Genomic DNA, 56,817 nt, shown 5'->3' on the forward strand with positions numbered 1-56,817 from the left:
AAAGACGAATCAAAAGTGTCCGGTGGTATCGCAAGGGCGCAGGCGCTTACACCTGCGGAAAGAAGCGCCATTGCCCGAAACGCGGCCCTTGCTCGCCATGGCAGAGCGTTTCCTAAGGCAATCGCCGAAGGTTTTCTTCAAATGGGGGACCTTAGGCTTCCGTGCGCTGTGCTGGATGATGCCGACAACACCCGCGTCCTTACGCAGGAGGGTTTCCTTAACGCTATCGGACGGGCCGGGAAAGCAAAGGGCGGAGAAGGCGCGTCGATCGACGGAAAGCCCGCCTTCCTCCGCGCTAAAAACCTGGAGCCGTTCATTTCCGACGAGCTTCTGGCATCGATGACGCCGCTTGAATTCGCGCCGTTGCGGGGACCGGGCTACGAAGGACGCGCCTTCGGATATCGCGCCAGTTTGCTTCCCGGCGTCTGCTGGGTCTATCAGGATGCGATGACTGCCTCCGAACTCTTGCCTAGTCAGATGCATATCGGACAGGCTTGCAGAGCGTTGTTGAAAGCCCTCACCAACTATGCCATCGAAGATCTGATCGACCAAGCGACCGGCTTCGAGGACCTTCGCAAGCGGAATGCGATCCTTAAGATCATCGAGCAGCACGTCCGAAAAGACGCTTTGCCTTGGGTCAAAATGTTCGACGTTGATTTTTATCGGCAGATTTATCGGCTTAACGGCTGGAATTTTGATCCGGCCAAGACTGCTCGGCCGGGCGTCATCGGGCATTGGACTAATGATATTTACGATCGTCTCGCGCCGGGTGTCAGGCCCGCCCTTCATGATCGGGTACGTCGCAACGCCAATGGCCGGCCGACACAAAAGCTAACGCAGTATCTGACACCTGAAGAGGGAAAGCCCCGCCTCAGAGAACTGCTTGAAGGCGTGAAAGCCCTGATGCGTATTTCCATTACGTGGGAGGAGTTCACGCAGAGGCTCGATATGGCCTACCCGAAGCTGAATGATACCCTTCAGCTTCCGTTCGACGCAGAGCCGTTGAAGTTGAGGAGTAACTGACGGTAAGGAACAACGAGAGGGCCCCAGCGTCAATTGGTGAGCCCTTACATTGCCTCGCCTTTTTGGCGCTGAAGACGAACTGACTACTTCGCCGACTCGACAAAGGCTTTCAGGTCGGCGAGGCGATGATCCCAGAATAAAGCCACTTCCTTGTCGTTCTGCACAATCCCAAGGTTGGCTGCGCTGAAAACACCACTTACTACGGCTGCTGCGATCAGGTTGGCACGGCCGATTTCACGATGCCAGATGGTCGCTTTGCCCCCGGTGTCGTGAACGATCCTCTTGTACGAGTTCACGGACGAATTTGAGACTTTGCACTCGATTGCCATAATCCGGCCATCGTGGAGCGTTGCGACAATATCCGCTTTCGCGCCGGCGAGTGGGGTTTCACCCATGAACTGCCCCGGCTTTGGCGCGCGGGACGTATTGGGGATGTCATGCTTTTTGATTTGCTCGAAACCGATCGACAACAAGAGGTCTTTGACCTTGTTTTCCTGTCGGTCCTTGGCGTCGTTGCGGCGGAACGTCTCGACCTTTCGCGCCGCGACCAAAGCGGACGATGCCACAATCGCAGCCGCCCTCTCTTCGGGCAGTGGATCGCGATTTTCATCGATCCAAGGAAAGCGATGCGGATCGAGGATTCGAAACACAATGTCGCGGATGCGCATCGCGCTGTCGGGGTTCGCCTTCAACGTGCCCGGCGCAAGCGATGCTTCGGCCAGCGTCTTAAGATCATCCTCGGAAATCGGCGGCGCTGTCAGATAGCAGAATGCGCGGCGTGAATTATCATCGCGCATTAAATCGGCGATCACGTTCAAATCGAGTTGCGGCTTTTTCAGCTCTGGCAAGCGATCGACAATTTTCCCGAAAATTCCGGAAAACGTTTTGAAGTGCTGGGAATAAAGTTCTAGTGGTTCGTCCAACCGCTCATGGCGGAAGGCGCTTGTCGCAACTTCTACATCGTCTATCAGCTGCTGCGGGGTCCACTTCTGCGGTAACTTCATTCAATTCCTAGCCGGGGATAATGTCCGCTTCAATCCTTCGGCCCCAATCTAATGAGTCCGCTGGCGTCGGTCGCCCCCTTTTTTATGGAATCGTGATTGTGCAGGAAAGCGACGGCCTGGTCCAGCGTCTCGCTCGACCGGCTCCCACCCAAAGGGAGCGCTCGTCGATTAAATAAATAGCTCTCTCGGGATGAGAATGCGTTCAACTTCTTTTGGCTCGAACTTCGTCAAGCCGCCGGCGTAGGTGCGGCCGCTCTCGACTTTCACGTTCTCACGAAGCCATGCACCCAGGCGATCCAAAGCTCCAGCATCAAGCGTCTGGCGCGGATAGAGGCCATGCGCGATGTTGATATGCCGCGCGCCGCATAAGTTTCGCACAAAGGCCGGCGCGCGCCTCGCCATGTAGGTACAGATGATCGGCGCGGGCTCCCTCAGCCCCACGGCCCACCAGGCGCGGCGATGCTGCGCGATGTAGGACTGATCGGCACCATGCTGTTTCGCCCATTTAAGGAAGCGCCGCACAGCCTTCAATTCTTCGGGATTGTCCAGCTCGTCGAGATCGGTCGGCAGGTCGATAACTCTGCGCAGGGTGGACGCATCTTTCAAAACCTCGCCTGCATTGAGCAGGTCCTTGGCCTTGGTGATCGTCGCCTTCAGCACAGACGTGGGCATTCCCGATACGTTTTGCCCCGCGATCCAGACGGCATTTCCGCCCGTCACCTGGCCGCGATGCACGCGGCACAGTTCACCCAACTCGATATAGCCGGCCGGCGCCGCAGCGCCCGGCCGGATGATCGTCGACCAGCGTTTCGATTGAGACACGACGTCCCACGGTACTTCCGTTCCTGCAGAGAGGCAGTTCAGGCTGGACAACGTTTCGACTTCGCGCACCTTAAGCGTTTCCGGTCGACGACCGACATTGAAGCAGGCGATCGCGCCCGTCGTCGTCGCGTCGGAGAACGGCATCGCTTTCGGATTAAGGATATGCAGACCGACGCCGCCCAGCTCTTTCGCCAGGAGCGATCGAAGGGCCGAACCGTAGTTCACATCGAGCCACTCAGACGACGTAATGAACGCGCCCACGTCGCCATCCTTCGCCAACTGCAACGTCCTGACGAAGAAATGAATGTGCAGGCCGGCCAGCTTGCTTGCCTTGACGCCAAATTCTGCAGCAGCATCACCGAACCAGTCTTTCCAGATTGTGTCGATATCGTGATGACGGACATAGGGCGGATTGCCGATGAAGAGCGTTTGCCCTTTAACGGTAGGAAGCGAGGCCTGCCGGTAGTCGTCAACGATGACGGTCGCCCGTTTCTCCAAGCCCCGAACTGCCAGATTGGCGCGCAACATCAGCGCCGCCAGCGGATCCATTTCGATCCCGATCAGCTTTGCTTTTTTGAACTGTTCGCCGGCCGCCATCAGGAATCGGCCGCTACCCGTCCCTGGATCGACGATCCGGGTCGGTGCAGACGTCGACGCCGCCCAGTTGACCATCGACTGAATGATGCTCAAAGGCGTGTATGTTGCACCTTGGCTGCGGCGTTCCTCCGGCGATCGAATGACAGAGAACGCATCGCCGAGAGGATCTTCGCCGTCCTCGATTCGTGCGCGGACGGACGCAAGCAGCTGCGCGTCGGCGGCCCCTCTCGCGACACGCTTTAAGAGCGCGGCTTCGCCTTTGGACAGCGCCGTTGCAGAGCCGATCAGCGCGGCCGAGACCGCGGCCAGGTCCTTCTCCGTTTTAATTTCTTTCATCTTTTCGCTGCTGTTTGTATTGCTCCCACAGCTCGACGAATAAATCCTTGAGCAGGACGCCCCGATGGGACGCCTCCGTTTTCACCTCGCGCGCGATCGCCTGCGGAAGGCGAAATCCGACAATCTGGGTGTCTTCCGGCCTCGCACGGGTGCGGCGGGCTGGCTTCTTGGACAGGGTATTCATGGCCCATGATTCTGTCGACTAGTCGACAGCTTGTCAAATGTTTTAGCGTCTGTGCATGAATGCACTTGTGCAACAATTCTCTCGCCTCCATCAGAGGTTTTAATTCAACCGAACGACGTGGTAGTTACGCTGGATAGTAAAATGGAAGACCAACCGGAAACAGAATTGTTGTTCACAGAGGAAGAATGGAATGCGGCGATGCCCAGCCTCGTTACTGCAATGACCACCTATCTGCGGCCCTACCGAACGGCGGTCTTTGAGGATCTTGGTGATCATGGCCAGGGGTGGGGCAGCGGATCATATCTGCGCCTCGGCGACGCCGTGCACCTCCTCACTAATGAGCATGTCACAAGAGTAAGGCGAAGCGGGCGGCAGCTGGCCTATCAGTTCAACGGCCAAGATGATATTCGCCGTGTTGTCGGAAACCATCGCGAGTTTCCCGCGCCCCTCGATCTCGGCCTCCTGCCGGTCCATATGCCATCATGGGACAACGTTTCGAACGGCTCCAAAGCCATCACCATCGATCAGATTGCGATGGCGCACGCGCCGGCCCCCACGGAGGTGCTAGCCTTCGCAGGCTTCGCCGGCCAAAGAGTCAGCTTCAATTTCGGCCAACTCAACGCAGAATCCACCTGCTATCTGGCGCGGGAAGTCGAAGTCCCGGAGCATCATGACATTGATCCGCGCTTTCATTTCGCGCTCGTCTATAACCCAGATTTGGCGACCACCGTCGTCGGAAGTAGCCGATTGCCAACGCCGAACGGCTTCAGCGGCTCGACCGTCTGGGATACGGGTTTCGTCAGGGCCAAGATGAAGAAGCAGCTTTGGACGCCCGATATGGCGCGTGTGACCGGGGTCGTTTGGGGCTGGCCCTCCGGTGCGGGCTCTATCGTCGCGACGCGCGCCGAATATGTTCGATCGTTCCTGTTGGGCGCAGTTACCCCTCCCGCTATTCCGGACAGCACGGGAACGGCCTAGAGCCCCTTAAATCTTCATTCTTGTGGCGATCTAACCCCGCTTCTAGTCGCTGTTTATCGCGCTTCCGTGCAGGCTTTGAAAACGATCTCGAAGTGCCGCGCCCCGCTAAGGCACACGCATGCACGGGTGCTGTTTGCTTGGCGGCCGAGATCGAGTTGCCTTGTTGGCAAGTCACTTCGGAAAATCCGGGTTTGGCTGCATTACAAAGCGCCAGAGAGGCAATGTATCGCTTTTGTAGTCTTCTGAAATGTAAAGCGCGAACGCGGCCGGATCAGCTGCAACATCGAGCGCGATGGGGAGTTGTCCCTCGACTGTCATCTCGGCATAAGCCGACGCTACCAACGAACTGAGACGGCCGATCACCTCGAAGTGTTGCTCTCCGTGGGTCGTCACCGGTCTCGCCGTGATGACGACGCCAAGCAGCTTTCCGTCCTCGACAATGGCATCACTGGTGTCAGACCAGGTTCCGGACCGCATCAGTCTGAAAGCTATTCGCTGCTCCGTTGGATCAACGATCTCTTTGTCGCAGCAGAACATTTTAGCGCTGCGGATGATGAATTGGGCCTGGCCGCGATCGTTGATCGCGTCGGCCTCCGCGGGATCGGCCCGTAACTCGATCCGCAGTTCCGGCAAGGTCGCGATCACGACATCCCCGATTGAACCCATCTCATCTCTTGCTACCGCGTTCGGGAAAGTGACGACGAGACTGTCGCCTCTTTCCTGAAATGACTGTCGCGACATCAGGCACCAGCAGCGCCAGGCAGAGAAAAAGACAGCGAACTTTAGCGGCGTTGCGTTGATGTCGGCGTACCGCTCGAGCTGATCGACGTAGTCCCGCTTCAATGAGAACGGCCGTTCTAAGCCGTCACCGTGGTGGTTTTTGACCTCAACCAGCATTTGGCTGCGGTCCCGAAGCACCAGACGGTAGTCGGGGATCTTCATGTCCCCGTCGGCAGCGAACATATCGCCGGCATCCTCGGTTTTCACAATCAAACACTGCCCAAGTGCGCCAGCAACATGCGCGAACATGGCCTCTATCCGCTTTCCGTACAGCATGTTGGGGTTGGCCTGGGATGCTTTGAGCGACTTCGCGAACCCGTCGAGAAATTGTTTTTGATGGGCCTCGCTGTCTAACCTGTATCCCATCTCACGGCCGACGGCGGTGAAAAGATTGAGGGGTTCAAACTTTCCTGGGTTTCTCGCGATCCGCTTCATCTCTTTAGAGCCGTTTGACGTTGTTGTAATGCTCAATCATCAGATTGATAGTCCAGAATTATGAGCGTTCATCGCCATTTGGTGGAAGACAGGCGGTATAAATCGCCGCCCTTGGCAGCTTCAGTACTGGTCTTGAAAAAACCATGCGGTGCTCACGTTCGGCCAGGTCCCAGGTTGTCGAACGTACCGCGAGGTCGGTCCGCTTGCCGTCGATAAAGATCATGGTTTCAGACAGTAGCGGGCGCATCGGAGCGGATGAGCGGGCCTCAGCCACATTTCATAGCCGTGGTCTTTGTCCTGCGGCTGCTGTGCGGCTGTGCGGCTGTGCGGTGCGAGCGGTGCTACCTCCTTAAGGGCCTCCATGGCGCGCTCCAATGCAGATTTCAACGCCGAACGATTAGTTCGGAGGTGTCTGCGTGTACTTGGACGGCACGATGGAGAAATGGACCTACTTAAGCAGCGTCGCCTCGACATTGATACGGCGTCAGCTCTGCCGCAGAATGTGTAACATTGAACCGTCTAACGTCAGACTTCAGCGATGAATCGTCGACCGGCATTCGTTTTCGAGACTTGGCAAGCTGAGGTAGCCGTTGCACTAGCAAGGGCAGTCACGTGTTGTCGCAAATAGGCGACACTAACCATGCGACCTTCGGATTCGACTGCGCAGCAGAGCCATCGTCCGTTGTCGCTCGAGCGAGCCAACAAGCTGCGGGGGCAATTTTGGGGGCACCTCGCATATATGGGACTGATATGCCGTCGCGGAGAAAGGGCGCTAGCGATTAGTTAGGTTGTCCTCCTCACCACGAATCCAAAGGGCCTGTCTCAAACCCCAGGCCCTTTCCCATTTCTGCACCCATCTGCACTTCCCCAACCGGCTAAACTGATCGCCATACAAAACATGCGAGGCCCGCATGCACTTCGAAATCCGCGAAATCGACCACGTCGTCATCCGCTGCGCCGATTTCGACCGCATGGTGGACTTCTATCGCGTCGTATTAGGTTGTCCGGTCGAGAAGGAGCAGCGCGATATCGGCCTCGTGCAGATGCGCGCGGGCCGTTCGCTGATCGATCTGCTGGCCGTCGGCGCGAAAATCGATCGGCCGGAGAGCGGTCAGCCCGGCGCGGGTCGCAATATGGATCATCTGTGCGTGCGCGTCGAACCGTTCGATGCCGACACGTTACGCGCGCATCTCGAAAAGCATGGCGCGCGCATCGGTGAAGAGGCGCGACGATACGGCGCCGAAGGCTTCGGCCCGTCGCTCTATTTCTTCGATCCGGAAGGCAACATGATCGAGTTCAAAGGTCCGCCCGACGTCTGATGTTCAGGCCGCGCCGTCCTTCAAAACGTTCCAGCGGATCGCGACGGCGTCGGCAGTCTCGCTGCCTAGCGTGACGTCGCCGTCCTGCACCATCATCTGCAAACGCATCGTCCGTTCGGCCAGCTTGCCGAGCGCTTCTGCGATGCCATCCGCGAGCGACCAGACCGTCACGTTCTGCAACCGTTCGACCTTGCCCTTCACGCCGTTCCACCAGATATCCGCGGTCTTTCCCGCATACGCGATCACGATCACGCGCTCCGAGCGGCCACTCGCCTTCGAGATGCGCCGTTCGTCCGGCTGGCCGACTTCGATCCACGTCTGGATCTGCCCGGTGAGATCCTTTTGCCACAGATCGGGCTCATCCGTGTCGGACAAGCCTTTGCAGAATTCGAGACGCTCGTCGGCGAACATGCCGAACGCGGCGACGCGCACCATCATCCGTTCGTCCGTCTCCGAGGGATGGCGCGCAATGGTCAGGGAATGATCGCCGTAGTAGTGGCGATCCATGTCGGCAATTTGCAGGTCTGCCTTGTAGATCGTGGATTTGAGAGCCATTCAGCATCGGACGCCGGTCTTTCGGCCAGCGGAAAAGAATTGTCGAGATGGCGCGAGCGTTTGCGCGCGAAACCGACATTGTGCGGGGAATCGAAGGAAATTTGGAAGACGCCGACGCGCACGATCGTGCTTCGATCGCGGCGGAATGGATCGATGGCCTGTTGCCGACGATTAATTCACGGATAAATCCCGCTTCCGGCGCAATTCAATAATCGCGCCGGATCGTCGGCTGGATATTCTGCGAGGAACCGCTTATTGATCGATGAAACGATCCGCGGTCCACATACCTTGCGTGTCGCTATTTGAGGCGTTGACGAATTCGATGTCATGGCCCACCACGCGAATCACGCGAAAATGCGAATCGACCGGAGTCGAAATGCATTCGAAACCCTCGAAGAACTGCTGCATCTTCTGATGCTCGCCGGCTTTCGCGTGTTGATCGGCCGAATCGAACTTGTCCTTGGATAAGCAGCCATACGAGTTTGGCCTGAAAGTGAACGTCTGCTGAGGCTGAATAACGCCGTCCTGGGCTTGCGCTGCGGAAACGGTTGCAAACAAACCCATCATCGCGAAGAGAATACCGACGCGTCTTTTCATGTATAGCCCCCAAACGAAACCGTTTCGAAATTAGCTATGTATTTAAAAGCGGCTGACCGCAAAACTCATGCTAGTTGACGGAGGCAAAGTTGCAAGCATATGTTATGTGCGACCGCAACACGTCAGAATGTCGCAGGCGCTTTTCAAGGGAAGCGGCGATTGAAATCCAGTTAAAAATCGCGAAAACGAAGCGCGAAAAGAAATGAAAGCTCGCTCTTATGCCGGAAGGACTGCGACAATTTGCCTCCCGCGCGCGCGTGGTGCGTTGCATTAGACGCCCGTGAGACTGATCCAACACATAACGACCGATGCGCTCTGCGCGCGTCAAGATGGCCAATCGGCCTATTGCAAGCGTTCGGCGTTCATGGATAAATCGACGCATCGAACTCTGGAGATCAAGCATGACCCTTGCCCAATGGCTGCCGTTCGCGATCGCGTCGGCGATCCTCGTCGCGATTCCCGGCCCGACCGTGCTGCTCGTCGTGTCCTACGCGCTCGGCCACGGCCGCAAGTACGCATTCGCGACGACCATCGGCGTCGCGCTCGGCGACCTTACCGCGATGACCGCATCAATGCTCGGCCTCGGCGTGGTGCTGGCGGCATCGGCTGAATTGTTCATGGTCGTGAAGTGGATCGGCGCGGCGTATCTCGTGTACCTCGGCATCAAGCTTTGGCGCGCGCCGGTGGTCGATACGGACGCGGTCCAGCCTACCGGCGAACTGCGCACGAGCCGAATCATGGCCCACGCGTACGCCGTCACGACGTTGAACCCGAAGAGCATCATTTTCTTCGTCGCGTTCGTGCCGCAATTCGTCGATCCCCACGCGGCGAGCGTGTCGCAGATCGCGATTCTCGAAGCAACCTTCGTCGGACTGGCGGCCGCCAACGCGTTCGCCTACGCGCTGCTCGCGTCCGGCGCGCGCAAGGCGATCCGCAAGCCTTCCGTGCAGCGCGCGGTGAACCGCACCGGCGGCGCGCTCCTGATGGGCGCGGGCATTTTCGCCGCGGCATGGAAAAAAGCAGCATGAGTCAGCCGGACGATTGGACCGCAAGCGCGCGGCGCGTGTATTTCGGCCTGCTCGACGACTGGAACAGGCAGGACGCGGCCGCGATGGCGGCGCGCTTCACGGAGCGCGGCAGTCTTGTCGGTTTCGACGGCAGCGCCATCGACGGGCGCGCCTGCATCGAGGCGCATCTTCAGCCGATTTTCGCCCAGCATCCGACGCCGCGTTTCGTCGCGAAGGTGCGCGAGGTGAGGCGCATGGCGAACGGGCAGACGTTGCTGCTGCGTGCCGTCGCGGGCATGTGGCCGCGCGGCGCGACGGCGCTCGAGCCGAGTCTGAGCGCGGTTCAGACGATGGTGCTGTCGCTTTGCGATGGCGTGTACCGGATCGAGATGTTCCAGAACACGCCTGCCGCGTTTCACGGACGGCCGGAAGAAAGCGAAAAGCTCAGCGTGGAATTGCGCGAGCTCGGCAAACCGGCGGGCGCGTAGTTATTTGGACGTCTACTTTCCGATGCAGAAGCGGCTAAAAATCACGCCGAGCAAGTCATCGGAAGTGAATTCGCCCGTGATCGCGTTGAGATCGTCTTGCGCGAGCCGCAGTTCTTCCGCGAAAAGATCGAGCACTTGCGACTGTTGGTCGGCATGTCCGGCGGCGAGCGCGAGATGTTCCCGCGCCTCGCGCAGCGCGATCAGATGACGCTCGCGGGCGAGATATACGCTCTCCGCCCCCGCTTGCCAGCCCGCGATCTTCAGCAGCTCGTCGCGCAGCAGCGAAATGCCATCGCCGGTTTTCGCCGACAGATTGACTTCGCGCGCGTGACCTTCCGCATCGCGCACAGATGACGGCGCGCCCGCGAGGTCTGTCTTGTTCATCACTCGCACGACGGGCACGCCAGCCGGAAAGCGCGCCGCGATGGCCTGATCTTCCGGCGTCACGCCTTCGCGCGCATCGAGCAGATGCAGCACGACATCAGCGCGCTCGATTTCGCCCCACGTGCGCTCGATGCCAATGCGCTCCACCTCGTCCTGCGTCTCGCGCAGCCCCGCCGTGTCGATGATGTGCAGCGGAATGCCTTCGACCTGAATCGTCTGCGCGACCTTGTCGCGCGTCGTTCCGGCAATCGGCGTGACGATCGCCAGTTCCGCGCCCGCGAGCGCATTCAGCAGCGACGACTTGCCCACGTTCGGCTGGCCCGCGAGCACGACCGACAAACCCTCGCGCAAAAGCGCGCCCTGACGCGCGTCGGCGAGAACCGTGTCGAGCCGCTCGCGGATGCGCGCGAGCTTCCCGCGCGCGTCCGCGGCTTCGAGAAAGTCGATCTCTTCCTCGGGAAAATCCAGCGTCGCTTCGACGAGCATGCGCAGCGTGATCACGTCTTCGACCAGCGCATGGATCTCGCGCGAGAACGCGCCTTCCAGCGAACGCCCGGCCGAGCGCGCGGCGGCTTCGGTGCTCGCTTCGATCAGATCGGCGACGGCCTCCGCCTGCGCCAGATCGAGCTTGTCGTTGAGAAACGCGCGTCGCGTGAATTCACCCGGCTCGGCGAGCCGCAGGCCGAAATCGCGGCCGGCTTCGATCGCCCGTTGCAGGACGAGTTGCAGCACGATCGGGCCGCCGTGTCCTTGCAACTCCAGCACATGCTCGCCGGTGTAGGAGTTGGGCGCGGGGAAATAGAGCGCGATGCCGCGGTCGAGCGCTTCGCCGTTGCCGTCGCTAAACGGCACGTAGCTCGCATGACGCGGCGCGAGCGCCTGGCCGCACAACGCGTGCATCGCCTTTTGCGCGGCGGCCTCGCCTGCGCGACCGAACGACAGCCGCACGACGCCGATCCCGCCACGCCCCGGTGCGGTGGCGATTGCGACGATTGGATCGGTGTCGTTGCTCAGCATGTCGATGCGCAATGTGATGGTTTCAAAGTGCGGGCATTGTATCGCGGCGTCTGATTCCCTTTGTCCAGCGCTGTCGGAAGCGTCCCGTATGAATTATCTTTTTTGAGATAGAGGATCCCAACGAAACGGAAAGCGAAACTTCGTGCATTGAAGAACGCAAGCCGCGCAGCGATTGGCGATATGATGCAAGCTCGCTGCCAAACGGCAATCAACAACAACACTTAATCAAGATAAAGAGGCGCAGCCTCGCGCCAAAAGTAGCGCAATTGGTTGACTGGTAAGCAGCGATTGCCTCGCACAATCCAGCCCATGCCTACACCACAAGAAAAGGCCGATTTCTCCGAGCGGCTCAAATTCTCGATGACCCGCGCACCCGAAAAGATGCGCGGAGCGACTGATCTCGCATTGCACTTCAACCTGCGCTATCAAGGCGAGCCCGTTTCGCCGCAGACGGCGCACAAGTGGCTCACCGCGCGTTCGATCCCGACCGCCGACAAGCTGAAGACGCTCGCCGACTGGTTCAAGGTCGACCAGCACTGGCTGCACTACGGGCCGCCGCCGAGCGGCAATCCGCAGGTCACGCCGAAGCCGCTTGCGCGCGACGAGCAATATCCCGCGTCCGAGGAGACGCTCGAACTGGCGACGAAGATCGAAGCGCTGTCGCCGCATCATCGATACTTGCTCGAGGAGCTCGTCGAGCAGTTCTACGGATCGATGAAGCGGTAAATTCCCACTCCACCAAAACAAAACGCCCGGCCAGAGCCGGGCGTTTTCGCATCAGAAGCAGACGCAGCGCTTACGCCGCCTTCTTACTCTTTCCCATCATGCGCGTGATGTAGTACTGCTGCGCGATCGACAGCACGTTGTTCACCACGTAGTACAGCACGAGACCGGCCGGGAAGAAGAAGAACATGACCGAGAACGCGATCGGCATGAACATCATCATCTTGGCCTGAACGGGGTCCGGCGGCGTGGGGTTCAGCTTCGTCTGCAGGAACATCGAGACGGCCATCAGCACCGGCAGGATGAAATACGGGTCTTGCTGCGACAGATCGTGAATCCAGCCGATCCACGGCGCGCCGCGCATTTCCACCGACGACAGCAGCACCCAGTACAGCGAGATGAACACCGGAATCTGCACGACGACCGGCAGACAGCCGCCGAACGGATTGACCTTCTCGGTCTTGTACAGCGACATCAGTTCGGCGTTCATCTTCTGCGGATCGCTCTTGAAGCGCTCGCGGATCTGCTGCATGCGCGGCGTGATTTCCTTCATGCGCGCCATCGACTTGTAGCTCGCCGCCGACAGCGGGAAGAACACGGCCTTGATGAGCAGCGTGAGCAGCACGATCGCCCAGCCCCAGTTGCCGACATAGCTGTGAATCTTCTCGAGCAGCCAGAAGAGCGGTTTGGCGATGATCGTCACCATGCCGTAATCCTTCACCAGCTCCAGACCCGGCGCGATGCCTTCGAGCATGCGCTCTTCTTCCGGACCGGCGAAGAGACGCGCATCGACGTTCACGGTCTGTCCCGGCGCGATGGTCTGCGCGGGCATCGTCACGCCGACGCGGTACAGGTCCGGGTCGATCTTCTGCACGTAGATGTCGCGCTTCACGCCTTGCTGCGGAATCCACGCGGACGCGAAATAGTGCTGCACCATCGCGATCCAGCCGTTATCCGACGAGGTCTCGAACGTTGCCTTGTTCTTGTCGATGTCGGAGAAGTCGATCTTCTGGAAGTGCTTCTGATCCGTGTAGACCGCCGGCCCGATGAAGGTATGCGAGAAGCGCGGCGTCTCGACCGGCGTGTTGTCGCGCACGAGCTCCATGTAGAGCTTCGGCGTGACCGGCGCGGTGCCCACGTTCTCGATCTTCGTATCGACGTTGATCACATAGCTGCCGCGCGTGAACGTGTAGGTCTTGATGACCTTCACGCCACCCTTCGCGGGCGATTCGAACGCGATCTTCAACGTCTTTTCGTCGCCCGTCAGCGAAGTCTGGCCGGGAACGGGCGTGAAGATGTCGTTGTGATTCGGGAAATCGCCGCCGAGCAGGCCCGTGCGCGCGAGATACGTGTGGTTCGCGGTGTGATCGAACAGCGTGATGTAAAGGTCCGGCTGCTTGCCGTCGCCTTCCTTGACCAGCGAAAGCTTCGAGAGTGTGCCGCCGCGCGTGTCGATTTCACCGGAATACACGTCCGTCGTGAACTTGACGAGCTGCGATTGCGCCGTGGCGGGCGGCGTCGTCGATCCGGGAGCGGCCGTGCCCGCGGGCGCGTTCGGCAGTTCGGACGGCTGCGCGCCGGATGCGGCCGAGCCCGGTGCCGGGTTGCTGGCGGTCTTCGCCGGTTGCGTCGCGCTCGGGAAGAACATCGACGGGCGCCCATGGTCGCGTTGCCAGTTGTCGAACAGCAGGACAACTGACACGAAGAAGATGACCCATAGGACGGTGCGTTTGATATCCATGCGTTGTCTCAGTGTCGATCGGAAAGCGCTTTAGCGCCGTTTGGTGTTGAAAGCTTGTCTTGCCCGGGGCTTGTGGCGTCCGCGCCAGATTCTTGTGCGTTGGGAGGCGGCACGAGATCGACGCCGCCCGCCGAAAGAGGATGGCAGCGGCAAAGCCGCTTCACGGCGAGATACGTGCCATGCGCGGCGCCATGATACTGGATTGCCTCGCGCGCGTAGTCGGAACAGGAAGGATAAAAGCGGCACCGGTTGCCGAGCAGAGGGCTCACAGCAACCTTGTAGAAGCGCAACAACGCGATGAGTGCCGTTTGCATAAGCTTCGCGCCGCGCGCCGGACTTGCCGTGGAGGCGAGTCTGCGCAATCCGCGCTTCATGACCCTGACGGGCCGGATGATTCGTCGACGGCGGGCGCCTCGGGCGGCGCCGCCACGGTTTCGGCCCTGCGGCGCGCGGCTTCGCGCACGGCACGGTCGAACAAAGTTTCCAGCTCGCTGCCGACGAGCGCCCGAAGCGGCGGGGAGCTCGCGCTCGGCATTGCCTTGCGGTCGATCTTCGCGTGCAGCCGCACGAGAATGTCGAATCCGTCCAACTGCGTGCGACGCAGCCGGAACGCATCGCGCGCAAGCCGTTTGATCAGATTGCGCGTGACGGCGCGCGGCGCCTGCTTCTTGCCGATCACCAGCCCGAGCCGCGCTTCCTTTCCGGACGGCTTGCCGTACAGAACGAAATGCGGCGAACGGCGCCAAGGGCGCAAACGAAAAACGGATGAGAACTCATCCGTTTTCAGCAGCCTTGCGGCCTTGGGGAACGCGGCCTGCGCCGGCAACTGAACGATGTCCTGTCTCAAGACTTCTGTGCGGCGCGTGAGCGGCTCGCCGTCGAGTGTGACATCCAACCGCGAGCGAACACTCGGCAGACTTAGATGGCCAGGCGCTTGCGGCCCTTCGCGCGGCGAGCGTTGATGACCTTGCGGCCGCCAGCGGTCTTCATGCGAACGCGAAAGCCGTGGGTGCGCTTGCGACGGGTAACGGAAGGTTGGTAAGTACGTTTCATGGTGCTCTCACTTGAGTTGATTGACCGCGCGGGCTAAGGCTCCAGTGTGGTCACTGCAAGCGCGATGGCCGGAGGTTCAGGAATTCTGTTTTCGCGGAACCCGCTATTTAAACCGTTTTCCTATTGACCGTCAATAGTTTAGCGCCACCGAACGCGTATTCCGGCGCATTTCCACCGCGTCCGACGTGCTGATTTGACCCTGTGGATAACTCGCGCGCCACCCTCGTTTGGCGTTAGAATCTCGCCTTACTCCCAAATATCCGCCCGCTGCTTCGGCCCGCCGTCCGCCCGCAAACCCTTGCGGCGTAAGCCTCCGGAGCATCCCTGCTCGGCCGTGCCGGGACTTGTCCGAACGTTCGGCAAGCACGGCCCGCAGGTGCGGAGCAAACCATAACGACCGCATTCGATGAACGATTTCTGGGAACACTGTTCCGCACTGCTTGCGCGCGAACTCACGCCGCAGCAGTACGTCACGTGGATCAAGCCGCTGACCCCGGTCGACTTCGATGCCGGCGCGAACACCTTGCGCATCGCCGCTCCCAATCGCTTCAAGCTCGACTGGGTGAAGAGCCAGTTCTCGGGCCGCATCGCCGATGTGGCGCGCGACTTCTTCAGCGCGCCCATCGACGTGCAATTCGTCCTCGATCCGAAAGCGACCGCGCGCAACGCCATCGGCGGCGGACCGAATGCCGCGCCACGTCCGACCGCGAGCGCGCCCGTCGCGCCGCGCGCCCCGGCGCCGGCTGCGGCCGCGCCTCAGTCGCCGACGGTCGTTGCGCATGCGAACGCCACCGCGCACATCAACGCGCTCGCCGCAGAAGCGGCACAGCAGGCGCAAGCCACGCAGGAAGATCAGGCCGATCTCGACCTGCCGAGCCTCGACGCCAACGAAGCCGCTGCCGGCCGACGCACGTGGCGTCCGGGCGGCGCGCCTTCGGCCGCGGGTGAAAACGATTCCGCCTACGAGCGCTCGAAGCTGAATCCGGTGCTGACGTTCGACAACTTCGTCACCGGTAAGGCGAACCAGCTCGCGCGCGCGGCGGCCATTCAGGTCGCGGACAACCCCGGCATTTCGTACAACCCGCTCTTTCTGTATGGCGGCGTGGGTCTCGGCAAGACGCACCTGATTCACGCCATCGGCAATCAGTTGCTGATGGACAAGGCGGGCGCGCGCATCCGCTACATCCACGCTGAACAATACGTGTCCGATGTCGTGAAGGCGTACCAGCGCAAGGCGTTCGACGACTTCAAGCGCTATTACCACTCGCTCGATCTGCTGCTCATCGACGATATTCAGTTCTTCTCCGGCAAGTCGCGCACGCAGGAAGAGTTCTTCTACGCGTTCGAGGCGCTCGTCGCGAACAAGGCGCAGGTCATCATCACGAGCGACACGTATCCGAAGGAAATCTCCGGCATCGACGATCGCCTGATCTCGCGCTTCGACTCCGGTCTCACGGTCGCGATCGAGCCGCCCGAACTGGAAATGCGCGTCGCGATTCTGATGAGGAAGGCGCTGTCGGAAGGCGTGAGCCTGTCGGAGGACGTCGCGTTCTTCGTCGCGAAGCATCTGCGCTCGAACGTGCGCGAGCTCGAAGGCGCGCTGCGCAAGATCCTCGCGTATTCGAAGTTCCATGGCCGCGACATCACGATCGAACTGACCAAGGAAGCGCTCAAAGACCTGCTGACGGTGCAGAACCGGCAGATCTCGGTGGAGAACATCCAGAAGACGGTGGCCGATTTCTACAACATCAAGGTCGCCGACATGTATTCGAAAAAGAGGCCGGCTAACATTGCGCGCCCGCGCCAGATCGCGATGTATCTGGCGAAGGAACTGACGCAGAAGAGCCTGCCCGAGATCGGCGAACTGTTCGGCGGACGCGATCACACGACCGTGCTCCACGCGGTGCGCAAGATCGCGGCCGAGCGCGGCACCGATGCGCAGTTGAACCACGAACTGCACGTGCTCGAACAGACGCTGAAGGGCTAAGCGACCGATCGACGCTTTGCCAGGAACGCACGCGTCATTTATTGCGCCCGGCGGCCTGTTTTTTAACGAAAACGTCCCCATTTTTAGGGAGCGGTTCCGTTTTGAGGCACAATATAGGTTTAGCCGTCCGTGGCCTGGGCGGCATTCGAGCGCAGTTTTCGCGAGTGACCGGCGGGGGGCCGGCAACGCGTGTTACGAGGTTGTCCGTCGGGCAAATCTGGTGGCGAAACCGGCGGACAGGCCGTCACATCAACGAAGGAACTCTATGCAACTGGTCAAGACCGAACGAGATAATCTTCTAAGGCCGCTGCAAACCGTGAGCGGCATCGTAGAACGCCGCCATACGTTGCCGATCCTCGCGAATTTGCTCATCACCAAGAACGGCGCCGATGTGTCGTTCCTCTCGACCGACCTCGAACTCCAGATCACGACGCGCGCCGATTTCGGCGTCGGCAGCGATCAGGTCGCCACGACGGTCGCAGCGCGCAAGCTGCTCGACATTCTGCGCGCGATGCCTTCGGGCGAAGTCGTGCTCGACCTCTCCGACAAGCGTCTCACGGTGCGTTCGGGCAAGAGCCGCTTCGCGCTCCAGACGCTCGCCGCCGACGAATTTCCCACGGTCAACCAGGCTACTGACTTCGGCGCGAGCCTTTCGGTTCCGCAGAAGACGTTCCGCCAGTTGCTCGGCATGGTTTATTTCGCGATGGCCCAGCAGGACATCCGCTACTACCTGAACGGCATGCTGCTCGTGGTGGATGGCGACCAGCTGATGGCGGTCGCGACCGACGGCCACCGTCTCGCGTTCTCGTCGATGAAGATCGAAGGTTCGTTCCCGCGTCAGGAAGTCATCATTCCGCGCAAGACGATTCTCGAGTTGCAGCGCCTGCTCGAAGACATCGACGACTCGTTGAAGATCGACATCGCCGCGACGCAGGTGAAGTTCAGCTTCGGTCAGGTGGAACTGGTGTCGAAGCTCGTCGAGGGCAAGTTCCCCGACTTCCAGCGCGTGATCCCGAAGTCGCACAAGAACACGTTCGAGATCGGCCGCGAAGAGTTGCAGCGCTCGCTGCAGCGCGCGGCGATTCTCACGTCCGACAAGTTCAAGGGCGTGCGCTGCCTCGTCGAGCCGGGCCAGCTCAAGATCATGTCCACGAACGCGGACCAGGAAGAGGCGCAGGAAGAACTGGAAATCGCTTATCAGGGCGATTCCGTCGATATCGGATTCAACGTCACGTATCTGCTCGACGTGCTCGCGAATCTGAAGGTCGACACGCTCAAGGTGAGCCTTGGCGACGCCAATTCCAGCGCGCTCATCACGATTCCCGAGAACGAGGAATTCAAGTATGTGGTGATGCCGATGCGTATCTGACGCACGCAATACCGAGAACACTCCAAGGGGCGGCGCGCCCCTTTGGCGTTTTTAAGGTGTTTTGAAAAGTTCGAGCAGTAATCGCAGCGTTATCGAAGCAGTGTCGAAGCAGTGACGCAGAACCGGAAAAAATCCATGACTGAAAACACAAATTCGCAACCCGACAACAAGCCTGACAACAGCTACGGCGCATCGTCGATCCAGATCCTCGAGGGTCTGGAGGCCGTGCGCAAGCGGCCGGGCATGTATATCGGCGATACGTCGGATGGCACCGGTCTGCATCACCTCGTTTTCGAAGTGCTGGACAACTCCATCGACGAAGCGCTCGCCGGATATTGCGACGACATTCACGTCGTCATTCACGCGGACAACTCGATTTCAGTCACCGACAACGGCCGCGGCGTGCCCACGGGTCTGAAGCGCGACGACAAGCACGATCCGAAGCGTAGCGCCGCCGAAATCGTGATGACCGAGTTGCACGCGGGCGGCAAGTTCGACCAGAACAGCTACAAGGTGTCGGGCGGCCTGCACGGTGTGGGCGTGTCGTGCGTGAACGCGCTGTCGGAGTGGCTGCGCTTGACCGTGCGCCGCGACGGCAAGAAGCACTTCATGGAGTTCGCGCGCGGCGTCGTGCAGAACCGCGAGCTCGTCGAGGAAGACGGCGTGCAGTATTCGCCGATGCCGGTCGTCGGCGAAACGGAAAATCGCGGCACCGAAGTGCACTTTCTGGCGGACGCGACTATCTTCGGCAATGTCGAATTCCACTACGACATTCTCGCCAAGCGCATGCGCGAGCTTTCGTTCCTGAACAACGGCGTGCGGATTCGCTTGACGGATCAGCGCACCGGCAAGGAAGACGATTTCGCGTTCGCGGGCGGCGTGAAGGGTTTCGTCGAGTACATCAACAAGGCGAAGCAGGTGCTGCATCCGACCGTATTCCACGCGGTCGGCGAGCGCGAGAACGTGACCGTCGAAGTGGCGATGCAGTGGAACGACAGCTTCAACGAAAGCGTGCTGTGCTTCACTAACAACATTCCGCAGCGCGACGGCGGCACGCACTTGACGGGCCTGCGCGCGGCGATGACGCGCGTCATCAACAAGTACATCACCGATAACGACATCGCGAAGAAGGCGAAGGTCGAGACCACCGGCGACGACATGCGCGAAGGTTTGTCGTGCGTGCTGTCGGTGAAGGTGCCGGAGCCGAAGTTCAGCTCGCAGACGAAGGACAAGCTCGTGTCGTCGGAAGTGCGCGCGCCGGTCGAGGAAATCGTCGCGAAGGCGCTGGAAGATTATCTGCAGGAAACGCCTAACGACGCGAAGATCATCACGGGCAAGATCGTCGATGCCGCGCGTGCTCGCGATGCCGCGCGCAAGGCCCGTGAGATGACGCGTCGCAAGGGCGTGCTCGACGGCATCGGTTTGCCGGGCAAGCTCGCGGATTGTCAGGAGAAGGATCCGGCGAAGTCCGAGATTTATATCGTCGAGGGCGACTCGGCGGGTGGATCGGCGAAGCAGGGACGCGACCGCAAGTTCCAGGCGATCCTGCCGCTGCGCGGCAAGGTGCTGAACGTCGAGAAGGCGCGCTTCGACAAACTGCTGTCTTCCGAGCAGATCGTGACGCTGGTGACGGCGCTCGGCTGCGGCATCGGCAAGGACGACTACAACCTCGACAAGCTGCGCTATCACCGCATCATCATCATGACCGATGCGGACGTCGACGGCGCGCACATCCGCACGCTGCTGCTCACGTTCTTCTATCGGCAGATGCCGGAGATCGTCGAGCGCGGGTACATCTATATCGCGCAGCCGCCGCTTTACAAGATCAAGGCGGGCAAGGACGAGCGCTATATGAAGGACGCGCACGAGCTCAATCAGCATATGTTGAAGCTGGCGTTGCAAGGGTCCGAACTCATCCCGAGCGAAGGCGCCGATCCGATTTCCGGCGATGCGTTGGGCGAGCTCGCGCGTGCTTATTTGCTGGCGCAGGCCGTCGTCGATCGTCTCAGCCGCATTTACGACGCGGCTTCGCTGGAGGCCGTGATGGACGGCGTGGTGATCGATCTGTCGTCGCAAGAAGCGGCGGAGGCATCGGCGAAGCGTCTGGAAGAGCGTCTGCGTGCCGACCCGCTGAAGCCGGAAGTGAGCGTCGAACCGGCTTACGATCAGGTGCGTGAGCTGCGCTCGCTGCATGTCAAGCGGCGTCATCATGGCAACGTGAAGGTCACGGTGTTCGACGAAGACCTGCAGCTGACCGCGGATTACAAGCAGCTTGTTTCGACGGCGGATACCTTCAAGGGCTTGATCGGCGAAGGCGCGTTGATCAAGCGCGGCGAGCGCTCGATGGCGGTGACGGATTTCAAGAGCGCGATGAAGTGGCTGATCGCGGATGCCGAGCGCAACGTTTCGAAGCAGCGCTATAAGGGCTTGGGCGAGATGAATCCCGAGCAGCTGTGGGAAACGACGATGGATCCGAACGTGCGGCGTTTGCTGCGCGTGCAGATCGAGGACGCGATCGCGGCGGATGGCATCTTTACGACGCTGATGGGTGATGATGTCGAGCCGCGTCGGGCGTTTATCGAGAATAACGCGCTGCGGGCGGGGAATATTGATGTTTGATTGCTGATTGTCTCTGCATCATCCAAACCCCGTGTCCGCGCAAGCGGCACGGGTTTTTCTTTTCGCGCATCACGCGCTTTGCCGCAACGGCAACCAAATCTCCGTCACCAGATCCCCCGGCGCGGTCTCCCTCGGATCATTCACATAAACCTCGAAAACCGGCGCCTCTCCGGTTTCACGCCCGGAGCGCGGCAACCATTCCCCATACAACCACTGATACGCAAAACAAAGCTGCGCATACGGCCCGATATGCGTGAGCACCGCAAACTCCCCACCCGCGACTTCCACGCGCGAAACCGGCGGTTCGAACTTCACATCGTCGGGGGAGAAGAGCTCACAACAAGCCATCGAGCGCAAATCGTCTTGGGCAACGGCGGAAGGATCATCGAAATAAATCCCGAGCGAGCGCGCCCGCGGATCGACCAGCCCGCGCACCGCGAGCCAGTGAAACAGCATCTCGAACCCCCGCCCGATATTCATGTACGACCCGCGATGCTCCATCGCCGCGACCGTAAATCCACGCTGACTACGAATATCGACCTGATGCATCGCCGTATCTCCTGATCGAACTTCATCCAAAGGAACGAATCTCGAAGCGCCGCCCTCACTGCGAAACTGCGCCGGCGGAATCCGATAACTCGCCTGAAACGCCCGCGAAAACGCCTGCACGCTGCTGTAACCCGCGTGTTCGGCGATCGAATCGATCGGCAGGGCGCCCTGCAAAAGCTCGTTCGACGCGCGATGCAGCCGCAAGCGTCGGACGGTCGCCGCCGCCGTCTCTCCATAAAACGCGTGATAAATCCGATGCCAGTGATACGGCGACAAACACGCCACCTCGGCGAGCCGATTGAGATCGAGCGCGTCGTCGAGATGATCGTGGATATACGCGACCACGCGCGCGAGCCGCGTCTCATAAGACTTTTCGCTCATCGCCAGCTCCGAAAGGAAAGAAAACCCGATGTCAGGAAACGTAGCACGACCCGCTTTAGCATTTCTTGCGGACTTGCGCCGACCGCGCCGCCACGAGACACGCGTACACTTTCGCCTTTGAGCGCACGAACGCGCCACGAACCGAGAAATACGAACATGTTCACCTGCCGAAACCAGTCCTGCGGCGCCGATTGGGCGCTGTCGGACGTCGATATTCACAACGAGGGCCAAGGCCTGCTGTTCCGCTGCCCGATGTGCGGCGCGCGCAACTACGTCACGCGCCACGAGACCAACGACGGCGACGTGACCTACGAGCAAGTCCAGGACATCACGCCGCACGGCAAGCGATAACCGACATGACCACCGACACCTCTTTCAGCAGCCTGCCGCTCTCGCCGGCGATGCAGTCGAATCTGCAGCAGCTCGGCTATCTGTCGATGACGCCGATCCAGGCCGCGAGCCTGCCGCCGGCGCTCGCGGGCCACGATCTCATCGCGCAGGCGAAAACGGGCAGCGGCAAGACCGCTGCTTTCACGCTGCCGCTGCTCGCCAAACTCGATGCGACCCGCTTCGCGGTGCAAGCGCTCGTTCTCTGTCCGACGCGCGAACTCGCCGATCAGGTCACGCAGGAAATCCGCCGCCTGGCGCGCGCGGAAGAGAACGTGAAAGTGCTGACGCTGTGCGGCGGCACGCCGATGCGCCCGCAGATCGCGAGTCTCGAGCACGGCGCGCATATCATCGTCGGCACGCCGGGACGCATCATGGATCACCTGCAGCGCGAGACGCTTTCGCTCGATGCGGTCCGCACGCTCGTCCTCGACGAAGCCGATCGCATGCTCGACATGGGCTTCTTCGACGATATCGCGTCGGTCGCGCGCCAATGCCCGAAAGATCGTCAGACGCTGCTCTTTTCGGCGACGTATCCGGAAGGCATCGCGAAACTGAGCCAGCAGTTCCTGCGCAATCCGCGCGAAATCAAGCTCAAGGAACAGCACAGCAACGCGAAGATTAAGCAGCGCTTCTATCAGGTCGAGGATCACGAGCGCCTGCATGCCGTCGGCTTGCTGCTCGATCACTATCGCCCGGTCAGTACGATCGCGTTCTGCAACACGAAGCAGCAATGCCGCGATCTGCTCGACGTTCTGTCCGCGCAAGGCTTCGAAGCGCTGACCTTGCACGGCGAACTGGAGCAGCGCGAGCGCGACCAGGTGCTCGTGCAGTTCGCGAATCGCAGTTGCTCGGTGCTCGTCGCCACCGATGTCGCCGCGCGCGGGCTCGACATCGCGCAACTGGAAGCGGTGATCAACGTCGATGTGACGCCGGACCCGGAAGTGCATGTGCATCGCATTGGCCGCACCGGTCGCGGCGATGAGGAAGGCTGGGCGCTGTCGCTCGCGAGCATGGACGAAATGGGGCGCGTCGGCGCGATCGAAGAGGCGCAGCGCGCGGAAGTGGAATGGCATCCGCTCGACGAACTGACGTCGGCGGAACCGGGTCATCTGAAGCCGCCGATGGCGACGCTGCAAATTCTCGGCGGCCGCAAGGACAAGATTCGCCCCGGCGACGTGCTCGGCGCGCTCACCGGCGAGGCGGGCTTCGACGGCAAGCAGATCGGCAAGATCAACGTGATGGACATGGTCACCTACGTGGCCGTCGAGCGAAAGGTCGCGGACGACGCCGTGCGCAAGCTGAGCGCGGGCAAGCTCAAAGGCCGCAAAGTGAAAGTGCGCCGGATGTGAGCGCGCTCACGCCTCGCGCGACGCGTCTCCCACGATGCGCTCGGACGACTGTTTGCGCGTGACGAGCCGCAATCCGCTCGCGATGCTTCCCGCGCCCGCGAACGCCGCGCCCAGCGACAACGCGAGCGCCGGGCCATGCTTTCCGGCGATGCTGAAACACAACGCGACGAGCGCAGCGCCCGTCGCCTGTCCGATCAGACGCGACGTCGCGATCATGCCGCTCGCGCCGCCGCTGCGTTCGCGCGGCGCGCTCGACATGAACGCCTTCAGATTCGGCGACTGAAAGAAACCGAAGCCCGCGCCGCAAATCGCCATGCGAATGCAGATCTCCAGCGCATGCGGCTCTGCGGGCAGCATCGCGAGCGAAACCATTCCCACGCATAGAATCGCCAGCCCGACGCCGCCGAGCAGACCGGGCGCGTGACGATCGGAAAGACGTCCGGCGATCGGCGCCATGAGCGCGACGAGCGCGGACCACGGCGTCATCAGAAATCCTGTTTCGACCTGACTGCGCCCCAGCACGCTTTCGAAGAAGAACGGCAGCGACACGAACGCGAGCCCTTGCGCAGCGAACGAGCAGATGGCGGTCATCGTCGAAAGGGCGAACATCGGGCGGCGGAAGAGATCGACGGGCAGCATCGGCGCGGGATGGCCGCGTTCGCGTCGCAGCAGCAGGAAGCCCGCGACGAGCGCGACGCCGAACGACGCGAGCACGGTGTGCGCGGGCGCGCGCTGGGCCGCTTCGCCGAGCGCGAAAATCAGCGACGCGAACGTGACGACGTTGAGCAGCGCCGCGAAACGATCGAAGCCGTGCGCTGCGCGCTTCGTCTGCGGCAGCGACGGCCATGCGATCATCAACGCGAACACGCCGACCGGCAAGTTGACCGCGAAGAGCCACGGCCAGGTGCCGAGCGAGAGGACGATCGACGCGACCGTCGGCCCGATCGCGAACGCGATCCCGACGACGAGCGCATTCAGCCCGACGCCGCGTCCGAGCCGGTGCGGCGGAAAAATCGCGCTGATGAGCGCCGCGTTGACGCTCATGATCGCGCTCGCGCCGAGGCCTTGCAGCAGGCGCGCGGCGACGAGCGTCGGCAGCGACCACGAAAACGCGCATACCGCCGACGCGATCAGAAACACGATCAGCCCGCCGAGATAGACGCGCCGATGCCCGAGAATGCCGCCGAGCGCGGCGAACGGGAGCAGCGTCGCGACCATCGCGAGCTGATAGGCGTTGATGATCCAGACGGAGGCCGCGGGCGTCGTGTGCAGATCGGCGGCGATCGCGGGCAGCGCGGTATTGGCGATGGCGGTGTCAAGCGTCGCCAGCGCGACCGAGAGCAGGATCGCGGCCATGCCGCGGCGCTCGAGCGGGGTCATCGGGGCGTCGGGGTCGTGAGGCAGGTCTTGCGGGCGTTCTTCGGTGGGCACGACGGGCATTCCGGATGTAAGCGAACGGAGAATAATCCGAAACGATACGGGAAGATTCGCGGTTTCGCTGGATGGGTGCCCGGGAGCTTTCAAAGCGATGTCAGCGGTTATGCTTTTACGGCTTTGGTTCATCGAAGGAGACCGATGATGACGATACGGATCGTGAGACTGGGAACGCCGCGCGCGGAGAACGAGGGATTGCGGATCGGCACGGTGCGGCGGCCGCCGCGCGGCGTGCCGAAGGCCGAGTTCGCGAAGCGCGATTTTTATGACGTGTGGTATCCGGTGCTAGCGCCGACGCCGGAACTGGTGACGCAGGCGCTTCATGCCGAGAACGACAAGGATTGGCGCGCGTTCGTGAAGAAGTTCAAAGCGGAGATGGCTGAGTCGGATGCGAGCAAGACGCTCGATTTGCTGGCGGCGTTGTCGCATACCGCGAACTTTTCGGTCGGGTGTTATTGCGAGGATGAGGCGCGGTGTCATCGCTCGGTGTTGCGGGAGTTGTTGCAGGCGCGCGGGGCGGAGGTGGTTTGAGAGTCCGATAACTCCAGAGCCGGAGTCTATAATTCGGCTTCAAGTGAGCGCCCGCGGCTGGGCGGGCGCGTCGGCAATCTGATTCGGATGTCTGAATTCAACCCGAACGGATGTCGCGATGGGGCAAGTAGTTAGTAGTGCATCGACAAGCGAGAGGATCTCATCGCAAATCTTGAAGCCAACTGCGTTCCGGTCTCCATGCTGTATGGAAATGTCGACGAATATGACGTCTTTCTGGAGGAGCGTCGAAAGTTGATGGCCCTCAAGATCAAGGCCTGGTTCGAAGTGCTTTGAGAATTGTCGACGCGTAGGTTGTCGGCGAGGTGTATGCGACAACTGACAAACAAAATCAACCCGGTTGGAGGTCGCTACGTTCGGCCGGGTTTGCGATGCACTGCGCGCGCGACGGTCGTTGCATGAGAAAGACGCCGTGCTGATCCGACGCGCACGAAAAGCAAAAAGCCCGGTCAGCTTTCGCTAACCGGGCTTCGTAATGCTTGGTGGGGCGTGAGTGACTCGAACACTCGACCTACGGATTAAGAGTCCGCTGCTCTACCAACTGAGCTAACGCCCCAACAGAAGCGAAATTATAGCGGGAGCTTTTGCAGAAGCGCAAGCCCTCGCAGCGAAAATTCTTAACTTTCTGACGAAACCGTCCCTGAAGGGCGTCTGCGAGCGCGCGACGCCCCGGTATCATGACGCATCTTCAGCCACCGCATCGCGAAAGAAGAACCATGGACGAAACCGCCATCCGCGCCTTGCTCGACGACATCCTCGCGCCGTGGGTCAAGGAACTGCGCCTCGCGCCCGAATCCATCGCCGAAAACGCCGTCACGCTGCGCTTGCCGTATTCGGATCATCTGCGTCACGCGGGCGGCGTCATCTGTGGGCAAGTTTTCATGGCCGCCGCCGACACCGCGATGGTCATCGCCGTCTCGCACATTCTCGGCGGGTTCCAGCCGATGACCACCGTCTCCCTCAACACCACATTCATGCGCCCGGTCAAAACCGGCGACGTGCTGATCACCGCGCACATCCAGCGTCGCGGCCGCAATCTCGTCTTCGGCGAAATCGAGATGCACGACGAACAAGGCGAACTCGCCGCGCACGCCACGACTACCTACGCGCTCATCAACAAGTGAACGACAAATAAATGTTCGACCAAGTCGTATTCGCCGGCGGCGGAAACCGCTGCTGGTGGCAAGCCGGCTTCTGGGACGTCATCCAGCCGGAACTGGATCTCAGGCCGCGCATCATCGCGGGCATATCGGCGGGCGCGGCCACGGCGTGCATGCTCTACACGAACCAGTCGCGCTGGGTGATGGACTACTACGCCCACGCCCTGCGCGACAACACGCGCAACGCCTACTGGGGCAACCTGCTGCGCGGCCGATCGGTGTTTCCGCACTACCGCATCTATCGCCAGGCGCTGCTCGACATCTTCGCGAACCGCTTCCACGAACTCGCGTCGGCGCCCGAGATCCGCATCGGCGTGTCGCATCTGCCGCGCTGGCTCGGCGCGCGCAGCGCGGTCGCGGCGGGCCTCATCGCGTACAACATCGAAAAATACGTGCGCAAGACGCTGCATCCGACGCTCGGCCAGGCGCTCGGCTTTCATCCGGAATTCGTGAAGGCGCAGGAATGCGCGACGATCGAAGATCTCGCCGATCTCATCCTGCAATCGTCGAGCACGCCGCCGTTCACGCCGATCCTCCGGCGCAACGGCCGCCCGGTTCTCGATGGCGGCATGGTCGACAACGTGCCCGTCTCCGCGCTCGATCCATCGCCGGGACTCGTCCTCGTGATGGTCACGCGCCTCTATCCGCGCGAGCGCATGTTCGTCGTGCCGCACGGCGAGCAGAAGCGCCTTTACATCCAGCCGTCGCGCAAAGTGCCGATTTCGAGCTGGGACTATACGAGTCCGGCGCAAATGCAACATGCTTATGATCTGGGCCGCGCGGACGGCGAAGACTTCCTGGAACGTCTTCCGCGCCTGATGGAAACCGCTTCGCATCTCGCTTGAGGAGCAGACCGTGGCGAAGAAACACACGTACGAACTGACCGTCGACTGGACCGGCAATCTCGGTTCCGGCACATCGGCTTACGACGCGTATTCGCGCGATCACCTCGTGCGCGTCGGCACGAAGACGGCGATCGAGGCGTCGAGCGATCCGGCGTTTCGCGGCGATCCCGCGCGTCACAATCCCGAAGAGTTGTTCGTGGCGTCGCTCTCGTCGTGCCACATGCTCTGGTATCTGCACTTGTGCGCGACGAACAAGATCGCGGTGACCGGTTATGTCGATGAAGCCATCGGCACGATGCAGGAGGAGTCGAAGGGCGACGGACGTTTCGTCGATGTGCTGCTGCGTCCGAAGGTGACGATCGGCGCGGGCAGCGACGCCGGTCTCGCGGCGCGCCTGCACGAAGAGGCGCACCGCTTTTGCTTCATCGCGAACTCGGTGAATTTTCCGGTGCGCTGCGAGCCGTCGATCGAAATGTCGACGCTCTGATCTTCGCCGCGACGAAACTCAACGGCGGCGCGCGTGGTGAAGCGCTTCCTTGTTGAAAACGCTCGAGGTATCGCCCGCATCGAACGCGAGGATGTTCCTGAACGCCGCGCCGAAATACAGCTCGTAACTCTCGCGCTCCACATAGCCGATGTGCGGCGTGCAGATCACGTTCTCCAGACGCAGCAGGCCGTAGCCTTGCAGAATCGGCTCGCTTTCGAACACATCGACGGCGACCATGCCCGGCCGGTTGTGGTGCAGCGAGTTGAGCAGCGCGTTCTCTTCGAGCAGTTCGGCGCGGCTCGTGTTGACGAACAGCGCGGTCGGCTTCATACGCATCAGATCGTCCTGCTTGACGATGCCAGTCGTCTCGTCCGTCAGACGCAGATGCAGCGTGAGCACGTCGCTCTGTTCGAAAAGCGCCTCGCGGCTTTCGGCGACCGCGAATCCATCTTCGCGCGCGGCGCTTGCCGAATGCTCCCGTCCGTAGACGAGCACGTTCATGCCGAACGCTTTGCCGTAGCCCGCGACGAGCTTGCCGATCTTGCCGTAGCCCCAGATGCCGAGCGTCTGTCCGCGCAACACTTGGCCCAAGCCGAAATTCGGCGGCAGCGCCGATGTCTTCAACCCCGACTGCTGCCACGCGCCTTGCTTCAGGTTTGCGACGTACTGCGGAATGCGCCGCTGCGCCGACATGATGAGCGCCCACGTCAGTTCGGCGGGTGCGATCGGTGAACCTGTGCCTTCGAGCACTGCGATGCCGCGTTCCGTGCACGCATCGATATCGATATGCCCGCCGCCCGCGCGTCCCGTCTGGCTGATCATGCGCAGTTTCGGACATTTGTCGAGCAGTTGCGAGCTGATGCGCGTGCGTTCGCGAATCAGCACGAGCGCGTCCACTTCCGAGAGTCTGCTGGCCAACTGTCCGAGACCGCGCACCGTGTTATTGAAGACCTTCACCTCATGGTCATCGAGCAGATGGAAGCAATCGAGCTTCCGGACGGCATCCTGGTAGTCGTCGAGAATGGCGATTTTCATGGGCATTGGGTGGCTTTTGTTAGGCATCAAACGTGCTGCTTTTTAATCGAAGGCGAGAATGTAGCGCTAAGTTCGGGTAAATACCGATAAATTGCGCTCTATTCGTCGTTATTGCGCTGCATCAACGAGTTCATGCAATGCAGTGTTATGCTTGACTCCCATTTTTCAGGAGTCTCGTCAGGCCGCGCCAAAATAAAGAAATTCGGCACAAGTAGCGGAAAACACGATGATCCGCGAGGAGACAGGCCACTTAGTATCTCTTTTTAACAGTTTGTTCCTTTGCGACGCAAGCCGCGAAAAGGTACGGTTTGCTGCGTAAGGATTCATGCCCGTGACGCCGCATTGGCTCGCGAACCGCATTTCGTGCGATGAAAGCGCGTAAAGCAGCGCTGCAAAATGCACGAAAGCGCCCGGCGGTTCGAGTCGCACACGCCTCTCGCATGCAGCGTCAGTGGGGCCATTGGTTTTCATTGCAGAAGAACGGAGACAGCTCGATGAACCAGCCCGCAGTAGTCGAAGACAACCAAAAAAACGCCGTCGAAATCGAAGCGCCGGCCTATGTCCGGCACCGAAGACTCATCGAATGGGTCCAGCAAATCGCGGCCCTGACCAAGCCGGATCGCATCGAATGGTGCGACGGGTCGCAGGAAGAATACGATCGGCTCTGCCAGCAGATGGTCGAAGCCGGCACGATGAAGAAGCTCAATCCCGAGAAGCGCCCGAATTCCTTCCTCGCCTGCTCGGATCCCTCGGACGTGGCGCGCGTCGAAGATCGCACGTTCATCTGCTCGCAGCGGCGCGAAGACGCCGGCCCCACGAATAACTGGATCGATCCGCAGGAAATGCGCGTCACGCTCGACGGCCTGTTCGACGGGTCCATGCGCGGCCGCACGATGTATGTCGTGCCGTTCTCGATGGGCCCGCTCGGCTCGCCGATCGCGCATATCGGCGTGGAATTGTCGGACAGCCCGTATGTCGTGACGAACATGCGCATCATGACGCGCATGGGACGCGCCGTGTACGACGTGTTGGGCGAGAACGGCGAGTTCGTGCCGTGCGTGCATTCCGTCGGTGCGCCGCTCGTCGATGGGCGCAAGGACGTGCCTTGGCCGTGCAACGACACGAAGTACATTGTCCATTTTCCCGAAAAGCGCGAAATCTGGAGCTTCGGCTCGGGATACGGCGGCAACGCGCTGCTCGGCAAGAAATGCTTCGCGCTGCGCATCGCCTCGACGATGGGCCGCGACGAAGGCTGGCTCGCCGAGCACATGCTGATTCTCGGCGTGACCTCGCCGCAGGGGCGCAAGTATCACGTCGCGGCGGCGTTTCCGTCGGCGTGCGGCAAGACCAACTTCGCGATGCTGATTCCGCCGAGCGACCTGAACGGCTGGAAGGTCACGACCATCGGCGACGACATCGCGTGGATCAAGCCGGGCCGCGACGGGCGTCTCTACGCGATCAATCCGGAAGCGGGCTATTTCGGCGTCGCGCCCGGCACGAGCGAAAAGACCAACTTCAACGCGATGGCCACGTTGAAGGAAAACGTGATCTTCACGAACGTCGCGCTGACCGACGACGGCGATGTCTGGTGGGAAGGCATGACCGACACGCCGCCCGCGCATCTGATCGACTGGCAGGGCCGCGACTGGACGCCGGCAATCGCGAAGGAAACCGGCGCGAAAGCCGCGCATCCGAACGCGCGCTTCACCGCGCCGGCGTCGCAATGTCCGTCGATCGATGCCGATTGGGAAAATCCGGCCGGCGTGCCGATCGATGCGTTCATCTTCGGCGGACGCCGCTCCAGCACCGTGCCGCTCGTCACCGAAGCGCGCGACTGGAAGGAAGGCGTCTACATGGCCGCGACGATGGGCTCCGAAACCACCGCCGCCGCCGCGGGGCAACAAGGCGTCGTGCGCCGAGATCCATTCGCGATGCTGCCGTTCTGCGGCTACAACATGGCCGATTATTTCGGCCACTGGCTGAAAATGGGCGAGCGCCTCGAAGCGACGAACGCGAAAGCGCCGAAGTTCTTCTGCGTCAACTGGTTCCGCAAGGGCGACGACGGCAAGTTCGTGTGGCCGGGCTTCGGCGAAAACATGCGCGTGCTGAACTGGATGATCGGCCGTATCGAAGGCACCGCGAAGGGCGAGGAGCACGCGTTCGGCATTTCGCCGCGCTACGAGGACATCGACTGGGGCGCGCTCGGCTTCTCGCGCGAGCAGTTCGAGCAGGTCATCTCCGTCAGCGATGCCGCCTGGCGCGACGAACTCGCGCTCCACGACGAGTTTTTTTCGAAGCTCAAGCACGGTTTGCCGGAAGCTCTGCCGGACGCCAAGGCCGGTATGGAGAAGCGCCTCGCCGCATAAGCGTCGCATCCGGCGCGCTCGCGCGCCGGATTTATATCGAAAACTGAATCAATCCCTTTTTATCGGGCCCGCAGCGACGGGCCCGATTTGCTCCTCGCGTACACCGCCGAAATTGACGCGGCAAGTGCTTTCAAAATTCCATCAATCGGATTGCACTGATCTTGGTGTTGTGCAAATCGCAACAATCGGTGATCTTTCATCCGCGTAACGCGCCTAACATCCAGATTTTTTTCGATTTTTTTGTGCTTCCGGGCAACTTCTGCACAAAAACGCCGGTCCTAGGATAATCCTGAATTGCTTTGCAGCAGAATTCGAGCCGTCTAGCGGCAGGAGTTGTCTTATGGATCATTTGCAGTCGATGAGAGTATTCGTCCGCGTCGCGGATCTCGGGAGTTTCGCCCGTGCCGCAAGCGCGATGGACATCTCCAATGCGGTGGCTACGCGGCACGTCGCGGACCTGGAAGGACGCCTCGGCACGCGCTTGCTCAACCGCACGACGCGCAGCCTCTCGCTCACCGAGTCCGGCCAGGTTTATCTGGAGCGGGCGCGGCAAATTCTCGACGAACTGGAAGACGTCGAACAAATGGTGGTGGCGCGCAATCACGAACCGCTCGGTTCGCTCAGGATCGTCGCGCCCGTCGTGTTCGGTCTGCATAATCTCGCGCCCGTGTTACAGACGTATGCGCAGCGTTATCCGAAAGTCGTGCCGGACGTGACGCTGGTGGATCGTCAGGTCGATTTGGTCGAGGAAGGCTTCGATGTCGGCATCGTGATCGCGCGGCAGGTGAAAAGCGCAAGCGTCGTCACGCGGCGTCTGACGACGGGCTGCATGACTGTCTGCGCGACGCCCGCGTATCTCGAAACGCACGGCACGCCGACGCGCCCCGAGCATCTGCTCGAGCATCCGTGCCTGAGCTTGCCGTCGGAATACTGGGGCGACGAGCGCGTGTTCACCGGTCCGGAAGGCGAAGTGCGTGTGCGGCCGCAGAACGTGATCATCGCGAACAACACGGAGATGCTGCGGCAGTTCGCGCTGCTCGGCATGGGCATCGCGATTTTGCCGAGCTATTTGATCGGCAACGACACGACGCGCGGCCAGCTCGTGCGTCTGCTCGGCGACTATCAATTGCCGCAGGTCGAGATCAACGTCGCGTATCCGAGCCGCCGTCATTTGCCGGCGAAGGTGCGGACGTTCATCGATCACCTCGTCGAGCATTTCAGCCAGACGCCGAATCATCAACTCGGCGAGCAGTGGATTCGCGATGGCCGCGGCAGGCCGGTGGCGCATTCGCACTACGAGCACGCCGACGAACCGGCGACGCCCGCGCCGCGCGCGCGCCCGATCGACGGCGAGCTCGCGCCGAAGCTATCGAAACCGTCGCGTACGCGAGGGCGTGTGCCGGCGGCATCGCCTTTCTGAAAGGCTCGCGCCAGGCGCAAATAAAAAACCCCCGCGACGTTTCTCGCGGGGGTTTTTCTTTCTGACGGACTCCGAGAACGATCAGCTCGTCTTCTTCGCCGGAGCTTTCTTCGCTGCCGCCTTCTTCGCGGGCGCTTTCTTGGCTGCAGTCTTCGCGGACGTGGTCTTGGCGGCGACTGCGACATCGCTGTCGCCGTTGTCGTCGCCGCTGTCGGCTTGAGCTTCCGCTGTCGCGCCGCGCTTCGCCGCCGTCTTCGCGCCCGGTTTGGCCTCTTTCTTCTCGAATTCGAAGCCGATCTTGCCATCCGGCTGCTTCACGAGGAATGCCTTGAAGTTGCGTCCGGTGCGCGACGACTTGAAGTTCGTCAGCAGATCGGTGCGGCCCGCGCCCAGCAGCTTTTCCATCTGTTCGCGGGTGATTTCCTGCTGAAGGATCACCTTGCCGGAGCGGAAGTCGCAAGTCTTCGGATTCGACACCGAGTTTTCGCACACATAGCTCATGCCGTGTTCGAACACGCGCGACTGGCATTTCGGACATGCGCCGACCGGCGTCTGCTCGGAGAAATCGGGCGGTTCGCCGTCTTCGCCGCCGGAATCCTGACCGAAGTCGAATTCGAGCTTGTAGTTCTTGATTTCGTCGTCCAACGCGAGCTTGAGGATCGCCGAGAACGGACGGCCCATCTTGCTGCGAAAGCCCGACAGCGGCCCGATGGTCTTCTCGCGCAGCAATTCCTCGACTTCAGGAATCTCGAACTGACGTCCGCCCGGAATCTTCGAAATCGAAAACTCGCACTTCGTGCACGCGAACCGGCGATAGTTCTCCTTCACCTGCGCGCCGCAATTCGGACACGGCGTTTCGAGCGTCGCGTAATCGCCGGGGATCGTGTCGGAGTCGTACTCTTTCGCGCGTTTGACGATGGTTTGCGTCATGCGCGCGATTTCCTGCATGAACGCATCGCGATGCAGGTTGCCGCGCTCCATCTGCGAAAGCTTGTGCTCCCACTGGCCCGTCAATTCGGGCGCGGTGAGCTCCTCGACGCCGAGACCGCGCAGCAAGGTCATCAGCTGGAATGCCTTGGCCGTCGGGATCAGCTCGCGGCCTTCGCGCACCATGTACTTCTCGCCGAGCAGACCTTCGATGATCGCCGCGCGCGTCGCCGGCGTGCCGAGACCTTTCGCGGCCATCGCGTCGCGCAGTTCCTCGTCTTCGACGAGCTTGCCCGCGCCTTCCATTGCCGAAAGCAGCGACGCCTCGTTGTAGCGCGCGGGCGGCTTGGTCACGAGACCGTGCGCCTCGACCTTTTCGACATCGACCTTTTCGTCCTTCTGCACCGGCACGAGATTGCCTTCCTCGCCCGCGGCTTCGCGGCCGTAGACCTGCAGCCAGCCGGGCTCGACCAGCACCTTGCCTTCCGTCTTGAAGTGATGCCCGGAAACTTCGGTGATGCGCGTCGTCACGAGATATTCGGCCGCCGGGAAAAACACCGACAGGAAGCGCTTGACGACGAGGTCATACAGCTTCTGCTCGGGCTCGGACAGCGCTTTGGGCGCCTGCAGCGTCGGGATGATGGCGAAGTGGTCGCTGATCTTCGAATTGTCGAAGATGCGCTTGTTCGGCTTCACCCAGCCCTTGTCGAGCACCTGCTTCGCGAACGGCAGATAGTTGTTGCTCTCCTTGAGCATGGTCATCGTGTCTTTGACCGTGTTCAGGTAGTCCTCGGGCAGCGCGCGCGCGTCGGTACGCGGATAGGTGAGAACCTTGTGCTTTTCGTACAGCGCTTGCGCGAGGCCGAGCGTGTTCTTCGCCGAAAAGCCGAAGCGGCTGTTGGCTTCGCGCTGCAAGCTGGTCAGATCGAACAGCAGCGGCGACATTTGCGTCGACGGCTTCGATTCCTCGGTCACGGTGCCGGTCTTGCCGCGGCAGGCCGCGACGATGGATTCCGCCGCCGGCAGGCTCCACAGGCGCGAATCGCGCTGCTCCGGATCGTTTTCGACGCGCTTGAACTTCGGATCGAACCAGCGGCCTTCGTACAGGCCCTTCGCGGCGATGAACTCGGCGCGCACTTCCCAGTAATCGCGCGGCACGAATCGCCGAATCTTCTCTTCGCGTTCGACGACGATCGACAACGTTGGCGTCTGAACGCGGCCGACGGTCGTCAGGAAGAAACCGCCGCCCTTGCTGTTGAACGCGGTCATCGCGCGCGTGCCGTTGATGCCGACGAGCCAGTCCGCTTCCGAGCGGCAGCGTGCGGCGTCGGCGAGCGGCTGCATGTCGGCGTCGCTGCGCAGGTTCGCGAAGCCTTCGCGGATCGCGGCGGGCGTCATCGACTGCAGCCACAGGCGCTGGACCGGCTGCTTCGCCTTCGCATGCTGCGCGATCAGACGGAAAATCAGCTCGCCCTCGCGCCCCGCGTCGCATGCGTTGATGAGGCGGTCGATATCTTTTCGCTTCATCAGCTTCGTCAGCACCTTGAGGCGCGACTCGCTTTTCGCGATGGGATTCAGGTCGAAATGCGGCGGAATGACCGGCAGATTGGCGAAGCTCCATTTGCCGCGCTTGACGTCGTACTCCTCGGGCGCCGCGATCTCGAGCAGATGGCCGACCGCGGACGAGAGCACGTAGTCGTCGCTCTCGTAGTACTCGTCATGCTTGGTGAAGCCGCCCAGCGCACGCGCGATGTCGTTCGCGACGGAAGGCTTCTCAGCGATGATCAGGGCTTTGGACATGACTCAAAAGGGTTGGTAACTGGCAGCGGCCCGGTTTGGACTGCTTTAACGACCGCTTTATAGCACACGCTTTGCGCGGCGGGCGCCGAACCGCGAATCCGGGCGTTTCGATATCCGGCCCGCGAAGCGCGTTGCGACAGACGCGAAAGGTGCGTTTCGCGGGCGTCGCAATCAGGCCGTAGCAAGCGCCGGGCGCAGTTTCGGCGCACCGACCATGCCCGGCAGCGCGGTCAGATCGGTGAGCATCCGGTCGACGATGGAAGCCTGCGGCAGAACCGTGCCGAAGAATCGCGTCGTGACCGAGTCCTCGATCAGGATGGTAGGAAAATTTTCCACGTCGAGATCGTCGAAACGGTCGGCGTGATTCTCGATGTCGATCCACGCGAAGCAGACGTCCGGATGCGCGTCCGCCAGCTTGTCGAACCCTTCGCGATACTCGCGGCACGTTCCGCACCATTCCGCGCACAGGCAGGCGACGAACAGCGTGCCGGGCACGGCGATGCGTTCCGCGATGAGATCGGCGTCGGTATCGAGATTCAGCGCGGACATGACGGGTGCGAGATCCTTATTGGTATCGGCTGCGGGGACGGCTCATTTTTCCGCGAATGTAGCACGACGAGGAATCACGAGCGCTGCACCGCCGCGTAGCGACCGCCCGCGAGCGCGGCCACCTGGCCCGACAATTCGAGCTGCAGCAGCGCGCCTTGCAACGCCGCCCCGTCCAGATCGGTGCGCGTCGCGAGGATTTCAAGCGTCGCGGGCGCATGGCCGAGCGCGCCGAGCACGCGCGCGGCATCGGCGTTCATCGGCGTGTCGTGCAACGCCGCCGATGCCCACGATGCGCTCACCGGCCGCAGCCTCCCGCGCTTTGCCGCCGACCCCGCCGCGCTTGCCTGCGCCGACGAGAAACCGAACTCTTCGAGCACTTCTTCCGGCGTTTCGACGAGCTTCGCGCCCTCCTTTATCAGCCGATGACAACCCTGCGAAAGCGGCGCGTGGACGGAGCCAGGCATCGCAAAAACATCGCGCCCCATTTCGTTGGCGAGCCGCGCGGTGATGAGCGAGCCGGAGCGCATCGCGGCTTCGACGATCAGCACGCCGCCCGACAATCCCGCGATCAGCCGGTTGCGCTGTGGGAAGTTGGCGGAGCGCGCGGGCGTGCCGAGCGGCCATTCGGAGAGCATCGCGCCGTCGCGGGCGATTTCGTGCGCGAGCGTGTGATGCGCGGCGGGATACACGAGATCGGCGCCCGTGCCGATGACCGACACCGTGCCGGTCGCACCCTCCAGCGCTCCGCGATGCGCGGACGCATCGATGCCGAGCGCGAGCCCCGACACGACCGCAAGTCCCGCATCCGACAGCACGCGGGCGAAGCGGCGCGCGTCCTCCAGACCTTGCGGCGTCGCATGCCGGCTGCCGACGATGGCCACCGCGCGCGCCTGCAGCAGATCGAGCCGGCCCTTCGCATAGAGCAACGGCGGCGGATCGGGCATCGTCAGCAGCGCTTGCGGATAGGCGGCGTCGGCGAGCGTCAGGACGTGGTTGCCCGGTTCGGATGCCCACGCCAAAGCCGCTTCAATATAGTGGTCGAACGAAACGCCTTCGATGTCCGCGGGTGGCGCGAGCACGGCTTCGGCTGTGCGGGCGTCGGTGGTTTCCGCGAGCGTCGCAAAACTCTCCCACAAAACCTCGCGCGGACCGCCGAAAGTACCGAGCAACGTGCGCAGCGCGAGCGGGCGCAGCCCTTTGGCGTGCGCGAGCCGCAGCCAGGCGCGCAGTTCGTCGGCATCGAGTGTGGAGGCGGCTTCCTCGGTCGGCAGGTCGGCGGTCGTCATGTTAAGATTTTTGATCCGGAATAGATAAAGAAAGGTCGCTCAGGCACGTTTGAAAGCCCGCAGCGACGCCCATCGGCCGCTTGCCGGCGGCGTTGAATCCACTGGATTCACCCGCATATCTTCGGCATGCCGCCCCATTACCCGCAACCTGGCCGAATGGCCGATTTACACGCGTCGCGGCGCGCGTAGACAATCCGAATCATGGCTCTGCTCAAGATACTCAACTACCCGGACAAGCGTCTGAACAAGGTGGCGAAACCTGTCGCCGTGGTCGACGACCGCATCCGCAAGCTCGTCGCCGACATGGCCGAGACGATGTACGCCGCGCCCGGCGTCGGCCTTGCCGCGACGCAGGTGGATGTGCACGAGCGCGTGATCGTGATCGACGTCTCGGACGCGCACGACCAGCTGATGGTCTTCATCAACCCTGAGCTCGTCTGGACGAGCGAGCAGAAGAAGGAATGGGAAGAGGGCTGTCTTTCGGTGCCGGGCATTTACGACTTCGTCGAGCGCCCTGACAAGGTGCGCGTGAAGGCGCTGAACGAGAAGGGCGAAACCTTCGAGCTCGATTGCGACGGCTTGCTCGCGGTGTGCATCCAGCACGAGATGGATCATCTGGCTGGCCACGTTTTCGTGGAATATCTGTCGACGCTTAAGCAGACGCGCATTCGCGGCAAGATGAAAAAGCTGGAAAAGGCGCTGTAACCGATGACTCAATCGCTGCGCGTGGTTTTCGCCGGTACGCCGGAATTCGCTGCCGCCGCGCTCGCGGCCATTCATGCAGCCGGTTTTTCCGTGCCGCTGGTTTTGACGCAGCCCGACCGGCCCGCCGGACGCGGCATGAAGCTGACCGCCAGTGCGGTCAAGCGCTTCGCCGTCGAGCATGGTCTGAAGGTCGCGCAGCCAACGTCGCTGCGTCGCGCGGGCAAGTATCCGCAGGAAGCGGCGGAAGCCATCGATTTGCTGAAGGCCACGCCGCACGACGTGATGGTCGTCGCCGCATACGGGCTCATCCTGCCGCAGGAGGTGCTCGATATTCCGCCGCGCGGCGCGATCAACATTCACGCTTCGCTGTTGCCGCGCTGGCGTGGCGCGGCGCCGATCCATCGCGCGATCGAAGCGGGCGACGCAGAAACCGGCATCACGCTGATGCAGATGGACGCCGGCCTCGACACCGGCGCGATGATCCGTGAGGCGCGCACGCCGATTCTCGCCGACGACACGACCGCCACGCTTCACGACAGGCTCGCGCAGATTGGCGCGGAGTTGATCGTCGCCGCGCTGCGCGATCTCGAACGCGATGGCGCATTGCCGTCCACGCCGCAGCCGGACGAAGGCACGACCTACGCGGAAAAGATCGCGAAGAACGAAGCCGCGCTCGACTGGCGTCGTCCGGCGGAAGAGCTCGCGCGCCAGATTCGCGCGTTCGATCCGTTTCCCGGCGCGTTCGGCACGCTCGACGGTGCGCCGATCAAGATCTGGGCGGCGCAACCGGTCGACGGTGCGGGCGAACCGGGCGCCATCGCCGATGTTTCCCCGGACGGTATCGTCGTTATGTGCGGCAGCGGCGCGCTCAAACTCACGCAACTTCAGAAACCGGGCGGCAAGCGCTTGCCCGCGCGGGAATTTCTCGCGGGCGCGCCGCTCGCGAAGGGCCAGCGTTTCACGCTGCAGTGAAGGACGGCAGGACAGACGCAGCGCTAAAATAAATCGTTGTCAACGCGCGCCTGTCTGTCTGGAGTTTTTCGATGCTCGGCATTACCGGTTTCACCTTCTTTCTCGTCGCCGTCTTTCTTCTAAACGTCACGCCCGGCCCCGATACGGCTTACATCGTCGGACGCAGCGTCGCTCAAGGACGCGGCGCGGGCATCGTTTCGGCGCTCGGGATTTCCGCTGGCTGCATCGTCCATACGCTCGCGTGCGCCTTCGGGTTGACGGCGATTCTCGCTGCATCGGCGACGGCGTTCACGGTCATCAAGATTGCCGGCGCGATTTATCTGATTTATCTCGGCGTGCGCCTCATTTTCGCGAAGCACGACGACACCGAAACCGCGCGCGAGACGCAAAACGAAAAAGCCACGCCGAAATCGCTCGGCCAGCTTTTCGCGCAAGGCTTCGTCACGAACGTGTTGAATCCGAAGGTCGTGTTGTTCTTCGTGTCGTTCTTTCCGCAGTTCGTCGCCGCCGACAGCCAGCACAAGACGCTCGCGTTTCTCGCGCTCGGGGTCGTGTTCATCGCGATGAGCACGGTCTGGAACAGCTTCGTCGCGTGGATCGCGGGCAGCGTCACCGAGCGCTTCGCGGGCAAATCGGGCGTGAAGAAGTGGCTGGATCGCGGGGTCGGCAGCGCGTTCGTCGGACTCGGTATCAAACTCGCGACGACGCATCGATAAATCGCGCAATCTCGGATTGAATTATTGCCGGCTGCCACTATCTAACATTTTGCTTACAATTGTCGTCCCGGTCATGTTGGCCGGGGCAACCGCGCACTTCGCGCACTGCATACAGGGAGAGGAGCTCCGGACATGTTCAACTGGGTCAAAACCGCGATGCTGATGGCTGCGATCACGGCCCTCTTTGTCGTGATCGGCGGAATGATCGGCGGATCGAAGGGCATGATGCTCGCGCTGATCGTCGCGCTCGGCATGAATTTCTTTTCGTACTGGTTCTCGGACAAGATGGTCCTGCGCATGTACAACGCGCAGGAAGTCGACGAAACCACCGCGCCGCAGTTTTATCGCATGGTGCGCGAGCTCGCGACGCGCGCTCAATTGCCGATGCCGCGCGTCTATCTGATCAACGAAGACGCGCCGAACGCGTTCGCCACGGGCCGCAATCCCGAGCACGCGGCGGTCGCGGCGACCACGGGCATTTTGCGCGTGCTGTCCGAGCGTGAAATGCGCGGCGTGATGGCGCACGAACTGGCGCACGTGAAGCACCGCGACATCCTCATCTCGACCATCTCCGCGACGATGGCCGGCGCGATCTCCGCGCTCGCGAACTTCGCGATGTTCTTCGGCGGTCGCGACGACGAAGGTCGTCCGGCGAATCCCATCGCGAGCATTCTGGTGGCAATTCTCGCCCCGATCGCGGGTGCGCTGATCCAGATGGCGATTTCCCGCGCGCGCGAATTCGAAGCCGATCGCGGCGGCGCGGAAATTTCGGGCGATCCGCAAGCGCTCGCGAGTGCGCTCGAGAAGATTCACGCATACGCGACCGGCGTGCCGTTCCCGACCGCCGAGCAGCATCCGGCGACTGCGCAGATGATGATCATGAATCCGCTGTCGGGCGGCGGCATCGCGAATCTGTTCTCGACGCACCCGGCGACCGAAGAGCGCGTCGCCCGCCTGATGGAAATGGCGCGCACCGGCCGCTTCTAAAACCTGCAACGTCGTAAAGCAAGGCCGTTCCGGTTACGCCGGAGCGGCCTTTTTCCTGTTCGGCCGCCGCCGTCCGGGCGCGCAATTCCCGCACGTTACAATTCCCCGTTCGCGCGAACTCTGCGCGTCGCCGTTGACCGTCCCCGTTTCGCCATGACCGACAACCCTTCCCGCCGGCCCGCCGCCGCGCATTTCCGTCTGAGCGCGATGCGTCTCGCGCCCGATTCGCTCGCGTTCGCGCTCGACAGCGCGGCGCAGGCCGTCGGCGCGGTGCGCGCTGGCTCGGCGCTGCCGGCGGCGTTGCAGACGGTCGTCGCGTCGGCGAAGCACGCGAGCGCGCGCGGGGCGGTGCAGGACATCGCGTATCGGACGATGCGCCGTCTCGCGCTCGCCGATGCGCTGCTGCACAGGCTCGTGAAGAAGGCGCCGCCGCCGCATGTGGCGAACGTGCTCGTCTGCGCGTTCGCGCTGCTGACCGACGACGAAGCGCATGCCGCTTACTCGCCCTTCACCGTGGTCGATCAGGCGGTGAGCGCGATCGCCGCGCGCCGCGAATTCGCGTTTGCGAAGGGCCTGGTGAACGCGGTGCTGCGCAATTTTCTGCGTGAGCGCGACACGCTGATCGACGAAACGCGCACAAGCGAAGTCGCGCGCTGGAATTATCCGCAATGGTGGATCGACGCGGTGAAGCGCGGCCAGCCGGATGCCTGGGAGCGCATCCTCGAAGCGGGCAACGCGCAAGGTCCGCTCACGCTTCGCGTGAACGCGCGGCACGCGAGCGTCGACGACTATCTCGCGCGCCTCCGCGACGCGCATATCGAAGCCGACGCCGCCGGCCTGCACGCGGTGCGCCTGAGAACGCCGATGCCCGTCGATCGCATTCCCGGGTTCGACGAAGGCGTCGTGTCGGTGCAGGACGCCGGCGCGCAGCTCGCCGCGCAACTGCTCGGCGTGAAGGACGGCATGCGCGTGCTCGATGCCTGCGCCGCGCCGGGCGGCAAGACGGGCCACATTCTCGAACTCGCGAACGTCGATCTGATCGCGCTCGAAAGCGACGCCGAGCGTTCTGGCCGCATCGGACAAAACTTGCAGCGTCTGAAACTCGACGCGCAAATCAAGATCGGCGACGCGGGCGATCCCGCGCAATGGTTCGACGGCGCGCCCCTCGACCGCATTCTCGCGGACGTGCCGTGCTCGGCGTCGGGCATCGTGCGGCGTCATCCGGATATTCGCTGGCTGCGGCGCGCATCGGATATCGATGCGCTCGTCGCCGAGCAAAGGCGCATCGTGAGCGCGCTGTGGCCGCTCGTCGCGAAGGGCGGCGAGCTGCTCTACGTGACGTGCTCCATCTTTCCCGAGGAGGGCGAAGAGCAGGCCCGCTGGTTTGGAACCGCACATGAAGATGCGGTACGATTGGACGCGCCGGGCCAATTGTTGCCGACAGCGGCGCGCGCAAGCGCGGTCGCGGCGCAAGGTTCACCGGACAGTACAAATCTCGCGAGCCCGCATCGGGACGCGGAGACTCTCGCGGACCACGACGGATTCTTCTACGCGCGCTTTCAGAAACGGTGACGATCAAACGCTTTTTTCCGCTTCGGCTCGCGGCCGTCATCTGGACTGCGCTGACGCTCTGGCTGACGTTCGCCGCGGCCGATTCCGCGTTCGCCGAGACGATCGCCGTGCAGCGCGCGTCGCTGCAAGCGGACAATGCCGGCTGGAGCTTGGACGCGCATTTCGACTTCGACCTGAACAACAGCCTCGAAGATGCCGTGAACCGCAGCGTGCCGCTCTATTTCACGATCGACTTCAACCTGTCGAGACCGCGCTGGTACTGGTTCGATGAAGAGCCGGTCAACGTGTCGCAGAGCATCCGTCTGTCATTTCAACCGCTCACGAACGAATATCGCGTGTCGACGGGCGGCCTGCAGTTGCGCTTCGCATCGTTGAACGAAGCGCTCGCGGTCATCAAGCATGTGACTTCGTGGCATGTCATCGACCGTAATCAGGTGCATGGCGGCGAAACCTATACCGCATCGGTGCGTATGCAGCTCGACATCGCATTGATGCCCAAGCCGTTCCAGATCGACGCGGTGAACAATCGCGACTGGAACCTTTCCTCGGACTGGAAGCGTTTTACTTTTACGGCGGCAGAACGTGCGAAATAGATTTCGACGCGGCCGCACGGACATGAAGAGTTTCGTCGTCCGCTTGCTGGTCTCCACGGTGGCGCTCACGGCAGTCCTGCTGCTCGTGATGCTCGCGCTCGCGAGCGCGAACACCGAGTTCTTCGACCGCTACTACGGCTGGCTCTACGCGGCGAATGTCGCGGTGGCGATGGTCTTCATGCTGATCGTCATCAGCCTGTTCATCATCATCGTGTCGAGGGTGAGGCAAGGGCGCTTCGGCACGCGCCTGCTCGCCAAGCTCGCGTTCATCTTCGCGCTCGTCGGCGTGGTGCCGGGCGCGATCATCTATGTGGTTTCGTATCAGTTCGTGTCGCGCAGCATCGAGTCGTGGTTCGACGTGAATGTCGAAACCGCGCTCACCTCCGGTCTGACGCTCGGGCGCGGCATGCTCCAGACATCGCTCGCCGATTTCAAGAACCGCGGCCGGCAGATGAGCGATCAGCTCGCGAGCGCCGATCCATCGAGTCTCACGCTGTCGCTTTTGCGGCTGCGCGATCAGTACGGCGTGCAGGACGCCGTCGTGTTCGAGCGGCCGCGCGATCAGTACAACCGCGAGGATCTCGCGGCGAACAACAGTTCGCAACGCGTGCCCGGATTGCGCACGGTCGCGCAGGCATCGGGCAATTACTACGCGCTCCTGCCGGCCAACGAGCCGACCGGCACGATGCTGCGGGAGGCGCAGGATCATCCGTACGGCGCGATCGAAGGCGAGATCGACGGCGATCCGAAATCGAACGGGCCGAAGGGCGCATTGCGATTGCGCGTGCTCACGAAGATTCCCGATCCGACGACGACCACGGAATTTCAGCACGTCGACCGTTTCCTGCAGATCGAGCAGCCCGTGAGCCAGGAGCTCGCGCGCAACGCCGACGCCGTGCAGCGCGCGTATCGCGAATATCAGGAGAAGCGGCTCGGGCGCACCGGCTTGCGCAAGATGTATATCGGCACGCTGACGCTCGCGCTTTTTCTCGCGACCTTCATCGCGATGATGCTCGCGCTCGCGCTCGGCAATCAGCTCGCGCGGCCGTTGTTCCTGCTGGCGCAGGGCACGAAGGAAGTGGCCGAAGGCGACTACACGCCCAAACGCGAGATCAATTCACGCGACGAACTCGGCTTTCTCACGCAGTCCTTCAACGCGATGACGCGCCAGCTTTCCGAGGCGCGCGCGGCGGTCGAGAACAATCGCATCGCACTGGAGCATTCGAAGGCGTATCTGGAGAGCATTCTCGCGAACCTCACCGCGGGCGTGTTCGTGTTCGACCGGCAGTTCCGTCTCTCCACCGCGAATCGCGGCGCGGAGCGCATCTTCCGCCAACCGTTCTCCGCGTTGCTCAATCAGCCGCTCGATCAGATCGAGGTGCTCGCCGAGTTCGGCGCGATGGTCAAAAAGGCGTTCGCCGAGCGCGACGCGGCGGCGGTCGGCAGCGATCATCCTGTCGGCGATCGCGGTCACTGGCAGCAGCAGGTCGCGGTGACGGTGCCGGGCGAGAGCGATCCGCTCACGTTGCTCGTGCGCGGCACGCAGTTGTTGAGCGTGACCGAGAGCGACACCGACGACGCGGAAACCACGGGCTACGTCGTCGTGTTCGATGACATATCGGATGTCATCTCCGCGCAGCGTTCCGTCGCGTGGGGCGAAGTCGCGCGGCGTCTCGCGCACGAGATCAAGAATCCGCTTACGCCTATTCAGCTTTCAGCCGAACGTCTGCAGATGAAGCTCGCCGACAAGCTCGCGCCGCCGGATGCGGACGTGCTGAAGCGCGCATCGACGACCATCGTCAATCAGGTGCAGGCGATGAAGCAGATGGTCGACGACTTCCGCGAATACGCGCGCACGCCGCCCGCGGTGCTCGGCAATCTGCAACTGAACGATCTCGTCGCGGAAGTGCTGACGTTGTACGGCATCGAGGACGGCAAGACGCCGATCAAAGTCGATCTCGCGAAGCTGCCGGTGATACGCGGCGATGCGACGCAGATCCGCCAGGTCATCCACAACTTGTTGCAGAACGCGCAGGATGCGGTGGCCGAAGTCGCGGAGCCGCGCGTGCTGCTCGAAACGAGGACAGTAGAATATGGCGAGCCCGATGCATCGGGTCATGCGCGCGTCGCGGTTCGCCTGACTGTGTCGGACAACGGCTCGGGCTTTCCGGCGCGTATTCTTTCGCGTGCTTTCGAGCCTTACGTGACGACGAAAGCGAAAGGCACGGGCCTGGGACTTGCGACCGTGAAGAAGATCGTCGACGAGCACGGCGCGCGCATCGACATACGCAACCGCTCGAAGAGCGCGGATGTGATCGAAGGCGCGCAGATATCGATTCTGTTTCTACAACTCGCGGACGATACCGCGGCGCCCGGCGCGACGCCTGGCTCCGGTGCGCCGGCGAATCATGGAACGACAAAAGCAACAGTGCAGACAAGGGCAGCGTAAATGGCAACCATCCTGGTGGTAGACGATGAAATGGGGATCCGGGAACTGCTCTCCGAGATCCTGAGCGACGAAGGCCATGTTGTGGAAGTGGCGGAAAACGCGCAGCACGCGCGCGACTACCGTCTACAGCAAACGCCCGATCTCGTTTTGCTCGACATCTGGATGCCCGATACCGACGGCGTAACGCTCCTCAAGGAATGGGCCGCGCAGGGCAAGCTCACGATGCCGGTCATCATGATGTCGGGGCATGCGACTATCGACACGGCCGTCGAGGCGACGAAGATCGGCGCGCTCAACTTCCTCGAAAAGCCGATCGCGCTGCAGAAACTGCTGAAGGCCGTCGAGCAGGGACTCGCGCACGGCACTGCGGCGGCGCCCGCGGCGACGGCGGCGAAGCCTCCGTCGAGCGTGAACGCATCGGGCGTGCCGGTCGCGGCTGCGCTGCCGACGGCATCGGCGCTGAATGCATCGAACGATGCGGCGGCGAGCGGCGCGGCGCAGAATCAGCCTGGGCAGACGGCGTCGATCTCGTTCGATATTCCGTTGCGCGACGCCCGCGATGCGTTCGAACGCGCGTACTTCGAATATCACCTTGCGCGCGAGAACGGCAGCATGACGCGCGTCGCCGAAAAGACGGGGCTGGAGCGCACGCACCTGTATCGCAAGTTGAAGCAGCTCGGCGTCGATCTTGGGAAGAACAAGAACGAGGTGTGAGCGCGGCCCCGGACATTTTCAGAAAAATGCGCAAAGGGGCTTGAGGCGCGGGATAGTCTCTGCTATAGTTTCACCTCTTCGTTGGCCCGGTAGCTCAGTTGGTAGAGCAGCGGATTGAAAATCCGCGTGTCGATGGTTCGATTCCGTCCCAGGCCACCAGAATGCAAGAAGCCCGAGAGTGTTATCGCTCTCGGGCTTTTTCATTTTCCGCATGTGAAAAACGCGCAGTCCGTGTAAGCCGACTGCGCGTTTTTTTTTTCAGCGATCCGGCGCTTACTTCGGATTGGCCGCGACGAAATTCTTGAACGCGGTGTAAGACGCCTTCTGCGTTTTGCCGTCGTTCTTCAGCAGGCCGTACGCGCCTTCGCCGCCAGCCGGATCGTCATACAACTGGTACGTCTGAATCGCCTGGATGTTGTACTTCGGCGCCAGCGCGACGAACTGCGCCATCATCTTGTTGCCGACGAGATACGACGCGATCTGCTGATCCGAGCCATACCACGGACGCACGCCGTATTCGTTGAGCCAGATCGGCTTGCCGAACTGCTGCAGTGTTCCGAGTACGTCATGGCAACCCGTGCCGCCGCACGCGTTGGTGATGTCGCCCATATCCGAATACCAGTGCCACGCGGTGATGTCCCAGTTCACGACCGGGTGCCCCGTCGTGCCGTCCGGCTGGGTGCCGGCCGCGAGCATCTGATCCACGGCGTAATGCATCCACGTACCGCCGCCCATGATGATCTTGCCGTTCGTATCGACCGACTTCACGCCGGCGATCATGCCGCGAATGACGCCGCGCGCGATCTGAAATTTCGCGTTGTCGAACTGCTGCGGATAGACGCCGTCGACGTTGTTGTAAATCGTCATCGCGTCGAGTTCGTTCGACACTTCGTAGTACGGGTACTTGTAGGCGGTGGCCGTCCAGACGCCCAACTGATAGCCGGCGTTATACGCGTCGGTCTCGGTGTTGAAGTCGATGCTCATCAGCATGACGGGATACACGGTCACGCCGCCCGCTGCCATCGTCTTCGCGATGCCTGCCAGCTTGTTCGCCGATGACTGGTTGTACACCTCGTTCCGATACAGCTTCACGCCGAGATCCTGCAACTGCGAGAGCTGCACTGCCGGGCTGGAGATGTCGTACGCGCCGCCTTCGTTGTTGTGACCGTTGGCGCCGTAGAAGATCGTGCTCGTGGTTGTCGCGGCCGCCGCCTTGCGGCTCGCCGCGGCTGTGGTCGATGCGGTGTCGAGCGCGTCGTTGCCGCCGCCTCCGCACGCTGCCAGCACCACGCTGGTTGCCACGGCAGCGGTGATAAGGCTCGCCTTGGGTGCCCGTAATGCGTCAATGACGCGCAAGCTGGTCTGAATGTATTTTTTCATTGTATGTACTACTGATGGAGATGTTGTGTATCGGTGAAGTAGGTACGTCTTCAGGAGCGCCGTGAGCCGAAAGGGCGGATCGGAAACGGACCTGCGGTCCCGCTTAACCCTGCGGGAGGGTTTCAAGCCGAGTAACTTCGAAGTGCGAATTAACGGCGGCCGTCATTCGACGGGGCTTTGATGGCGCGCCAGTGTCCTGCAACGAAAGGAAAAAAATACCTGAAGCTGTAACGAGGCCGCGCCATTTTGTTACATGTATAACGGCGCGCGTGTTGGCGGGTTTAGAGACTTCGTCGGAATTGCCGATTTATTTCTTCCGATGATGGCACGAATTACCGCTTCCCCGCGCGCCAGCGCGCCGAGCTCGGCGAACAGCCGCCCTCCGTGTTAAAATTCGCGCCGAATTAAGGACTTGCCTCGTCCTCGGACCCCGCAAGTCCTTTTCTTTTCGGCGCTCCGAATTGCTCGTGCGACGCGCCGGAACATTCGTCCGGCGCTGGTCATCCGTCTCGCATTCCGCTATCGGCGGCATAAAAGGCGTGCGCTTCCGGGCGAAGGCCGCCGGCCTATACTGGACTCGCGGGCGTCTTGCCCGCGCCGCTCGTCGCGAAGTCCGGTCACTCCGACTGCCTGTGCGGCGTGCGACGCCATCAAATTCACGGAGTACGGAGTTTTCACGGTGACTCGGATAGACGCTAAAGACAGCGCGCTCGTGCTGTTCTCCGGCGGCCAGGACTCGGCCACGTGCCTCGCCTGGGCGCTCGAACGTTACAAGACGGTAGAGACGCTCGGTTTCGATTACGGACAGCGCCATCGCGTGGAACTCGAGTGCCGCGAAGGCTTTCGCGCCGCGATCGTGCGCGAGTTTCCGCAGTGGGCCGAACGGCTGGGCGAAGATCACATGATCGATCTGTCCGTGCTCGGCGCGATCAGCGATACCGCGATGACGCGCGAGATCGAGATTCAGGCGACCGCGAACGGCCTGCCCAACACGTTCGTGCCGGGCCGCAATCTGCTGTTCATGACGATTGCTGCAGCAGTGGCGTATCGGCGCGGGCTGAAGGTGCTGGTCGGCGGCATGTGCGAGACGGACTTCTCCGGCTATCCGGATTGCCGCGACGACACGATGAAAGCGCTGCAAGTCGCGCTCAATCTCGGCATGGAAACGCGCTACGCGCTCGAAACGCCGCTGATGTGGCTCGACAAGGCCGATACCTGGCGGCTCGCGGAAACGCTCGGCGGCGAGGCGCTCGTCGAACTGGTGCGCGTCGAGACGCACACTTGCTATGTCGGCGAGCGCGCGGAATTGCACGACTGGGGCTTCGGCTGCGGCCAATGCCCGGCATGCAAACTGCGCAAACGTGGTTATGAGGCGTATCGCGCGGGCGAGCAGGTCGATACCGCGCCGGTCTGATTTTTTTAGAGGTTCACAGAGCAGTCATGACGTACGCGGTAAAGGAAATTTTCTACACGTTGCAGGGCGAAGGCGCCAATGCCGGGCGTCCGGCCGTGTTCTGCCGTTTCGCGGGCTGCAATCTGTGGTCGGGACGCGAGGAAGATCGCGCGGACGCTGTCTGCCAGTTTTGCGACACCGATTTCGTCGGCACCGATGGCGAAAACGGTGGCAAGTACAAAACGCCGGCGGAACTCGTCGCGAAGATCGCATCGCTGTGGCCGGAAGGCGAGGCGCACAAGTTCGTCGTGTGCACGGGCGGCGAGCCGATGCTGCAGATCGACCAGCCGTTCGTCGATGCGCTGCACGAAGCCGGCTTCGAAATGGCGATCGAAACCAACGGTTCGCTGCCGGTGCTCGAGAGCATCGACTGGATCTGCGTGAGTCCGAAAGCCGACGCGCCGCTCGTCGTGACCAAAGGCAACGAGCTGAAAGTCGTGGTGCCGCAGGACAACCAGCGTCTTGCCGAGTACGAAAAGCTCGACTTCGAATACTTTCTCGTGCAACCGATGGACAACGCATCGCGCGACATCAATACGAGGCTCGCGATCGACTGGTGCAAGCGGCATCCGAAGTGGCGCCTGTCGATGCAGACGCACAAATACCTGAATATCCCCTGAACGCCGTGCAGACGATTACCCGAAAACTCGAATTCGATGCGGGCCACCGCATTCCCGATCACCGCAGCCAGTGCCGCAATCTGCACGGGCATCGCTACGTGCTCGAAATCACGCTGCAAGGCGATCTCGTCGATGTGGAAGGCGCGCCCGATCGCGGCATGGTGATGGACTTCGCCGACGTGAAAGCGCTCGCGATGGAGCATCTCGTCAACAAATGGGATCACGCGTTCATCGTCTACGAGGGCGATGTCAAGGTGCGCGAATTTCTGCAGACGCTGTCGGATCACAAGACCGTCGTGCTCGATCGCATTCCGACCGTCGAGAACCTCGCGGCCGTCGCGTTCAACATTCTCGCGGAAGTCTATGACGCGCACTACGGCGTCAATCTCAAGCTGAAGCGCGTGCGTCTGTACGAAACGCCGAACTGCTGGGCCGACGTCGAGCGCGGCTGATTTCAGGCGTGCGCGCGGCCGGAAGCACCTCCGGCGCGCGTGCTTTTGTCACGGTATGATCGTCCGATGAGTCGCCCATCCTCCGAGGCGGCGAGACACGGAGCGCACGCATGCCGTCACTTCATCCGTTTTTCCAGTGGCCGCGCGTGGCCGTCCTTCAAACGCTCGAAGGAGACGCGCGATGAGCACCTTCACCAATCCCCTCAAGCAGCGCTTCTCCGAACCGGGCACGTTGTTCGGCCTGTGGCTGTCGCTCGGCAGCGCCGATGCCGCCGAAGCGCTCGCGCACGCGGGCTTCGACTGGCTCTGCATCGACATGGAGCACTCGCCGAACGATAGCGCCGACGTCGTCGCCCAGTTGCGCGCGATCGCCGCCGCGCATCTGCCGAGCGAGCCGATCGTGCGGGTGCCGGCGAACGAAGGCTGGCTCGTCAAGCGCGCGCTCGACGCAGGCGCGCGCACGCTGATGTTCCCGAACGTGCAATCGGCGGAAGAGGCGGCGCGCATCGTGAGGCTGACGCAATATCCGACCGAAGCGGCGCTGCACGGCCTGCGCGGCGTGGCGGGCGCGGTGCGCGCGGCGGCATACGGTATGCGTCGCGATTACATGGCGAGCGCGAATGCGCAGATTGCGACGATCGTGCAGATCGAATCGGTCGCGGCGCTCGAAGCCGTCGATGAAATTGCCGCGACGCCGGGCGTCGATTGCCTGTTCATCGGGCCGGCGGATCTGGCCGCGAGCCTCGGTCATCTCGGCGACGGCAAGCATCCGGATGTGCAGGCGGCGATCACGAAGATCGTCGACGCGGCGAATCGCGCGGGCATCGCGAGCGGCATCTTCGCACTCGATGCCGCGAGCGCGAAGCAGTACGCGCAGGCGGGCGTCAAGCTCGTCGCGATCGGCGCGGATGTAATGTGGCTGTTGAAGGCGACGCGTCAGGCGTTGCAGGAGGCGAGATCATGAAAGCCGCCGCCGCTGCGATCATCGCGCTGGCGCTCGCCGGTGCGGCCCGCGCCGACAACGCGCCGAAGCCGACCGACATCGCGACGCAAAACGCCGTCGCCGATTACAACGCGGGCAATTTCGTCGCGGCGCGCTCGGAGTTTCGGCGTGCGGCGCAAAGAGGCAGCCGCCTCGCCGAATTCAACTACGCGATGATGCTGCTCAACGGCGAGGGCGGCCCGGCGGATGTGCCCGAAGGCAAGAAATGGCTGCGCCGCGCCGCCGACGCCAACATGACGCACGCGCAATACGTGTACGGCAAGATGTACGACGACGGCCAGTTCGTCGAGAAAGATCCGGCGGAGGCGCATCGCTGGTTCCTGCGCGCGGCGAATCAGGGTCACGTACAGGCCGAACTCGCGCTCGCCAACCAGTTCCTCGACGGACGCGGCACCGCGCGCGATAACACACAGGCGTTCACCTGGTACAAGAAGGCTGCGGAAGGCGGCGACATGACGGCGCAATACGTCGCGGGATCGTTCTACGAGCGCGGCGGCGATGGCGTCGAACGCAATCTGAATGTCGCGCGGGCTTATTACGCGGCAGCGGCCGCGCAGGGCGATCCGGCGGCGAAGCTCAAGTATCTGCAGCTCAGCACCGAACTCGAGCAGCAAAAGCCGCAGTGACGGCGCGCGTCGATAAAAAAACCGCGGTCGAAGCCGCGGCTCATGTGGCGGAAGATAGCCCGCTAACTCTGCATCAACCGCTTTTGCCGCGCGACGCTCATGATGAGCCCGGCCGCGACGCCGAGCGTCGTCAGCGCGGTTCCGCCGTAACTCATGAAGGGCAGCGGCACGCCGACCACCGGCAGAATCCCGCTCACCATGCCGATGTTGACGAACGCGTAAGTAAAGAACGCGAGCGTGAGCGATCCCGCCAATAATCGCCCGAAGAAGGTCGCTCCGTTCGCCGCGATGAACAGTCCGCGCGCGATGAGCGCCATATAAAGAAAGAGCAGCACGAGCCCGCCCGCGAGCCCGAACTCTTCGGAGAACACGGCGAAAATGAAGTCGGTGTGTTTCTCGGGGATGAACTCCAGGTGCGCCTGCGTGCCCTTCAGCCAGCCCTTGCCGAGCGTGCCGCCGGAGCCGATCGCGATCACCGCCTGGATCGTGTGGAAGCCTTTGCCGAGCGGATCGGAAGTCGGATCGAGCAGCGTGCAGATGCGATGCTTCTGGTAGTCGTGCATCATCGGCCAGACGACTTCGGGCTGACAAATCTTTTCCTGGAAGGTCGCGACGCCCGCCACCGCGATGACGCCCGCGATCAGCACCGGCAGGATCAGCTTGAAACTCAGCCCCGCGAAATAGATGACGAACATGCCCGCCGCGAACACGAGCACGGCGGTGCCGAGGTCCGGCTGCTTCGCGATCAGGCCGACGGGCAGCATCAGAATGAGAAAGCCGACGATGTAATCCCACCAGCGAATGTTGCTTTCGCGCTTCTGGTAGTACCACGCGAGCATCAGCGGCATCGCGATCTTCATGATTTCCGATGGCTGGATCACCACGCCGACATTGAGCCAGCGCTTCGCGCCCTTGCGCGTCAGGCCGAACGCGGCGACCGCGATCAGCAACGCGACGCCGACCGTATAGAGCGGCACGGCGAAGCGCATCAGCGTTTGCGGCGGAATGTTGGCGAGTATCCACATCAGGCCGAAGGTCAGCATGATGTTGCGCAACTGGTCTTCGACGCGGCCCGGCATGTCGAGGCTGGCGCTATAGAGCGTCACGATTCCGACGCCGAGCAGCAGGAACACGATCAGCGCGAGCGGCTTGTCGAAGCCCGCGAACATGCGCTTGGCGCGGTCCAGCAGCTCGCGCTTGTCGAATTGGACGTGCAGTTGCATGGCGGTTTCCTTTACTCGTCGATGCCGCCGGACGGCGCGAGAACGCGCACCCCGTCGTTTTCGTTGCTGCGCACCATGGTGGGCGTCGGCTCGCTCGGGCGCTTCTTCGGCGCGGGCGATCGGCCGGGCGTCGATGCAGGCACCGCAGCCGCAGGCGCAGCGGGCGGCGCCGACGCAGCGCGCGGCTTCGAGACTTTCGGAGCGGATGCCGCAGGCGCCGACGCCGCCTTCGCGACATCCGGATTCGACGCCGCTTGCGGCGAAAACGCCGGCGACGAATTCGCGACTGACGCGGGCAGCGCGACGGCGGCGGGCGGTTGCGTGCCGCCGATGACCGGCACGGTCGCTTCGGTCGTGGCCGAAGCCGCCGCTGCGACCGCCGCCGCTTCCGCGCCCGGCTTGAGACGGTCGACGAGGTAATAGTCGAGCACCTTGCGCGCGATCGGACCGGCGGACTCCGCGCCCCAGCCGCCGTTTTCGACGATCAGCGCGATCGCGATCTTCGGCTGCTCCGCCGGCGCGAACGCGATGAACAACGCATGGTCTCGCAGATGCTCGGCCGTTCCGCCGTGGCCCCGATAGTTCGCGCCCTGCAGCGAATAGACCTGTGCCGTGCCCGTCTTGCCCGCCGCGAGATAGGGCGCACCCGCGAAAACCTTCGCTGCCGTGCCGTTCGTCACGACGCCTTCCATTGCGTGCTTGATGACGTCGATGTCCTTCTGCTGCACCGGAATCTTGTTGCTCGGATCGCGCACGACCGCGCGCAGGTCCTTGTTGATCGGATTCTCGATGTTGCGCACGAGGTGCGGCTTCATCACGACGCCGTTATTCGCGAGTGTCGCCGTCGCGTGCGCGAGTTGCAGGATCGTGAACGAGTTGTAGCCCTGTCCGATGCCGAGGCTGATCGTTTCGCCTTCGTACCATTTCTGCTGTTCGGGCTTGCGGTACGCCTTGCGCTTCCATTCCGTCGACGGAAGAATGCCCTTCGCCTCGCCCGCGATATCGATGCCGGTGATCTGGCCGAAGCCCCACGGCTTCATGAAGCCGGCCATCGCATTGACGCCGAGATCGCGCGCGAGCATGTAGAAGTACGTGTCGTTCGACACGACGATCGCGCGGTTCATGTCCACCCAGCCCTGACCCGAGCGCACGTCGTTGCGGAACGTGTGGCCGCCGAACGTGAAGTAGCCCGGATCCTGGAAGCCCCAGCCCGGCGTGCGCTTGTGCAGCGACAACGCGGCGAGCGCCATGAACGGCTTGTAAGTCGAGCCCGGCGGATACGTGCCGTGCAGCGGACGATTCAAGAGCGGATGATCCGGCGAATTGTTGAGCGCGTCCCAGGTTTGCTGATCGATGCCGTCGACGAAAGAATTCGGATCGAAACTCGGCGCGGAGACGAATGCGAGCACGTCGCCGGTCGATGGCTCGATCGCGACGAGCGCGCCGCGCTTGCCCGCGAATGCCTGCTCCGCGACCTGCTGCAAGCCGATATCCAGCGACAACTGCAAATTGTTGCCCGGCGTCGCCTGCGTGCGCGACATCGTGCGTACCGGACGGCCGCCCGCGGTCACTTCCACTTCCTCGAAACCGGTCAGGCCGTGCAGCTCCGTTTCGTAGCTCTGCTCGACGCCGATCTTGCCGACGTAATCCGTGCCCTTGTAATTGTTGGCGTCGAGGCGCGGATCGTAGTGATCCGAGCTTTCGTCGTTGGCGTCGCTCGCGTCGTCGATGCGCTCCTGATCGCGCTGCGATATGCGCCCGATATAGCCGATCACATGCGCTGCGGTCGTGCCGAGCGGATATTGGCGGAACAGGCGCGCGCGCACTTCGACGCCGGGAAAGCGGAAACGCTGCGCCGTGAACTTGGCGACTTCCTCGTCGGTGAGACGCGTGCGAATCGGCAGGCTTTCGAAATTCTTCGAGTCCTCGAGAAGCTTCTTGAAACGGCGGCGGTCGCGCGCGTCGATCGGAATGACTTGCGACAGCTCGTCGATGGTTTCGTCAAGCGTGCCGTTGATCTTGGAGCGCGTGATTTCGAGCGTGTACGCCGAATAGTTCTTCGCCAGCACGACCCCGTTGCGGTCGGTGATGATGCCGCGATTCGGCACGATCGGCGCGACCGAAATGCGGTTCTCGTTTGCCTGCAACGAGTATTTGCTGAAATGCCAGACCTGCAAATAGAGGAAGCGCAGCCCGATCAGCCCGAAGCAGATGAACACGAACAGTCCCGCCGCCGCGACGCGCAGGCGGAACTTCGACAACTGTTGCTCGGTGTTCTTGATTTCGGTCATGCAGCTTTCGCGGTGTGCTCGCGATTCAAGTGTAGTTCGCGCGCGGCGGTTTTTTCGCCGACCCGGCGCCGCGCGGCAAGACTCAGATTGGACGCGTATCGTCCGGGTCGGCGGCGCGGCGTTGCGGCATCAGCAGGAGGAAGCTCGCGATCGGCCAGAGCAGCGCTTCGACGAATCCGTTGATGAGATAGCTCCAGCCGGGGAACGCGGCGCCCGTCATCAGGCGGATGATGAAAGGCACGAGATGCGCGCCCACCAGCAGCGGCGCGACGACGAACATCTGCACGGGCAGTGTCATCCACAGCACGCGGCGATGAATCGTGATCGCGCCGTACGAAAGCAGCGTGTAGGCCAGCGCGTGTTCGCCAAGGAGATTCGCGTTGTGCACGTCCATCAGGATGCCGAGCATGAACGCGATGCCCATGCCGACCTTGCGCGGTTGATGCACGTTCCAGAACAGCAGCACGAGCGCGACGAAATCCGGCACGCCGATGAGCCGTCCCCACGGCATGAGGTTCAGCAGGAACGCGGCGGCCAGGCTGAACGTGATGAAGTACGGATTGACCGGCTGCAGGATGTATTGCGGGCGGTTCATCGCGCGGCTCCCGATGATGCGGGTTTCGGCGCATGCGCCTTCTTCGACGGTTTCGCCGCCGCGCCCGATGCAGCTTTCGGCTCGGCCGCCTTCTCCGACGGCTTCGCGGGCGCGGGCGCTGCCGGTGTTGCAGCCGCTGGCGCAGAACCCGGCACCGGAGCGGAAGCGCCGCTCGCGCCCGCTGCGGCGGCAGCCTTCGGGGCGGGCTTCTTCTTGCCCTTGTTTTCCTTCGCTTCCTTGGCGGCCGCGGCTGCTTCGACTTCGACCGGATTCGGCGGCTGATTCAAGTTGTAGTGCAGCACGAGCAACTGGCGCGCGCCGCGCACGGCCGCGATCGGCACGCAGACGACGCGCGCGAACGCCGTATCCGCCTGCTTGTCGACGCGCAGCACCTTCGCGACCGGCAGTCCCGGCGGATAGATGCCGTCGAGGCCGCTCGTCACGAGTTCGTCGCCGGCTTGGACGTCGGCGCTGATCGGCACGAAGCGAAGATCGAGCGTGTCGCCCTTCGGCGTGCCGTAAATCACGCTGCGCAAGCCGGTGCGCGAGATCTGGACGGGCACGGCCTGGTCTTTATCGGTGAGCAGCGTGACTTCGGATTGCAGCGGAAACACGCGCGTCACCTGACCGATCACGCCGTCTTCGGTGACGACGGGCGCGCCGTCCTGGATATTCTGCTGCGAACCCTTGCCGATCACGACTTTCTGCGTGAACGGATCGCGCGTGTCGTATTGAATTTCGGCGGGCGTTTCTTCGGTCGTTGCGCGCGATTGCAGATTCAGCAGCGCGCGCAGATGCGCGTTCTCGATGGCGAGCTGGGCCGCGTCGCCCGCCTTGACGGAAAGCTCCAGATTCTTGTCGCTGAGCTTGCGGTTTTCGCTGCGCAGCGTCGCGCTGGTCACGGCGAGATCGGCGGCGCCC

General features: G+C 62.2%; 52 protein-coding genes and 2 tRNA genes (2 of these 54 running past the window's edge). 31 read left to right on the plus strand and 23 right to left on the minus strand.

Annotation, left to right across the window (positions count from 1 at the left end; translation table 11 throughout):
• Positions 1–1,023 carry the 3' portion of a phage major capsid protein gene (locus NCS00_RS00535; RefSeq protein WP_250438740.1) on the plus strand. It extends 993 nt beyond the left edge of the window, so the window shows 1,023 of its 2,016 coding nt (coding positions 994–2,016); the start codon falls outside the window, past its left edge; its stop codon occupies positions 1,021–1,023.
• Between the two features lie 83 nt (positions 1,024–1,106).
• Here the strand turns inward: NCS00_RS00535 and NCS00_RS00540 are convergent, their stop codons facing one another.
• The 3 genes from NCS00_RS00540 to NCS00_RS00550 form a co-directional block, all read right to left on the minus strand.
• On the minus strand, positions 1,107–2,027 hold the full coding sequence (locus tag NCS00_RS00540; RefSeq protein WP_250438752.1) for a XamI family restriction endonuclease: 921 nt from the start codon (positions 2,025–2,027) through the stop codon (positions 1,107–1,109).
• Between the two features lie 168 nt (positions 2,028–2,195).
• The gene (locus NCS00_RS00545; RefSeq protein WP_250438754.1) at positions 2,196–3,782 is read right to left on the minus strand and encodes an Eco57I restriction-modification methylase domain-containing protein; all 1,587 of its coding nucleotides are present in this window, start codon (positions 3,780–3,782) and stop codon (positions 2,196–2,198) included.
• Entirely contained in the window at positions 3,769–3,966 is a 198-nt protein-coding gene (locus tag NCS00_RS00550; protein WP_250438756.1) for a hypothetical protein, read from the minus strand. Before NCS00_RS00550 ends, NCS00_RS00545 begins: the two co-directional genes overlap by 14 nt.
• A gap of 141 nt (positions 3,967–4,107) precedes the next feature.
• On the opposite strand from NCS00_RS00550, the gene NCS00_RS00555 reads away from it, so the two are divergent.
• Entirely contained in the window at positions 4,108–4,944 is an 837-nt protein-coding gene (locus NCS00_RS00555; RefSeq protein ID WP_250438759.1) for a hypothetical protein, read from the plus strand.
• A 171-nt stretch (positions 4,945–5,115) separates the two neighbouring features.
• Here NCS00_RS00555 and NCS00_RS00560 read toward each other — a convergent pair whose 3' ends face one another.
• Positions 5,116–6,159, minus strand: coding sequence for a hypothetical protein (locus tag NCS00_RS00560; RefSeq protein WP_250438778.1), 1,044 nt, complete (start codon positions 6,157–6,159; stop codon positions 5,116–5,118).
• Between the two features lie 911 nt (positions 6,160–7,070).
• Between NCS00_RS00560 and NCS00_RS00565 the strand changes: the two genes are divergently transcribed.
• The gene (locus NCS00_RS00565) at positions 7,071–7,478 is read left to right on the plus strand and encodes a VOC family protein (protein ID WP_250438779.1); all 408 of its coding nucleotides are present in this window, start codon (positions 7,071–7,073) and stop codon (positions 7,476–7,478) included.
• A 3-nt stretch (positions 7,479–7,481) separates the two neighbouring features.
• Here NCS00_RS00565 and NCS00_RS00570 read toward each other — a convergent pair whose 3' ends face one another.
• Together NCS00_RS00570 and sap1 are read right to left on the minus strand one after the other, a co-directional pair.
• Complete coding sequence (locus NCS00_RS00570; RefSeq protein WP_033536561.1) at positions 7,482–8,033, minus strand: YaeQ family protein; 552 nt, start codon at positions 8,031–8,033, stop codon at positions 7,482–7,484.
• Positions 8,034–8,285: 252 nt separating this feature from the next.
• Positions 8,286–8,630 carry a surface attachment protein Sap1 gene (gene sap1 / locus NCS00_RS00575; protein WP_008352233.1) on the minus strand — a complete coding sequence of 115 codons (345 nt, stop codon included), beginning with the start codon at positions 8,628–8,630 and terminating at the stop codon, positions 8,286–8,288.
• A gap of 401 nt (positions 8,631–9,031) precedes the next feature.
• On the opposite strand from sap1, the gene NCS00_RS00580 reads away from it, so the two are divergent.
• Complete coding sequence (locus NCS00_RS00580) at positions 9,032–9,658, plus strand: LysE family translocator (protein ID WP_175979694.1); 627 nt, start codon at positions 9,032–9,034, stop codon at positions 9,656–9,658.
• On the plus strand, positions 9,655–10,125 hold the full coding sequence (locus NCS00_RS00585) for an SgcJ/EcaC family oxidoreductase (protein WP_175979695.1): 471 nt from the start codon (positions 9,655–9,657) through the stop codon (positions 10,123–10,125). Before NCS00_RS00580 ends, NCS00_RS00585 begins: the two co-directional genes overlap by 4 nt.
• Positions 10,126–10,137: 12 nt before the next feature.
• On the opposite strand, the gene mnmE is transcribed toward NCS00_RS00585, so the two are convergent.
• The gene (mnmE, locus tag NCS00_RS00590) at positions 10,138–11,526 is read right to left on the minus strand and encodes a tRNA uridine-5-carboxymethylaminomethyl(34) synthesis GTPase MnmE (protein ID WP_008352230.1); all 1,389 of its coding nucleotides are present in this window, start codon (positions 11,524–11,526) and stop codon (positions 10,138–10,140) included.
• Positions 11,527–11,835: 309 nt separating this feature from the next.
• Between mnmE and NCS00_RS00595 the strand changes: the two genes are divergently transcribed.
• Positions 11,836–12,252, plus strand: coding sequence for a transcriptional regulator (locus tag NCS00_RS00595; protein WP_008352229.1), 417 nt, complete (start codon positions 11,836–11,838; stop codon positions 12,250–12,252).
• Between the two features lie 70 nt (positions 12,253–12,322).
• On the opposite strand, the gene yidC is transcribed toward NCS00_RS00595, so the two are convergent.
• The 4 genes from yidC to rpmH form a co-directional block, all read right to left on the minus strand.
• Positions 12,323–13,990 carry a membrane protein insertase YidC gene (gene yidC, locus NCS00_RS00600; RefSeq protein WP_008352228.1) on the minus strand — a complete coding sequence of 556 codons (1,668 nt, stop codon included), beginning with the start codon at positions 13,988–13,990 and terminating at the stop codon, positions 12,323–12,325.
• A gap of 8 nt (positions 13,991–13,998) precedes the next feature.
• Positions 13,999–14,304 carry a membrane protein insertion efficiency factor YidD gene (yidD, locus tag NCS00_RS00605; RefSeq protein ID WP_250438780.1) on the minus strand — a complete coding sequence of 102 codons (306 nt, stop codon included), beginning with the start codon at positions 14,302–14,304 and terminating at the stop codon, positions 13,999–14,001.
• Between the two features lie 56 nt (positions 14,305–14,360).
• Positions 14,361–14,825 (minus strand): ribonuclease P protein component, encoded by a 465-nt coding sequence (rnpA, locus tag NCS00_RS00610; RefSeq protein ID WP_308196617.1) that lies wholly within the window; start codon positions 14,823–14,825, stop codon positions 14,361–14,363.
• 83 nt (positions 14,826–14,908) lie between these two features.
• Positions 14,909–15,043: a 50S ribosomal protein L34 gene (gene rpmH / locus NCS00_RS00615; protein WP_004198824.1), complete on the minus strand. Its 135-nt coding sequence runs from the start codon at positions 15,041–15,043 to the stop codon at positions 14,909–14,911.
• A 406-nt stretch (positions 15,044–15,449) separates the two neighbouring features.
• Here rpmH and dnaA point away from each other — a divergent pair, with 406 nt between their 5' ends.
• From dnaA to gyrB, 3 genes are all read left to right on the plus strand, one after another.
• The gene (dnaA, locus tag NCS00_RS00620) at positions 15,450–17,030 is read left to right on the plus strand and encodes a chromosomal replication initiator protein DnaA (RefSeq protein WP_250438781.1); all 1,581 of its coding nucleotides are present in this window, start codon (positions 15,450–15,452) and stop codon (positions 17,028–17,030) included.
• A 265-nt stretch (positions 17,031–17,295) separates the two neighbouring features.
• Positions 17,296–18,399, plus strand: a complete 1,104-nt coding sequence (gene dnaN / locus NCS00_RS00625; protein WP_008352220.1) for a DNA polymerase III subunit beta — start codon at positions 17,296–17,298, stop codon at positions 18,397–18,399.
• Positions 18,400–18,534: 135 nt separating this feature from the next.
• Positions 18,535–21,018: a DNA topoisomerase (ATP-hydrolyzing) subunit B gene (gene gyrB / locus NCS00_RS00630; protein WP_008352217.1), complete on the plus strand. Its 2,484-nt coding sequence runs from the start codon at positions 18,535–18,537 to the stop codon at positions 21,016–21,018.
• 69 nt (positions 21,019–21,087) lie between these two features.
• On the opposite strand, the gene NCS00_RS00635 is transcribed toward gyrB, so the two are convergent.
• On the minus strand, positions 21,088–21,948 hold the full coding sequence (locus NCS00_RS00635; protein WP_250439058.1) for an AraC family transcriptional regulator: 861 nt from the start codon (positions 21,946–21,948) through the stop codon (positions 21,088–21,090).
• A 156-nt stretch (positions 21,949–22,104) separates the two neighbouring features.
• Between NCS00_RS00635 and NCS00_RS00640 the strand changes: the two genes are divergently transcribed.
• Together NCS00_RS00640 and dbpA are read left to right on the plus strand one after the other, a co-directional pair.
• Positions 22,105–22,299, plus strand: a complete 195-nt coding sequence (locus NCS00_RS00640) for a hypothetical protein (protein WP_008352215.1) — start codon at positions 22,105–22,107, stop codon at positions 22,297–22,299.
• A gap of 5 nt (positions 22,300–22,304) precedes the next feature.
• Positions 22,305–23,687: an ATP-dependent RNA helicase DbpA gene (gene dbpA / locus NCS00_RS00645; protein ID WP_034470302.1), complete on the plus strand. Its 1,383-nt coding sequence runs from the start codon at positions 22,305–22,307 to the stop codon at positions 23,685–23,687.
• 6 nt (positions 23,688–23,693) lie between these two features.
• Here the strand turns inward: dbpA and NCS00_RS00650 are convergent, their stop codons facing one another.
• Entirely contained in the window at positions 23,694–25,067 is a 1,374-nt protein-coding gene (locus NCS00_RS00650; RefSeq protein ID WP_034470744.1) for an MFS transporter, read from the minus strand.
• Positions 25,068–25,265: 198 nt separating this feature from the next.
• Here NCS00_RS00650 and NCS00_RS00655 point away from each other — a divergent pair, with 198 nt between their 5' ends.
• Positions 25,266–25,652 carry a DUF488 domain-containing protein gene (locus tag NCS00_RS00655; RefSeq protein WP_034470746.1) on the plus strand — a complete coding sequence of 129 codons (387 nt, stop codon included), beginning with the start codon at positions 25,266–25,268 and terminating at the stop codon, positions 25,650–25,652.
• 498 nt (positions 25,653–26,150) lie between these two features.
• On the opposite strand, the gene NCS00_RS00660 is transcribed toward NCS00_RS00655, so the two are convergent.
• Positions 26,151–26,226 (minus strand) — tRNA-Lys (locus NCS00_RS00660).
• Positions 26,227–26,386: 160 nt separating this feature from the next.
• On the opposite strand from NCS00_RS00660, the gene NCS00_RS00665 reads away from it, so the two are divergent.
• The 3 genes from NCS00_RS00665 to NCS00_RS00675 are packed head-to-tail and all read left to right on the plus strand — an operon-like array spanning position 26,387 to position 28,162.
• Positions 26,387–26,794 (plus strand): PaaI family thioesterase, encoded by a 408-nt coding sequence (locus NCS00_RS00665; protein ID WP_250438783.1) that lies wholly within the window; start codon positions 26,387–26,389, stop codon positions 26,792–26,794.
• A gap of 11 nt (positions 26,795–26,805) precedes the next feature.
• The gene (locus NCS00_RS00670) at positions 26,806–27,675 is read left to right on the plus strand and encodes a patatin-like phospholipase family protein (RefSeq protein WP_034470311.1); all 870 of its coding nucleotides are present in this window, start codon (positions 26,806–26,808) and stop codon (positions 27,673–27,675) included.
• A 10-nt stretch (positions 27,676–27,685) separates the two neighbouring features.
• Entirely contained in the window at positions 27,686–28,162 is a 477-nt protein-coding gene (locus NCS00_RS00675; protein WP_175979696.1) for an OsmC family protein, read from the plus strand.
• Positions 28,163–28,180: 18 nt separating this feature from the next.
• On the opposite strand, the gene NCS00_RS00680 is transcribed toward NCS00_RS00675, so the two are convergent.
• On the minus strand, positions 28,181–29,197 hold the full coding sequence (locus tag NCS00_RS00680; RefSeq protein ID WP_008352199.1) for a D-2-hydroxyacid dehydrogenase family protein: 1,017 nt from the start codon (positions 29,195–29,197) through the stop codon (positions 28,181–28,183).
• A gap of 494 nt (positions 29,198–29,691) precedes the next feature.
• Here NCS00_RS00680 and NCS00_RS00685 point away from each other — a divergent pair, with 494 nt between their 5' ends.
• Positions 29,692–31,563: a phosphoenolpyruvate carboxykinase (GTP) gene (locus tag NCS00_RS00685; RefSeq protein WP_250438786.1), complete on the plus strand. Its 1,872-nt coding sequence runs from the start codon at positions 29,692–29,694 to the stop codon at positions 31,561–31,563.
• A gap of 340 nt (positions 31,564–31,903) precedes the next feature.
• On the plus strand, positions 31,904–32,983 hold the full coding sequence (locus tag NCS00_RS00690; RefSeq protein ID WP_008352196.1) for a transcriptional regulator GvmR: 1,080 nt from the start codon (positions 31,904–31,906) through the stop codon (positions 32,981–32,983).
• A gap of 81 nt (positions 32,984–33,064) precedes the next feature.
• Here the strand turns inward: NCS00_RS00690 and NCS00_RS00695 are convergent, their stop codons facing one another.
• From NCS00_RS00695 to dprA, 3 genes are all read right to left on the minus strand, one after another.
• Positions 33,065–35,710 (minus strand): DNA topoisomerase III, encoded by a 2,646-nt coding sequence (locus tag NCS00_RS00695; protein ID WP_034470315.1) that lies wholly within the window; start codon positions 35,708–35,710, stop codon positions 33,065–33,067.
• 171 nt (positions 35,711–35,881) lie between these two features.
• The gene (locus NCS00_RS00700) at positions 35,882–36,259 is read right to left on the minus strand and encodes a thioredoxin family protein (protein WP_175979698.1); all 378 of its coding nucleotides are present in this window, start codon (positions 36,257–36,259) and stop codon (positions 35,882–35,884) included.
• Between the two features lie 74 nt (positions 36,260–36,333).
• Positions 36,334–37,545 carry a DNA-processing protein DprA gene (gene dprA / locus NCS00_RS00705; RefSeq protein WP_250438789.1) on the minus strand — a complete coding sequence of 404 codons (1,212 nt, stop codon included), beginning with the start codon at positions 37,543–37,545 and terminating at the stop codon, positions 36,334–36,336.
• 201 nt (positions 37,546–37,746) lie between these two features.
• Here dprA and def point away from each other — a divergent pair, with 201 nt between their 5' ends.
• The 9 genes from def to NCS00_RS00750 all read left to right on the plus strand — a co-directional run bounded on the left by def (position 37,747) and on the right by NCS00_RS00750 (position 46,412).
• Entirely contained in the window at positions 37,747–38,250 is a 504-nt protein-coding gene (def, locus tag NCS00_RS00710) for a peptide deformylase (protein ID WP_008352192.1), read from the plus strand.
• A gap of 3 nt (positions 38,251–38,253) precedes the next feature.
• Positions 38,254–39,222 carry a methionyl-tRNA formyltransferase gene (gene fmt, locus NCS00_RS00715; protein ID WP_250438791.1) on the plus strand — a complete coding sequence of 323 codons (969 nt, stop codon included), beginning with the start codon at positions 38,254–38,256 and terminating at the stop codon, positions 39,220–39,222.
• A 71-nt stretch (positions 39,223–39,293) separates the two neighbouring features.
• Positions 39,294–39,938 (plus strand): LysE family translocator, encoded by a 645-nt coding sequence (locus NCS00_RS00720; RefSeq protein ID WP_008352189.1) that lies wholly within the window; start codon positions 39,294–39,296, stop codon positions 39,936–39,938.
• A gap of 132 nt (positions 39,939–40,070) precedes the next feature.
• On the plus strand, positions 40,071–40,925 hold the full coding sequence (gene htpX / locus NCS00_RS00725; RefSeq protein WP_008352188.1) for a zinc metalloprotease HtpX: 855 nt from the start codon (positions 40,071–40,073) through the stop codon (positions 40,923–40,925).
• A gap of 153 nt (positions 40,926–41,078) precedes the next feature.
• Positions 41,079–42,497, plus strand: coding sequence for a 16S rRNA (cytosine(967)-C(5))-methyltransferase RsmB (gene rsmB / locus NCS00_RS00730; RefSeq protein ID WP_250438793.1), 1,419 nt, complete (start codon positions 41,079–41,081; stop codon positions 42,495–42,497).
• Entirely contained in the window at positions 42,494–43,090 is a 597-nt protein-coding gene (locus NCS00_RS00735) for a DUF4390 domain-containing protein (protein WP_008352184.1), read from the plus strand. The genes rsmB and NCS00_RS00735 overlap by 4 nt, the downstream gene beginning before the upstream one ends.
• A 22-nt stretch (positions 43,091–43,112) precedes the next feature.
• On the plus strand, positions 43,113–45,539 hold the full coding sequence (locus NCS00_RS00740; RefSeq protein ID WP_175979703.1) for a sensor histidine kinase: 2,427 nt from the start codon (positions 43,113–43,115) through the stop codon (positions 45,537–45,539).
• Complete coding sequence (gene esaR, locus NCS00_RS00745) at positions 45,540–46,253, plus strand: response regulator transcription factor EsaR (protein WP_250438795.1); 714 nt, start codon at positions 45,540–45,542, stop codon at positions 46,251–46,253. It abuts the gene before it with no gap.
• 83 nt (positions 46,254–46,336) lie between these two features.
• Positions 46,337–46,412, plus strand: a tRNA-Phe gene (locus tag NCS00_RS00750).
• A gap of 114 nt (positions 46,413–46,526) precedes the next feature.
• Here the strand turns inward: NCS00_RS00750 and NCS00_RS00755 are convergent.
• Positions 46,527–47,555: a lipopolysaccharide biosynthesis protein gene (locus NCS00_RS00755; RefSeq protein ID WP_250438797.1), complete on the minus strand. Its 1,029-nt coding sequence runs from the start codon at positions 47,553–47,555 to the stop codon at positions 46,527–46,529.
• Positions 47,556–48,312: 757 nt separating this feature from the next.
• Here NCS00_RS00755 and queC point away from each other — a divergent pair.
• The 5 genes from queC (at position 48,313) to NCS00_RS00780 (ending at position 51,787) form a co-directional block, all read left to right on the plus strand.
• Positions 48,313–49,047 carry a 7-cyano-7-deazaguanine synthase QueC gene (gene queC / locus NCS00_RS00760; RefSeq protein WP_008352176.1) on the plus strand — a complete coding sequence of 245 codons (735 nt, stop codon included), beginning with the start codon at positions 48,313–48,315 and terminating at the stop codon, positions 49,045–49,047.
• Between the two features lie 26 nt (positions 49,048–49,073).
• Positions 49,074–49,706 (plus strand): 7-carboxy-7-deazaguanine synthase, encoded by a 633-nt coding sequence (gene queE, locus NCS00_RS00765; RefSeq protein ID WP_250438799.1) that lies wholly within the window; start codon positions 49,074–49,076, stop codon positions 49,704–49,706.
• A gap of 5 nt (positions 49,707–49,711) precedes the next feature.
• Entirely contained in the window at positions 49,712–50,158 is a 447-nt protein-coding gene (gene queD / locus NCS00_RS00770; protein WP_061146395.1) for a 6-carboxytetrahydropterin synthase QueD, read from the plus strand.
• A gap of 181 nt (positions 50,159–50,339) precedes the next feature.
• On the plus strand, positions 50,340–51,122 hold the full coding sequence (locus NCS00_RS00775; protein WP_175979707.1) for an HpcH/HpaI aldolase family protein: 783 nt from the start codon (positions 50,340–50,342) through the stop codon (positions 51,120–51,122).
• Positions 51,119–51,787 (plus strand): tetratricopeptide repeat protein, encoded by a 669-nt coding sequence (locus tag NCS00_RS00780; protein ID WP_034470327.1) that lies wholly within the window; start codon positions 51,119–51,121, stop codon positions 51,785–51,787. The genes NCS00_RS00775 and NCS00_RS00780 overlap by 4 nt, the downstream gene beginning before the upstream one ends.
• A gap of 62 nt (positions 51,788–51,849) precedes the next feature.
• Here NCS00_RS00780 and rodA read toward each other — a convergent pair whose 3' ends face one another.
• From rodA to mreC, 4 genes are all read right to left on the minus strand, one after another.
• On the minus strand, positions 51,850–53,010 hold the full coding sequence (rodA, locus tag NCS00_RS00785) for a rod shape-determining protein RodA (RefSeq protein ID WP_008352167.1): 1,161 nt from the start codon (positions 53,008–53,010) through the stop codon (positions 51,850–51,852).
• A gap of 11 nt (positions 53,011–53,021) precedes the next feature.
• On the minus strand, positions 53,022–55,301 hold the full coding sequence (gene mrdA, locus NCS00_RS00790) for a penicillin-binding protein 2 (protein ID WP_008352166.1): 2,280 nt from the start codon (positions 55,299–55,301) through the stop codon (positions 53,022–53,024).
• A gap of 82 nt (positions 55,302–55,383) precedes the next feature.
• Positions 55,384–55,896 carry a rod shape-determining protein MreD gene (mreD, locus tag NCS00_RS00795; RefSeq protein WP_008352165.1) on the minus strand — a complete coding sequence of 171 codons (513 nt, stop codon included), beginning with the start codon at positions 55,894–55,896 and terminating at the stop codon, positions 55,384–55,386.
• Positions 55,893–56,817, minus strand: the 3' portion of a protein-coding gene (gene mreC, locus NCS00_RS00800) for a rod shape-determining protein MreC (protein ID WP_034470331.1). Its footprint extends 194 nt past the window's final position; only the last 925 of its 1,119 coding nucleotides appear in the window; the start codon falls outside the window, past its right edge; the stop codon is at positions 55,893–55,895. Before mreC ends, mreD begins: the two co-directional genes overlap by 4 nt.

It is taken from the genome of Caballeronia sp. AZ1_KS37, assembly GCF_023631165.1.
Lineage (GTDB): Bacteria > Pseudomonadota > Gammaproteobacteria > Burkholderiales > Burkholderiaceae > Caballeronia > Caballeronia zhejiangensis.

Excerpts from the sequence above, each read along its gene's own strand:
- NCS00_RS00670 (WP_034470311.1), top strand. The coding sequence starts at position 26,806 with ATGTTCGACCAAGTCGTATTCGCCGGCGGCGGAAACCGCTGCTGGTGG.
- NCS00_RS00550 (WP_250438756.1), bottom strand. The coding sequence starts at position 3,966 with ATGAATACCCTGTCCAAGAAGCCAGCCCGCCGCACCCGTGCGAGGCCG.
- sap1 (WP_008352233.1), bottom strand. The coding sequence starts at position 8,630 with ATGAAAAGACGCGTCGGTATTCTCTTCGCGATGATGGGTTTGTTTGCA.
- yidD (WP_250438780.1), bottom strand. The coding sequence starts at position 14,304 with ATGCAAACGGCACTCATCGCGTTGTTGCGCTTCTACAAGGTTGCTGTG.
- mnmE (WP_008352230.1), bottom strand. The coding sequence starts at position 11,526 with ATGCTGAGCAACGACACCGATCCAATCGTCGCAATCGCCACCGCACCG.
- NCS00_RS00655 (WP_034470746.1), top strand. The coding sequence starts at position 25,266 with ATGACGATACGGATCGTGAGACTGGGAACGCCGCGCGCGGAGAACGAG.
- NCS00_RS00720 (WP_008352189.1), top strand. The coding sequence starts at position 39,294 with ATGCTCGGCATTACCGGTTTCACCTTCTTTCTCGTCGCCGTCTTTCTT.
- mrdA (WP_008352166.1), bottom strand. The coding sequence starts at position 55,301 with ATGACCGAAATCAAGAACACCGAGCAACAGTTGTCGAAGTTCCGCCTG.
- NCS00_RS00570 (WP_033536561.1), bottom strand. The coding sequence starts at position 8,033 with ATGGCTCTCAAATCCACGATCTACAAGGCAGACCTGCAAATTGCCGAC.
- NCS00_RS00565 (WP_250438779.1), top strand. The coding sequence starts at position 7,071 with ATGCACTTCGAAATCCGCGAAATCGACCACGTCGTCATCCGCTGCGCC.
- esaR (WP_250438795.1), top strand. The coding sequence starts at position 45,540 with ATGGCAACCATCCTGGTGGTAGACGATGAAATGGGGATCCGGGAACTG.
- NCS00_RS00580 (WP_175979694.1), top strand. The coding sequence starts at position 9,032 with ATGACCCTTGCCCAATGGCTGCCGTTCGCGATCGCGTCGGCGATCCTC.
- htpX (WP_008352188.1), top strand. The coding sequence starts at position 40,071 with ATGTTCAACTGGGTCAAAACCGCGATGCTGATGGCTGCGATCACGGCC.
- NCS00_RS00555 (WP_250438759.1), top strand. The coding sequence starts at position 4,108 with ATGGAAGACCAACCGGAAACAGAATTGTTGTTCACAGAGGAAGAATGG.
- NCS00_RS00780 (WP_034470327.1), top strand. The coding sequence starts at position 51,119 with ATGAAAGCCGCCGCCGCTGCGATCATCGCGCTGGCGCTCGCCGGTGCG.
- NCS00_RS00650 (WP_034470744.1), bottom strand. The coding sequence starts at position 25,067 with ATGACCCCGCTCGAGCGCCGCGGCATGGCCGCGATCCTGCTCTCGGTC.
- NCS00_RS00680 (WP_008352199.1), bottom strand. The coding sequence starts at position 29,197 with ATGAAAATCGCCATTCTCGACGACTACCAGGATGCCGTCCGGAAGCTC.
- NCS00_RS00545 (WP_250438754.1), bottom strand. The coding sequence starts at position 3,782 with ATGAAAGAAATTAAAACGGAGAAGGACCTGGCCGCGGTCTCGGCCGCG.
- def (WP_008352192.1), top strand. The coding sequence starts at position 37,747 with ATGGCTCTGCTCAAGATACTCAACTACCCGGACAAGCGTCTGAACAAG.
- NCS00_RS00540 (WP_250438752.1), bottom strand. The coding sequence starts at position 2,027 with ATGAAGTTACCGCAGAAGTGGACCCCGCAGCAGCTGATAGACGATGTA.
- NCS00_RS00695 (WP_034470315.1), bottom strand. The coding sequence starts at position 35,710 with ATGTCCAAAGCCCTGATCATCGCTGAGAAGCCTTCCGTCGCGAACGAC.
- NCS00_RS00665 (WP_250438783.1), top strand. The coding sequence starts at position 26,387 with ATGGACGAAACCGCCATCCGCGCCTTGCTCGACGACATCCTCGCGCCG.
- NCS00_RS00740 (WP_175979703.1), top strand. The coding sequence starts at position 43,113 with ATGAAGAGTTTCGTCGTCCGCTTGCTGGTCTCCACGGTGGCGCTCACG.
- NCS00_RS00560 (WP_250438778.1), bottom strand. The coding sequence starts at position 6,159 with ATGAAGCGGATCGCGAGAAACCCAGGAAAGTTTGAACCCCTCAATCTT.
- queE (WP_250438799.1), top strand. The coding sequence starts at position 49,074 with ATGACGTACGCGGTAAAGGAAATTTTCTACACGTTGCAGGGCGAAGGC.
- NCS00_RS00635 (WP_250439058.1), bottom strand. The coding sequence starts at position 21,948 with ATGAGCGAAAAGTCTTATGAGACGCGGCTCGCGCGCGTGGTCGCGTAT.
- NCS00_RS00700 (WP_175979698.1), bottom strand. The coding sequence starts at position 36,259 with ATGTCCGCGCTGAATCTCGATACCGACGCCGATCTCATCGCGGAACGC.
- fmt (WP_250438791.1), top strand. The coding sequence starts at position 38,254 with ATGACTCAATCGCTGCGCGTGGTTTTCGCCGGTACGCCGGAATTCGCT.
- NCS00_RS00585 (WP_175979695.1), top strand. The coding sequence starts at position 9,655 with ATGAGTCAGCCGGACGATTGGACCGCAAGCGCGCGGCGCGTGTATTTC.
- NCS00_RS00685 (WP_250438786.1), top strand. The coding sequence starts at position 29,692 with ATGAACCAGCCCGCAGTAGTCGAAGACAACCAAAAAAACGCCGTCGAA.
- yidC (WP_008352228.1), bottom strand. The coding sequence starts at position 13,990 with ATGGATATCAAACGCACCGTCCTATGGGTCATCTTCTTCGTGTCAGTT.
- NCS00_RS00595 (WP_008352229.1), top strand. The coding sequence starts at position 11,836 with ATGCCTACACCACAAGAAAAGGCCGATTTCTCCGAGCGGCTCAAATTC.
- dnaN (WP_008352220.1), top strand. The coding sequence starts at position 17,296 with ATGCAACTGGTCAAGACCGAACGAGATAATCTTCTAAGGCCGCTGCAA.
- dprA (WP_250438789.1), bottom strand. The coding sequence starts at position 37,545 with ATGACGACCGCCGACCTGCCGACCGAGGAAGCCGCCTCCACACTCGAT.
- NCS00_RS00775 (WP_175979707.1), top strand. The coding sequence starts at position 50,340 with ATGAGCACCTTCACCAATCCCCTCAAGCAGCGCTTCTCCGAACCGGGC.
- dbpA (WP_034470302.1), top strand. The coding sequence starts at position 22,305 with ATGACCACCGACACCTCTTTCAGCAGCCTGCCGCTCTCGCCGGCGATG.
- dnaA (WP_250438781.1), top strand. The coding sequence starts at position 15,450 with ATGAACGATTTCTGGGAACACTGTTCCGCACTGCTTGCGCGCGAACTC.
- rpmH (WP_004198824.1), bottom strand. The coding sequence starts at position 15,043 with ATGAAACGTACTTACCAACCTTCCGTTACCCGTCGCAAGCGCACCCAC.
- mreD (WP_008352165.1), bottom strand. The coding sequence starts at position 55,896 with ATGAACCGCCCGCAATACATCCTGCAGCCGGTCAATCCGTACTTCATC.
- rodA (WP_008352167.1), bottom strand. The coding sequence starts at position 53,010 with ATGCAACTGCACGTCCAATTCGACAAGCGCGAGCTGCTGGACCGCGCC.
- NCS00_RS00640 (WP_008352215.1), top strand. The coding sequence starts at position 22,105 with ATGTTCACCTGCCGAAACCAGTCCTGCGGCGCCGATTGGGCGCTGTCG.
- gyrB (WP_008352217.1), top strand. The coding sequence starts at position 18,535 with ATGACTGAAAACACAAATTCGCAACCCGACAACAAGCCTGACAACAGC.
- NCS00_RS00690 (WP_008352196.1), top strand. The coding sequence starts at position 31,904 with ATGGATCATTTGCAGTCGATGAGAGTATTCGTCCGCGTCGCGGATCTC.
- rsmB (WP_250438793.1), top strand. The coding sequence starts at position 41,079 with ATGACCGACAACCCTTCCCGCCGGCCCGCCGCCGCGCATTTCCGTCTG.